Source organism: Streptomyces sp. NBC_00250 (assembly GCF_036192275.1).
Lineage (GTDB): Bacteria > Actinomycetota > Actinomycetes > Streptomycetales > Streptomycetaceae > Streptomyces.
Genome location: NZ_CP108088.1, coordinates 8,579,021 through 8,636,011, shown reverse-complemented (window position 1 = coordinate 8,636,011; position 56,991 = coordinate 8,579,021). Strand labels below are relative to the sequence as shown.

Below are 56,991 nucleotides of genomic sequence, written 5' to 3'. Positions count from 1 at the left end.
CAGGTCGTCGGTGCCGAGCACGTGGCCGGCGGTGCCGGGCGGGGCGAGCGCCAGGCCGCTCTGGTCGGTGGGGCCGTGTCCGGCGAGGAGCGGCGCGAGGAGTCCGGCGAGGACGACCAGGCCGACGAGGGCGAGTCCGGCGCGGCCGCGGGCGGTGGCGAGGGCGGCCCGGTAGGGGTGGCGGGCCCTGCGGGCGAGCGGCGGGTGGGCCGCTGTCTGGGTGGTCATGGGTCACTCCCACCTGATCCGGGGGTCGAGCCAGGCGTGGACGAGGTCGGTGAGCAGCTGGACGAGGACGAAGACGGTGACGAGGAGCAGCAGGAGGTCCTGGACGACGGGGTAGTCGCGGCGGACCAGGGCCTGTTCGGCGAGCTGGCCGAGGCCGGGCCAGGCGAAGATCGCCTCGACGAGGACGGCGCCGCCGAGGAGGTGGCCGGTCTGCATGCCGAGGAGGGTGACGACGGGCGGGAGGGCGTTCGGCAGGGCGTGGTGCCAGAGGAGGCGCCGGGGGGCGATGCCGGCGGCGGTGGCGGTGCGGACGTAGTCCTCGGCGAGGGCGCGTTCGATGCCGTCCTTGAGGTAGCGGCCGAGGACGGCGGCGCTGGGCAGGGCGAGGCAGAGGGCGGGCAGCAGCAGGTACTGGACGCCGAGGTCGGGTGCGTCGAGCAGCGGGACGCGTCCGCCCGGGGGCAGGACGCCGAGGACGACGGCGAAGAGGAGGACGAGGAGGACGCCGGTGACGAAGGGCGGCACGGCGAGGGCGGCGGTGGTGAGGATCCGTACGGTCGCGCCGACCCAGCGGTTGCGGGAGGTGGCGCCGAGGATGCCGAGGGCGGCGCCGAGAACGACGACGAACAGCAGCGCACCGAGGGTGAGTTCGACGGTCGCGCCGAGTCCTTCGCCGATGAGGTCGGCGGTCTGTCCGCCGATCGCGTAGGACGGTCCGAGGTCGCCGGTGAGGAGGTCGCCGATCCACCGGAGGTACTGGGTGTGCAGCGGGGCGTCGAGTCCGAGGCGGGCCCGGATGGCCGCCTCGGTCCCGGGGCTCGCGTCGGGCCCGGCGAGGACGGCCGCGGGGTCGCCGGGGACGAGCCGGAGGACGGCGAAGGCGACGAAGGAGGCGACGAGGAGGACGAGGAGGGCGGAGGGGAGTCTCCGCAGCAGGTAGCCGCGCATCTCAGCCCGCCAGGTAGGCGTCGTCGAGGTTGAGGTAGGAGAACTTGTTGAGGGTGACGCCGTGCAGCTTCTTGGCGGAGACCTGGACGGCGCCCCGGATGACGAGGTCGATGATGAACGCCTCGTCGAGGAGGGTGTCGGTGATCTGCTGCCGGAGGGCGTTGGCGCGGGCGCCGGTCCCGGGGGTGGTCCAGGCCTCGCGGACGACCTTCGTGTAGGCGGCGGAGCGGAACTTCGAGGTGTTCTTGGCCTCGTTGAAGGGGTACGCGCTGACGGCGAGGGTGGAGGGCTGGACCTGCGCGAAGCTGTGGCTCATGGCCCAGAGGCCCGGCATCTTCTGGGAGATGAGGTTCTTCTGCGCGGTGGCCGGGTCGGTGGGCTGGAGGGTGACCTGGACTCCGATCTGCTTGAGGTCGTACTGGATCGCCTCGGCGACGGCGGTGTCGCCGGGCAGGTTGATGTGGAGGAGCGGCAGGTCGAGCCGGGTGTGGCCGGCCGACTTGAGGAGCTCGCGGGCCTTGCCCGGGTCGTACGTGTAGTGGGTTCGGCCGGCCTCGGTGAAGGCGGGTGAGGACTTGGGCCAGGGGGTGGCGGAGGCGAGTCCGTAGCCGCCGAGGACCTGCTTGAGGATGCGTTCGCGGTCGATGGCCCGGGCGAGGGCCTGCCGGACGGTCTTGTCGTTCAGCGGGGCCACGGTGGTGTTGACGCCGAGGTAGTAGGCCCCGCCTCCGGTGGTGTACTGGCTGATGGCGAGTTCGGGAGTGGCCGCGACGACGGCGAGGTTCTTGCCGGGGACGCTGAAGGAGAGCTGGGACTGGCCGGTGCGGAGGGAGGACAGCAGGGCGTCGGCCTGGGGTACGACGCGGAGTTCGACGCCGTCGAGGTAGGGGCGGTCGGGCTGCCAGTACTTCTCGTTGCGGGTGAGGCTGAGGCCGCTGCCGGGGCTCCACTTGGTGAGCTTGAAGGGGCCGGTGCCGTTGAGCTTCTTGCCGGTGACGGCGTCCTCGACGCTGTTCCGATCGGTGATGACCATGAACTCGAAGAGGTCGAAGAGGTTGTTCACCGGATGGGCCAGCCGGAGGACGAGTTCGTGGTCGCCGCGCTTCTCGAAGCCCGTGACGGCGGCTGCGGTGGCTCTCAACTGGGCGGCGCGGAGCGGGTTCTGAAGGTTCTTCACCGCGAAGATCACATCGTCGGCGGTGAAGGGCCGGCCGTCGTGGAAGGTGACGCCGGTACGGAGCTTGAGGGTGATGCCGCGGCCGTCCTCGGCGTGCTCCCAGGAGGTGGCGAGTTCGGGCTGCGGCTTCAGCCGGTCGTCGTAGCGGGTGAGGGTGTTGTAGATCAGGCGCTGCTGGAGCGACTGGCCGCTCTGGGCGAAGAGCAGGCTGGGGGTGAAGTCGCTGTTGACGGCGACGGTGACGATGCCGCCGCGGCGGGGCCCCGCACCGGCCTTTCCGGCGGGCGCCTCGGCCTCGGAGACCGCCGAGCGGCAGCCGGCGAGTCCGAGACCGAGCAGCAGGGTGCCGCCGCCCGCGGCGCGCAGGGTGGTGCGCCGCGAGGGGGCGGAGGGTGTGGAGGAGTACAGCTCGGTCATCGATGCCTGCCTGTGGAGGAGAGCGGAGGCGCGCGGGACGCACGGATTCGTTCCGCTGCGGAAGGAAAAGGAAACGCGGCACGCGGGAATGCGGCGTGCGGTGAGGATGCGGCGCGACCGGTCGGCGGCCGGGACGGCAGGGGGCGCGGTCCGTCAGCGGGGCGACGGCGGGTGACCCGCCTTCGGCAGGGCCGGAGCGGAACGGGTGGGGCCGGCACGGTGACCGGCGCCTGGGTCAGACGCGGACGGCACAGACCGCGCTGGCCTGTCGACAGAGGTCGACGTGCCTGCGGGAGATGAGGCTCATGTCCGGATTCACGGGAGCAATATGACAGCGGCTTCGCGGGGCGGTCAACCGGCCTTGACCGCATTCTGAGACGACATCAGTTCTGCCCCTCTACGGGAAACAGCTCACCCATGGTCTCAATAGGCCTTCTGAACAGGGGATTCAGCAGAACGGTGCCCGCCGCGACAGGCAGCGTGGCCGGTCCGGCATGTGGACTGACGATCCGTTCGGGATCGTCGCAGACGTGCGAGAGGTCGATCGCGGCCCCCCGGATCTCCTCCAGGTACTCTGGTTCGAGGACGCTCGCCTGCTCGGTCACGACGACCAGGTCGGGGTTGAGGACGTCGAGGAGGAGGGCGACGGCGCGGCCCACCGCACGGGCCCGCTCGCGCAGCAGCCGGTCGGCGCGCCGGTCCCCCGCCGCCGCCGCGTCCACCACGAGGGAGGTCTCGGGCTCGGGCACGATCCCACGGCGTACGGCGGTGCGGCCGAGGGCGGTGTTCGAGGCGGTCGCCTCCAGGCAGCCGGAACGTCCGCACGCGCAGGGAACGGTGGAGTCCGGCACGGGCAGGTGCGCCACATCGCCGGCCGCGGCCCCGGGGCCCTGATGGACGACCCCGGCGAGCCCGACGGCCGCGTCGACGACATTGCCGATGAACAGATGGACCAGGCTCCGCCGGGCGGCGGGCCGGCCGAAGAGGATCTCCGACTGGGCGATGGAGCGGGCGTGGTTGTCCACGCGCACGGTGCGTCCGCCGAGGCCACGGGCGAGTTCGGCGGCGAGCGGGCGGCGGCGCCACCCCAGGGCCTGGTGGCGGACGACCACGCCCTCGGCGGGATCCACCCAGCCGCCGACCGCGGCGCCGACCCCGAGCAGCGGGCGCCCCCGCGTATGGGCGTCGAGGAAGACGCGGAGTTCGCGGGCGACGGCACCGGGCAGCCCGTCCGGCGTGATGCCGTCGTGGGGGTACGAATGCCGGGCCAGGACCTGTCCGCGCAGGTCGACGAGGGCGAAGGTCGAGCTGGGGACCCCGAGATGGACACCGCCGGCGACCGGCCCGCCGGAGGCGCCGATGTGCAGGTCGACGGGGATCTGGGGCCGCCCCACTCCCCCGCTGCCGGCCGGTTCGGGCAGCTCCCGCAGGAGACCGAGCCGGGTGAGATCGGTGGCCTGTCGCGAGACGGCGGCGGGGCTGAGGCCGGAGAGCCGGGCGACGGCGCTGCGGGCCACCGGTCCGTGGTCGAGGACGGTCCGCAGGACGGTGGCGGCGTTGGCCTCGCGCCTGCCGTCGCCCGCCATCCGGGGACCGTGCGCGGTGTTCCTCGTCATGGGGGCCTCTCTGGTCACTGTTGCGGCGGTGTGAATTCCCGGGGCGGTCCTCGCGGGGACCGTCGGCCTGCCGCCCGCGTCGGTCCCAGCCCGCGACAGGGCGGAGGTCGTCGCAGGTCGACAGCGGTTCGACGGGGTGCGCCGGGTCGGGTCGGCGGCGCCGGGCAGGCGCCGATTCAACCATCGAGAGCGGCCGTTCGGGGAGCGGACCGGCGCTTGACGTGCGGCTGCGGCCGCTGCGAGTCTCCGGGACATGTTCGCGACCCGCTCCTGTCCCGCCGTCTCCGGCGTCTGATCCTCGCGACCCTCACCTGTGAGCGGTACGCCGCTCCAGCTCTCGTACGTCCCCCGCCTCGCCCCCGAAGCCCGTCGGCTGCGGCGCGACGCTCGCGACGCTCTCCGCGCTCGCACGACGCAGGAGAACCCGTAGCGCCTCACCGGCCCTCGTCGGGGTTCACCGGCCCTCGTCGGGGGCTTCTCGCCCCTCCATTACTTCCGCTCCGAGATTAATTCCGCCCGGGCCCCGTCCGGGCCCTGCCCAGGCCCCGTCCGGGATCCGTCCCGGACGCATGAAAGGAACCCATCATGTCGACCGCGACCACCGCCGACACCGTCACCGTCCAGAAGGTCGGCGGCCGCCTCGGCGCCGTCATCTCCGGCGTCCGCCTCGGCGGCGACCTGCCCGCCGAGACCGTGACCGAGATCCGCGCCGCGCTCCTCGCGCACAAGGTCGTCTTCTTCCGCGGCCAGGACCACCTGGACGAGGCGGCACACGAGGCCTTCGGCCGGCTCCTCGGCACGCCCGTCGCCCACCCCACCGTCCCCTCGGCCGACGGCCGTTACTCCTTCCCGATCGACTCGGACTACGGCGGCCGCGCCAACCAGTGGCACACCGACGTCACCTTCGTACCCGCCTACCCCGCCTTCTCGATCCTGCGCGCGGTGGTCATCCCGCCGTACGGCGGCAACACCCTGTGGGCCAACACGGCGACCGCGTACGAGAACCTCCCCGAGCCGCTGCGCGCCCTGGCCGACAGCCTGCGCGCGGTGCACTCCAACGACTACGACTACGCGGCCCTGCGTCCCGGCGCCCTGCCCGAACAGCTCGCCCGCTTCCGCGAGGTCTTCGCCTCCACGAAGTTCCTCACGGAGCACCCGGTGGTACGGGTCCACCCCGAGACCGGCGAGAGGACGCTGCTCCTCGGCAACTTCGTCCAGCGGATCAGCGGTCTGACGGGCGCCGACTCCCGCGCCCTGCTCGGTCTCTTCCAGTCGCACGTCGAGCGCCCGGAGAACACGGTGCGCTGGCAGTGGCAGGTCGGTGACGTGGCCATCTGGGACAACCGCGCGACCCAGCACTACGGCGTGGACGACTCCGACGACCACGTGCGCAAGCTGCGCCGCGTGACGATCGACGGCGACGTCCCGGTCGGCGTGGACGGCAGCGCCTCGGTCCTCCTCGCGCCCGAGTCCGTCCCGGACCCGGCGTTCGGCATCGCCTCGGGCGACTCCGCGGAGGAGCCCGTCGCCGTATGACGAGCGTCCCGCCCCGGGTGATCGTGGTGCTCACCGAACGATGATCGAGACCGTGCACTCCCGCCCCCTCGACCAGCGGCGTCCCGAGTCGTCTCCGGACGAACGGGTCCCGTGGGCGGGGGTATACGGTTCGGCCACCGCCGACCGAGGGCGGCGGTGGCCGACGGACGACGCCGCCGAGGGCAGGGGTCCGGGTTCGGGGCCGAGTCCCGCTCGCGGCGGGCGCGGGCGAGCTCGGAGCCCGGCCCCACTCGGTCCGCCAGAGGCTTCACATAGTCAGGCGGACGGCTTCGCGCGGTCAGCCGGAGGGCTTCGCGTAGTCGGCGAAGCCGGTCCAGTCCAGTGCGACGCAGGCGTCGTCACCGAGGACCCAGGCGTCGTGGCCGGGCTTGACCTCCATGTAGTCCCCGGCCCCGTACTCGGTCGTCTCACCGTCGTCCATGACGACCTTCATCCGGCCGCTGACGATGTACCCCACGTGCGACGCCTGGCAACTGTCGGTGCCGGCGATCGGTTTGACGTGCTTGGACCACTGCCAGCCCGGCTCGAACACGGCACGACCGACCGCGCCACGCTCACCGGTGACCAGGTCAAGCCTGCCCTTGTTGCCCTCGAAGGGACGGGTCTCGTCCGCTGCGTCGAAGCTCTTCTTCACGATGCCGGCCATCATCCGCTCCCGGCGATGGAGAGATGGAGTCCCCGAGTCCACTTCCAGGCTACGCGCCGGGATTCCGGCGGGCACCCCGCATACCGATACGACAGGTGGTTCGCATTTGCATTGAATTTTTGTTGAAGAAAGTCCATCGAAGGGTGATCGCCATTTGGCGGTTCCATGCATATCCGCAGCTCAAATTCTGTGTGCATCCCTTATCGGGCAGACCTACACATAAAGGCCAGATAAGCGCACAATGAAGCAGCGGCAGCATTTGCCGCAAGTGCGGTCAGACGTGCATGACGCCAGAAGGAGGCGAGTCGTATGGCCGACGTCTCTCACCGTCCTGGTGATATCGCAGGACACCCCGACGCGTCGGAAATGCGGGACCGATATGCCCGTATGCTCCAGACCCGAGGTGTCGCGGCGGTCGAGGAACTCGTGATCCTCGCCGGTATCTACGCCGCGATCTCCGCGTGGACGGTTCACTTCTCCGCCACCCAGCCCGCGCTCGCCATCAGCAACCTGGTCGTAGGCATCTCCCTCGCGGTGCTCGGCCTGTGCATGTCGATGGCTCCGGAGCGGTCGCAGGACCTCAACTTCGTCGTCCTGTTGATGGGTGCGTGGCTGATCGTCGCCCCGTGGGTGGTCGGGTCGGGCCCCGACACCGGCACCATCCTCAGCAACGTGATCACCGGCGCGTGCGTCTGCCTGTTCTCCCTCACGGCCGGCGGACTGCTCATGACCAAGCGAAGGACGTGACGTTCTGATCCTCTCCCGGAACGGCGGCCCCTCCACTCCCGGAGGTGCCGCCGTTCACTGTTTCCCGACCCGGAACGGCCACCGCCCGGTAACGAATTGACCCATGTGGTTTCAGCCACCTAAGTTCTGCGTAAAGCTTGCTCCACAGGGACAGGCTCTCCCGCTCGCATACCCAGTCCTTGGGGGGACAAAGTGAACTGGTACCTCGAAGTCCTGAAGAAGTACGTCGTCTTCACCGGCCGGGCCCGCCGCAAGGAATTCTGGATGTTCGAGTTGATCAACTTGATCATCTCGATCGTCCTCGCCGTCGTCGACATGTCGCTCGACATGCAGCTGCTGGGCACGATCTACGCTCTCGCCGTATTCCTGCCGTCCCTGGCGGTCACCGTCCGCCGACTCCACGACACGGGCCGCTCGGGCTGGTGGATCCTCATCGCTCTGGTGCCGCTCATCGGCTTCATCGTCCTCATCGTCTTCGCCGCCACCGAGGGCGAGCAGCACGAGAACGCGCACGGCCCGAACCCGAAGCTGGCCCCGGCCTACTGACGGATCCGGCCTGCTCAAGGCCCCGCACGCACACGCACGCGGCCCCCGGAAGGAACGCCTTCCGGGGGCTTTTCGCGTGCCGGACCCCCACCGCACCGCGAGGTCCCCCATGGAGCCGCATAGAGCCGGTACGGCGTGTTCGCCGGCACCCCCTTGTGCAGGATGGCGCACGACCGTGACCGACAGCCCCGCCTAGCCTCGCCGCAACGGCACCAACGAGGGGCGGTACCACCGGTGAACTGGCACATCCACGACTACCGCGAGAGCGATCTCGCCGCCGTCGTCCATCTGATCGACACGACCGCGGAGCTCGGCCAGGAGTCCGTGTTCTCGCTGGCCGAGTGCATCAGCGCCCTGACCAGCCGCCAGCCCGCCGTGGTCGCCGTCCACCAGGGCGTGCCGATCGGGGCCGCGCTCGCCTGTGTCTCCGGCGAGCGGGCCTGGGTCATGCGCATCGCGATCTCCTCGGCCTGGCGCGGCCGCGGTCTCGCCAGCGCCCTGCTCGTGGAGTTGGAGCGGCGACTCGTGGCGGCGCGCGTGGGGCGGATCGCGTACGTCCTGCCGGAGGAGGAGCTGCTCGGCGAGGGCCTCCTCAACGCCGGGTACACCCGGCAGCCCGCCGTCGCGTACTTCGAGAAGGTGGAGCCGCTGCACGGTCCGGCCGCCGGGCTCCTCGACGACCTGGGCGGCCGGCTGCTCCCGGGCGACCTGTGGGCCAAGGTTGCCGGGATGGAGCGGGAGAAGGACCTGATCGAGCGCCGGGTGGTACTGCCCCTCGCCGAGCCGGAGCGGGCGGGGCGGCACGGTGTACGGCCGCCGCGCGCGGTCTGCCTGTTCGGCCCGCCCGGCACCGGGAAGACCACGTTCGCGCGCGGGATCGCCTCACGGCTCGGCTGGCCGTTCGTGGAGATCCTGCCGTCCCGCCTCGCCGACGAGGGCAACCTCGCCGCGGCCCTGCGGTCCGCTTTCGCCCGGATCGCCGAGCTGGAGCGGGTCCTGGTCTTCATCGACGAGGTCGAGGAGATCGCCCCGGTGCGCTCCGAGCCCGCGCAGCCCGGTGGGATGCACGGGGTGACGAACGAACTCCTCAAGCTGATACCCGGCTTCCGGGAGCGGGACGAGCGGCTGCTCGTCTGTGCCACCAACTCGATCCGCTCCCTCGACCCGGCGTTCCTGCGCCCCGGCCGCTTCGACTACCTCATCCCGATCGGTACGCCGGACAAGGCGGCGCGTGCGGCGATCTGGGCCCGGTACACCGACGGCAGGACGGACGTCGACATCGACGAACTGGTCCTCGCGAGCGACCTGTTCACGCCGGCCGACATCGAGCACGCGGCCCGGATCGCGGCCCAGGCCTCCTTCGAGCGTGATCTGCTCGCCGTCGGCGGGCGGGGCGGCGACGGTCCGGTGCCAGGGGCGAGCACCGCGGACTATCTGGCGGCCATCGGGGAATGCAGGCCGACGGTCACCCCGGAGATGGTCGAGCAGTTCGCCTCGGACATCACCACACACGCCCGGACCTGACGGCGAACTCCTTCCCGGCCGCGTCGAGTTCCGAGCGGTCGGGCGGCTGGGCGCCGGCCCGGGAGACGGTGACGGCCGCCGCCGTGCCCGCCCGCCGCAGAAGCCCCGCGAGGTACTCGGCGCCGAGCCCTCGCAGCGCGTCCCGCCCCCGCCCGGCGAGCGTGTCGAGGACGGCGGACATGAAGGAGTCGCCCGCGCCGACGGTGTCGACGACGTCGACCCGGGGCGCCTCGGCGGCGACCGTGTGGTGCCGGGTGAGGGCGAGCGAGCCTGCGGCGCCCCGGGTGACGAGGACGACGGCCGGGCCGAGGGCGAGCCAGCGGGCGGCGACCGTGTGCGGCTCCTCGTCCGGGTACAGCCAGGCCAGGTCCTCGTCGCTCGCCTTGACCAGGTCGCTGAGGGCGACGCAGCGCTCGACCCGGGCGACGGCCTCGTCGTGCTCCCCCATCAGTTCGGGTCGCACGTTGGGGTCGTAGCTGACGGTGGCGCGCTCGCGCAGCCGCTCGGTCTCGGCGAGGACCGTGGCCGCGCCGGGTGCGGTGACGGCGGCGATCGAGCCGATGTGCACATGGGTGGGTGCCGGGCCGGCCGGCGCGCCGCCCATCAGCGTCCAGGCGATGTCGAAGGTGTACGAGGCCTGGCCGCGCGCGTCGAGACCGACCACCGCCGACGGGGTGCGTACGGGCACGTCGCCGACCTCCACCCGTACGCCCGCGCCGGTGAGGTGGGCTTCGATGAGCCGTCCGGCGGGGTCGTCGGCGAGCTGGGTGAGCAGGGTGACGTCCCGGCCGAGTCGACCCAGGCCGTAGGCGACGTTGGCGGGGCTGCCACCCGGGTGGACGCGGTCGGCGGCGCCGGAGCCGGCCGGGGCGGGGACGATGTCGGCGACGCACTCGCCGATCACCAGGAAGGACATGGGTCAGAGCTCCTTGGCGTAGGTGTCCTGGTAGCCGGCCCGGCCCCCGAAGACGTTCAGCCCGACGTGGCCCGCGCCGTAGGTGGCCGCGGTGTCGGTGAGGTCGATGATGCGGTCCCCGTCGAGGAAGACCTCGATACGGTTGCCCCGGTGGACGATCCGCAGATGGTACGTGGCCCCGTGCCGTACCAGGGCGGGGACCCGGGCGAGCGCTGCCGCGTCGTCGAAGGAACCGGCCCTCGGCGGTGAAGGCGGGGCCCGGCCGATGTCAATATCTTGGTCACGAGCGCTCCGGACGGCTTCCGGGAGCGACGACCGACCGAGAACGACGACGGCCGACGACGACAGAGGGGGACCGGTCCGGTGCAGCAGTACGAGGGACTTGAGCTGATGACCGTCACGAAGGCCTCGGAGCTGGAGGCATGGCTGGAAGGCCACCACGCCGACCGGCCCGGGGTCTGGCTGAGGATCGCCAAGAAGGGCAAGGGGGGCGAGTCACTGACGATCCAGGAGGTCCTCGACTGCATGCTCTGCTTCGGCTGGATCGACGGGCAGCGCAAGGGCGGGGACGGGGCGTACTACTTCCAGAAGTACACGCCGCGGCGGGCGCGCAGCCTCTGGTCGCAGGTGAACGTGCGCAAGGTCGCGGCGCTCACCTCGGCGGGACGGATGCGCGAACCGGGCCTCGCCGAGGTACGGGCCGCACAGGCGGACGGCCGGTGGGAGGCCGCGTACCCGTCGCAGGCGGAGGCGACCGTCCCGGACGACCTGGCGGCGGCCCTGGCGGCCGACGAGGGGGCGCGGGTCTTCTACGAGGGCCTCGGGAAGACCGATCAGTACCTGGTGATCATGCGCCTGTGGCAGGCCCGCACCGAGAAGGGCCGGGCGCAGCGTCTTGAGCGGATGATGGCGAAGCTGGCGGCGGGCGAGAAGGTCCGGTGAACCCCTGGGGCTGCCGGGATCAGCGGCGGCGTCGGTAGAGGACCTGATGGGCGTCGTACTCGACGAACGAGGAGACGTGGGTCATGCCGACGGCCTCCAGGAGCCGTCGGGAGCGGTGGTTCGCCTCCTGGGTGAGGGCGACCACGCTGGGGGTGTCGAGGAGCGTGGCCTCGACGACGGCGGCGACGGCCTCGCGTGCGTATCCGTGCCCCCAGTGCTCGGGCAGGAACTGGTAGGAGACCTCCGTCTCCCCGTCCCGCGCCCCGGGCTCCACCGTCACGAGCCCGAGCAGCACCCCGTCGGCGGCCCGCACCACGGCGTGCACGCCGGGCGCCCCGACCACTCGCCGCTGCCGGATTCTCACGACCTGCTCGGTGACCGGCCCGCCCAGATGGCGCCTGACCTCGGGGTCCGTCCACAGCCGGGTGACGGCCGGCACGTCGGCCGTCCGTACGGGGCGCAACAGGAGCCGCTCCGTGACGAGGGAGGCGCTGGGAGCCGGGACCGGAGCCAGGGCGGCGGTCGGGTCCGGGGTCGGAGCCGGAGAGGTGGGCATACATCCGATCATCTCAGCCCGGCACCGCTCCCCAGGCACGCGGCCTAGGACGAGGGACGGACACAGGTAGGGCCCCCGGGCCGAGGCGCGGGTGGCGTCGGCCGCACCAGGATGGCGCTCATGCGAATCGGAATTCTCGGCACAGGACATGTAGGACAGGCACTCGCGTCGGCGTGGGCGCGGGCCGGCCATGACGTGGTCATCGGATCGCGGCGGCCGGACGACCCGGAGCTCCTCGCGGAGCTGAAGGAACTCACCGACTCCGGATTACGGGTCGACAGCTCCGCGGGGGCCGCGGCGCACGCCGAGGTGCTGGTGAACGCCACCCCCGGCACGGCCTCCGTGGCGCTGCTGCACACGATCGGCGCCCAGGCGCTCGCCGGAAGGATCATCCTCGACGTAGGGGTCGGCTTCCTGGCGGACGGATCGCTCTCGCATCCGGACGTGAGCCTCGGCGAGGAGATCCAGCAGGCGTTCCCCGGGTCGCGGGTGGTGAAGACGCTCTGCACGATCGACCGGAAGGTGATGATCGCACCGGACTCCCTGGAGGGTCCCGGCACGGTGTTCCTCTCGGGCGAGGACGCGGAGGCGAAGGAGGCGGTACGCGGACTGGTCGCCGATCTCGGCTGGTCGGACGACTCCGTGCTCGACCTGGGCGGCATCGCGACGGCACGGGGCCAGGAGCACTTCGCCCTGCTGTTCACGGGAATCGCGCGAGCGACCGGCACCTACGAGTTCGGCATCCGGGTCGTCCTCCCCACCTCGGGCGGGAGCGGCCTCGACCACTAGGTCCCCCTAGCCCGTTTCGGGTCAACGGCGGGTGACGGCACGTTGCCGTCACCCGCCGTTGACCGGCGATGGATCAGATCTGGCACCGGCAACGGATGTACCCCGGCAAGGTGTTGCCGACGCGATCGTGGTCCGACGAGGCCTGAGTCAAGGCTGGTTGCGGACATGCCTTTCCGAACGGGGACTCGCGCGTGGAGGCATTCAGCCTCGTCTCGCATTCTTGGTACGGGATCCCGATGCCTGCTGTTCGCTCACCGGGTCCAGTACTGCGCGAGGGCTCCCTCTCGGTACGGTGCCGGGCTCACGCTGAGTTCGCCGGCGAAGGGGCGGTCGAGCACGAAGACCAGGAGGAGGCTGAAGCCGATGAGCGCGGCGACCGAGGCGACGAAGAGGAGCTGGATCCGGAGCTTGCGCATGCCGTAGAGGAAGGTGAGCGGGACGAGGACGAATGCGCCGCCGAAGGCCAGGGCCTGGAGCAGCGGCGGGAGTTCCTGCTCGGCCATGGTCAGGCGGGCCCGGCGCTGGGCGGCGACGTCGTTGAGGTGACTCACGGCCTCCTCGTAGAAGACCTCCTCGCGCGGGGACCTCGGTTCGTACGCCTGGAGGACGCCGAAGGCGGCCCGGAGGTGCGTCTCCGTGGCCCCGTAGCTCGGCTGCCCGGCACGCATCCGGGGCCACTGGTCCTCGACGACCGCGTGGACGTAGCCGCTGAGGGCCGCGTCGAGGTCGGCGCGGACGTCCGGCGGGAAGGCGGCGGCGTCGCGGGCGATGAGCGCGGTGTCGGTGGCCTCGCTCGCGACGATGGTCTGCGTGCTGTCCAGCTGGGTCCAGAGGGTGACGATGACGAAGGCGAGGATGATCCCGTAGATCGCACCGAACATCCCCAGCGTCACCCCGACCATGTCGTTGTGCTCCCCCCGGGCCAGCGAGGGGTATCTACGGCGGAGCAGCACGCTGCCGGCCACGGCGAGGACGACGGTCCCGCCGACGGTGACCACGGCCAGGGTGAAGGTGCTGAAGTGATTGAGCAGCCAGAGCGACATGTGCGCGGAGTCTAGGTGCGCCGCGCGACCCGACCTGCCAGTCGGCGGCGATCACGATGAATGATCACTCGCCCGTGTAGGCGGTGGAACACGCATGGCCCGCACCGCTGCCCGGACGACGTCAACCGGGCGTGACCGACGGACCGCACTCGTACCGGCACCGACGTCACCTCCGATGAACGTACGCGCGCGGAACCGGCCCCCGAGCCCGGGCCCTTCATCCGCTCCGAGTAGAGTCGGTGGGCCGGTGAGGTACGAGCGACGGGGAGCTCATGCTGATCGATTCCGCATTGCCGCGATGGGACTTCCGCGAGGTGCACAGCTTGGTCGTGGCGGCGCCGCCCGAAGCTGTCTGGACGGCCCTGGAGTCGCTGACGCCCCATGACATTCCCGTCGCACGCTTCCTGTTGGGACTGCGGACCCTGCCCGCACGCCTCCGGGGGAAGAAGAGCCCCGACACCCGCGGGGACGAACCGATGCTCGCGTCCCTGAGCGAGAACTTCGTGCAGCTCGCGGACATCGCCGGCGAGGAGATCGTCTCCGGAGCGGCCGGCCAGTGGTGGAAGCCCAACGCCCCCTTCGTGGACCTGGACAGTCCCGAGCAGTTCCATCGGTTCGACCGCACGGGATACCTCAAAGCGGCGGTCAACTTCCGGGCGACCGGCCACCCGCGGGGCACCTTGCTGCTGACGGAGACGCGCGTCGTCGCCCTGGACGCGAGGACCCGGCGGATCTTCCGGCCGTACTGGTTCCTGCTGGCCCGGCCCTTCGGCGGTCTGATCAGAAAGGCCTGGCTCAGGGCGGTGCGAACACGGGCCGTCGCCCTGCAGCGGGGCTGACCGCCCCCACGCCAGACGCCGGTCCGGACCCGCGAGCGACCTGTGTGGCTACCCCGCCCCGAGGGACGTCAGGGCGGCCTTGATCGACGGCCACTCCGGAGCCGTCGGTGCGTACGTCTCCCGCGCCGTGGCGATGTCCTTGTAGCCGCTGGAGGTGACCACGCACACCACAGGACCGTCGTTCTCGCACGGTCCGTGGGCGCGCAGCCCGGCGAGACCTGCGGCCGACGAGGTCTCGCACCAGAACCCCTGAGCCGCCAACTCCGCGCGTGCCAGCCTCATTTGATCATCCGTCACCGTACGGGCCGCTCCCCTGCTGTCACGGACGGCGAGAACGCCCCGGTAGCTGTTGAACTCGCAGTCGATGGCATACGCCGTCGTCGGACCCACCGGAACCCTGGCCACGGGCGCACCGGTGCGGAGCGCCTCGGTGAGGGCGCCGGCCGCGGCGGGCTCGGTGGCGTACATCCGGGGGACGGAGTCGGTGACCCCGAGCCGCACGAGTTCCTGGAAGCCCTTGGCCACTCCGAAGAGCAACTCGCCGTAACCCGTGGGCAGATGGACCGCCGCCGGGGCGCGTCCGAGGTCGAGGGCGATCTCGTACGCGAGGGTCTTGTAGCCCTCGGGTCCGAACGGGTGTCCGGTGTGGCCGCGGTCCGTGACACTGCTGACGTTCTGGAAGCCGAGCTCGTCGACGATCCGCCTCATCAGGGGCCGTACCGACGTGTACGGGACGGTCAGCACCGTCGCCCCGTAGGCGCGCAGGTGAGAGGCGACGGCGGGCGGGGCGTCCGGGGAGGTGAACACCGCGCAGCGCAGTCCGGCACGGGCCGCGTACGCGGCGGCGGCCGCGCCGTGGTTGCCGGAGGAGGAGACGACGATGCCACGCGCCCCGGAGGCGACGGCGGCGCTGACGGCGACCCGGTTGAGCCGGTCCTTGTGGCTCCAGGTCGGGTTGCGGGACTCGTCCTTGATCCAGACCCCGTCGGGGAGTTCGACCAACGGGGTGTTGCCCTCGCCGAGGCCGGGGGCGGCGAGCGGCGGGAGGAGCGGCGCCCACCGTTCGAGGCCGTGGGCGGCGGGGCGGGTGAACAGGTCGGCGGGGACGTCGTCGTAGGCGTAGTCGATGTCGAGGGGGTACGCGACCTCGTCGGTCGAGGTGACCGGGCAGCCCTCGGTGAGCGGGGGCCAGAGCGGGTGGCGCACGGACGGATCGGCGAGCGAACGCTGGGCGAGGGCGAGCGAGGTCACACGTGGCCTTTCCGGAGGGGTGGACGTCGGGTACGGAATCAGTCGGCCATGCGTCGTGTCACCGCGGCCAGAGCTCCCGGCCGGCGGCCCGGGACCCGCTCGCGCAGGGTGACGAGCAGGGGGCCGAGGGCGCGGGCCCTCGCCCGGTCGCCGATCTGCTCCCACTGGTGGTGGGCCCGGTCCACGGCCCCTTCGACGTCGGGGTCGTCCGGCCGCTGCCGCAGGCCGAGCCTGGCTTCGGCGGCGGCGAGCCACAGTTCGCAGCTGCGGGCGGGTTCTCCGGCGAGCCGGGCCAGGTCGGCCCGTACCTCCGTCCAGTGGACGGCCTCCTCGGACCGGGGCCCGTGGCGGCGCAGGGCCTCGTGCTCCCAGGCCGCCGCCACCGCCGCCGCCTCGCCGTGGCGCCCCGCCATCGCGGCGGCCAGGATCGCGGGGTGCGGATCCTGATCCACGACCGGTACGGGAGCGGGGGCGGGCGCCAGGAAACGCGACTCCGGCGCGACCGTGGCGGCGTGGGCGGCGGACTCCGCGTGGAGCGTGGCGTACGGGAGGCGGGCGCCGGAGCGCCAGAGTTCCGCCCAGGACCGCAGATACGCGGGGGCCATGGGCTCGCCCCGGCGCGGGGCGGGGGTCACCCGCCCGTAGAGGGTCGGTCCGGGACCCAGGTGCAGGAGGTCGGCTGTGGTGGTGAGGCGTTCCCATACGGCGGGGTCCGCCGCGAGGTCCGCGACGACGGTCGTGGTGCCGGGGGCCCGGACGCCCAGTTCGCCGGCGAGCCAGTGCCAGGGCAGGGCGGTGTAACGGAGGGTCGCCGGAGTGGTGCGGGCCAGGGCGAGGTGGGTCAGCTGTTGCCGGCGGTCAAGATGGAGCTGCCCCGCGAGGCAGAGGACCAGCGGACCCGGGCTCGCCGCGGCGGCACGCAGACGGGTGAGGACGGTCTGCGGGTCGAGCGGATCGGCGAGTTCGACGACCGTGGCGGTGCCGGTGCCGGTGAGGACGCCGGGCGGTACGGCGGCGAGAGCGGGGAGCACGGAGGCGGCGTCGATGGCGCGCCCCCGCCCGGCGGGCGCGGCGGCGAGCAGCACGGCGGTCCCGGTGGCGGCGACTCCGGAGTTCCCCGTACGCACCTCAGGTGCCCCGTGCGCGCCCGTCACGGCCGGACTCGGCACAGTGGCCACACCTGTTACAGCCGGACTCGGCACGGTCGGCGCGCCTGTCACGCCCGGACTCGGCACAGTCGGCACACCTGTCACAGCCGGACTCGGCACAGTCGGCACGCCCGTCACAGCCGGACTCGGCACAGTCGGCAGAGTCGGCACGCCCGCAACCGTCGCACCGCCCGCTCCGGGCACACTCGTGCGCGTCCCACCCGTCACGCCCGTAACTGCCGTACCAGGGGCTCCCGTCGTGCCCGTGTGCGTTCTCGTACCCGCCCCGCCCGTGACCGCCGTGCGCGTGCTCACCGTGCCGATTCCGTCGTCGTTCACCACCCCAGCACCGTAACCCGTCGTGCCCTGGCCGATAATCGCTGGGCCTTTGGCATATGCCAGAAGCACCACCGGATCGAGTGTTGCCAAATCCCTTACGGGCTGTCGCGGGCTGTGCAACAGTCGTATGCGGGCCTCACATTCACACCTGGCCTGGCCGTGCCGCGCCTGTATCGGAGTACGACATGCCGTCCCCACTGTTCGCGGATCGCCCCGCCCAGCAGCCGGAGCCGGGCGCGGTGGACGCGCTGATCTCACAGACCCGCCGCCTGCGCGGCGAGCTCGTCGCCGTGCGCCGGGAAGCCGTGGTGAACGACGACGATCCCCAGCAGCGCTGGCAGCGTGCCCTCTGTGACCTGGCGGTTCACCAACTCGACGACCTCCGGGCCCACTTGGGTCAGCTCCGAGCGGGCGTCCCGGAGGAGGTCGCCGCCGAGCCGACCGCCGAGGCGGTCCCCGACACGGCACTCTCCACGGACCCCGGCACCGCGTACGGCGAGGCCGCCCCGCCGCGCACCGGCTCACTGCTCTCCCGCGTGGGCAGCGCCGAGTGGAACCTGCTCACCGACGAGGTCAGCTGGTCCGAAGAGCTGTTCCAGATCTTCGGACGTACGCGCGAGAGCGGTCCGATGTCGCTGGACGAGATGCCCACGATGGTCTTCGCCGAGGACCAGCCCGTCCTCCAGGGCATGGTGACGGACTGCCTGATCGACGGGAAGCCGATCGACGGCGAGTTCCGGATCGTGCGGACCGACGGCTGCGTGCGCACGGTGCACATGACGGGCGAGCCCGTCCTCGACGCCGACGGATGCACCGCCTCCATGTGGGCCGTGCTCCGTGACGTCAGCGAACTGCGGCGCAGCCAGCGGGCGGTCCGGGAGAGCCGGGACAGCCTGGAGCGCAGCCGCCACATCGAGCAGACCGAGCGGCGGGTCGCCGTCGAGCTCCAGGAAGCGGTGCTCCCGCCGTGGCGCGGCTCGCTCCGCTTCGCCCACGACGGCCCCGCCCCGCTCGACGTGGCCGCCCACTACCTCCCTGCCGCCAGCACGGGTCTCATCGGTGGCGACTGGTACGACGCTCTGGCCCTGCCCGACGGGGACGCGCTGCTCACCGTGGGTGATCTGACGGGCCACGGCGTCGCCGCGACCTCCTCGATGGCCATGCTCCTCGGCGCACTGCGCGGCATGGCGGTGGCCGGGATCCGACCCGCCGCCCTGATGGGTCACCTCAACCAGCTCCTGGAGACCTCCGTACAGCCCGCTCTCGGCAGCGCGATGTGCTGCCGCTACGACCCGGTCGCCCAGACGCTGACCTGGGCGCAGGCCGGGCACCCCGCCCCGCTGCTGTTCCGCGACGGGACGGGGCACGTCCTCCGGCGCCCCGAGGGTGTTCTCCTCGGGGCCACGACCGGGGCCGTGTACGGCGAGGCCGAGACCCGGCTGCTCCCGGGTGACCTGCTCGTCCTGCACACCGACGGGCTGAACCGTGGCAGCGGTCCGGACGACGACGCGGGCACGCGACGACTGCTCGCGCTCGGTCGGCGGCTCATCGGGGCGCGGGACGCCCAGGAGGGTGTGCGCGCGGTGGTCGAGGAGTTCGGCGAGGAGCAGCGCGAGGACGACGCCTGTGTGATGGTGGTCCGGGTCGGACGCTGAACCTCCGGGAGCGGATCGGACGCTGAAACCCCCGGTACGGGGCGGCCGTTCGGCCCCGTCGGGGCGCGCCCCGACCCACCTGTGGCCCGGCGCACACGCACGGCGGCCCGGCGTACCACGACGCTGTGGCACGACAGCCCAGGTCACCGACTGCCGCTCGGCGACAGCTCGTTGACGACGGCGCGTGAGGCTCCTCGGCCGCGACCCGGTTGCTCGGCCTCGTAGTCCGGCTTCGTATTCCGGCTTCGTAGTTCGGCAGCGCCATGGAGGCCGAAGCCCCTCAGGCCTGCCCCGTCCTCGGTCGGTTGACCGGCGACCTCGGCAGGGCCAGTTCGATCTCCTCGCGCAGGTGCTCGATCCTCGCGTAGCCGGCGTACTGCCCGGTCAGCCGATACATCTCCCGGAGCCGGTCCCAGGTGCGGTGGGACGAGGTCTCCCCCATCGACATCAGGGCGAGCCGGGCGTACCGGTCGGCCTGCTCCGGGTCGTCGGCGATGAAGCAGGCCGAGGCGAGCGAGATGTGATCGAAGAGCTTCGAGCGGTCGTGGCCTCCGCGCCGCAGTTCCAGCGCCAGCTTGGCGTGACGCTGGGCCGGGACCGCGGCGGCCGGATCGTGATCGGCGAGGGTGCGGTAGGCGAGGGCCTGCATGCCGTGCATGTCGGCCTCGTCGAAGTTCTGCATCCAACTGGGGTTCTTCTCGTCGCGCCGGTCGGACACGAACAGGTCCTCGGCCTCGCCGAGGGTGCGGCGCATGGCCTGTCCCCGGCCCATCGAGGCCTGCGCCCAGGCCTCGATCGTGTGGAACATGGCCCGTGTCCGGGGCAGGACGCGTTCGCCCGAGCCGTCCTTGGCGAGCTTCATCAGGTCGAGGGCGTCGTCCGGCCTGCCCAGGTGCACCATCTGGCGGGCGGCACGGGACAGCGCCTCACCGGCCCGGGGCCGGTCGCCGCCCTCGCGGGCCGCGTGGGCGGCGATCACGAAGTACTTCTGTGCGGTGGGTTCGAGGCCCACGTCGTGGGACATCCAGCCGGCCAGGACGGCCAGGTTGGCGGCGACGCCCCAGAGGCGCCGCTGGAGGTGGTCGGCGTGGCGGTAGGCGAGCATGCCGCCCACCTCGTTGAGCTGGCCCACCACGGCCTTGCGCTGGAGACCGCCACCCCGGGAGGCGTCCCAGGCACGGAACACCTCCACCGAGTGCTCCAGAGCCTCGATCTCCTCCGACCCGATGGGGGCGGCCTCGTAGCGGTCGAACCCAGCGGGGTCGGCGTGGAGGGGATCGGTGGCCCGTTGGGGGGCTCCCTGGCGAGCGGGGTCGGTCTGCAGCCAGTCGTGCATGGCATTGCTGAGTACGGAGCCGGCGGCAAGCGCGGCACCCGCGCCCACCAGGCCGCGTCGGTTGAGCATGAGGTCCATTCCCGTGAATTCGGTGAGGACCGCCGCCGTACGATCGGGTGCCCAGGGCAGCCCGTCAGGGTTCTCCGTCTTCCTGACGTCCTGCCGCTTTCCGCTGCGCCCGTGTCGTACGAACCCGAGGTCCTCGATGGTCACGACACGGCCGAGTCGCTCGGTGAACAGTGCTGCCAGCACCCGGGGGACGGGATCGCGCGGGGTTTCGCCCCGGTCGATCCACCGCCGCACCCGCGAGGTGTCGGTCGCCAGCTGGGGGTGGCCCATGGCCGCCGCCTGCCGGTTGACGAGTCTCGCGAGTTCGCCCTTGGACCAGCCGGCCAGGCCGAACAGGTCTGCCAGGCGGGTGTTGGTTTGTCCGGTCACGTCTAAGCCCCCAGGTTCTCGGCTGAGTTGAATCTAGCCGCCTGTCATAGGCCTGGCGACAATTCGCCAGGGTTCGCCATGGCCCGCTCGATGTTCCGCCACCCGCGCCCGGGTGTCAGGTAGGAACGCGCCACCCCGCCCCGCCGACCGGCCCTCATTCCCCAGGGTGCGGACCGGGGGCGGGCGGGGCGACGCACGCAACTCGTCGGCACACGAAGGGATCTGTCACCTCCATGTACACAGCATCGTCCTCCGTGTCCGCCCCGCCCCGGCCGCAGCACCGCATCGTCCAGGCCGGCGCCGGACCCTACCTCGCTCCCGCCCCGCAGGCCGTCCGGCCGCGGCGCTGGACCGGCGGCACGGGTACCCAGCCGATCAGCGGGAGAATCGATCTGTCCGGCCCCCAGGGGGCTCAGTTGAAGATGGCGATCGCCTCCGTCCACCGCATCTGCCCGGAGTTCAACCCGGTACAGGTGCTGCGACGCAGCGGTCGTTCCGTACTGATCGTCGGAACGACCGGGCGGACCACGGCGGTCGCGAAGTGTTTACTGGACCACTCCCCCGCGTGGGTCGAGCGGTTCCGGCACGAGATAGCTTCCTACCGCTCCTTCGTCCGCCACCGTCCGCCGGTGCGGGCGCCGCGGCTGATCGCGGCGGACCCGGAGAACTGCACGCTGGTGATCGAGCGGATGCCCGGACGGGCGGCGGCGCTCTCGCGCCACCCCGTCGAGGCTCCGCCCCGGGCCGACGTGCGGGCCGCGCTCGGCGCGATCGCCCGGCTCAACGCCTGGCGGCCGCCGGCCGGGACCTTCGACGCGCCGCTGGACTACGGCACCCGGATCACGCGCTACCACGAGCTCGGCCTCTTCACGGACCGGGACCGGGACGACCTGCAGAAGCTGCTGCACGGTCTGGCACACGCGGGTGGCCGCCAGGGCATGGGCCAGTTCTGCCACGGTGACGCCCTGCTCTCCAACATCCTCCTCTCCCCCGCCGGACCGGTCCTCGTCGACTGGGAGCACGCCGGCTGGTACCTGCCCGGCTACGACCTGGCGACCCTCTGGGCGGTGCTCGCCGACGCGCCGCTGGCCCGGCGCCAGATCAGTCAGCTCGCCCAGCAGGCGGGCCCGGCCTCCCGGGACGCCTTCCTGGTGAACCTGATGATCGTGCTGACGCGGGAGATCCGCACCTACGAGACGGCGGTGCAGCGCACCATGAAGGAGGCTCCGCCCGCCGGTTCCGTACCGGTGCCCACGGGCGCGCTCGCGCCCGGAGAGGAACAGCGGCTGCTCCTGAGGCGGCTGCACGACGACTGCGCCATGGCACGGCGGGCCGTGCGCGCGGCGGTCGGGACGCGCTGAAGAGGGCGGGACCGACCGACGACACGGGGGAGGGTGCGCCGTGCGCCCGGTGCCGACACACCGGGACGCGGCGCATCGGTTTCACCGCCGACGGAGCGACTCGCTCGACTTAGGACCCGAGCCAATGGTCCACTCCACTGACGCGTCCCAGGCCCGGGACCCGTCTCCGCGAAACTCCGCCAGATGGCCTCCAATCCCACTCTGACGTGGGAACTTCCCTTTGCGCAGGCGTGATTGACGGATCGCCCGGGAGCCGATACCCCTGTACGGGTTCGGCCCCGCACGCCCCGGTGTCACCCCCGCCCCTGGAGGCTGCCTTGCTCCGTTCCGCGTCCCTCAGACGTACGGCTCCACGCCGTCCGCTCAAGACCGCCGGCGCCCTCGCGTCCGCCGCCCTGCTGCTCCCCCTGTTGTCCGCCGCTCCCCCGGCCGGCGCCGAGGTGCCCGAACCGGGCTCCCTGCAGGGGCAGTTCGCGCGGGCGGCCGAACGCCACGGCGTACCCGAGAGCGTGCTGCTCGCCGTCTCGTACCTCCAGTCGCGGTGGGACGCCCACGGTGGTGCGCCGAGCGTGACCGGCGGCTACGGGCCGATGCATCTGACGGACGCGGTGACGGCGCTGGCCGAGGCGCCTCCGCACCACTCGGAGGGTACGGAGGACGCCCGGGGCGACTCCTCGCGCGCCGTGCGCTCCGGCGCGGAGACCCCGACACCGGTGCCGCCCGCGGGGGCGCTGCCCGCACGGCTGCGGACCCTGGAGCGGGCGTCCGCGCTGTCGGGGATTCCGGCCGAGGAGCTGCGTACCCGTACGGCCGCGAACATCGAGGGCGGCGCGGCGCTGCTCGCCGCCGCGCAGCGCGAGTCCGGCCTGACGGCGAGCGCGGACCCGGCGGACTGGTACGGGGCCGTGGCGCGCTACTCCGGCGCGGACGACTCCGCCACGGCCTCGACGTACGCCAACGACGTCTTCGACGTGATCCGGAGCGGCGAGTCTCGGACGACGGACAGCGGGCAGGTGGTCACCCTTCCGGCCGCCCCGGCGGTCGAGCCGGTCACGGAGCAGGTCGCCGGCCTCGGGCTGCGCCCGCCCGCCGCCGGTCCCGTGGAGTGTCCGCGCTCGGTGGCCTGCGAGTGGATCCCGGCGCCGTACGAGGAGTTCGGCGACGGCGACTACGGCAACCACGACAAGGCGAACCGGCCGGCCGCGCAGTCGATCGACTACATCGTGATCCATGACACCGAGGCCGACTGGAAGACCACCCTGGACCTCGTGCAGGACCCGACGTACGTGTCGTGGCAGTACTCGCTGCGCTCCTCCGACGGACACATCGCCCAGCACGTGCCGCTCAAGGACGTCGCCTGGCACGCGGGCAACTGGTTCGTGAACGCCAAGTCCGTGGGCCTTGAGCACGAGGGCTTCCTCACTTCACCGGACTCCTGGTACACGGAGGCGATGTACCGCACGTCGGCACGGCTCGTACGTCATCTCGCCGCCCGGTTCGACATCCCGCTCGACCGCCAGCACATCCTGGGCCACGACAACGTGCCGGGCACGGTCACGTCCACGATCAAGGGCATGCACACGGACCCGGGGCCGTACTGGGACTGGGCGCACTACTTCCGGCTGCTCGGCCGTCCGATCACGCCGAGCGCCGGGCCCGGCGCCGCGGTGGTGACGATCCGCCCGGACTACAGCGCCCATCAGCCGGTCTACACGGGCTGTGTCACGGCGGGCGAGGCGTGTGCGCCGCACGGCAGCGGGGCGGTGCGCCTGCACACCGGGCCGAGCGCCGACGCGCCCCTGGTGAAGGACATCGGTCTGCGGCCGGGTGGGCAGGACTCGACCACCGGGGTCAACGACACCGGGGCGCGTGCCTCGACGGGGCAGAGCTACGCGGTGGCGGAGCGCCGGGGCGACTGGACGGCGATCTGGTACCTCGGACAGAAGGCGTGGTTCCACAATCCGGGGAAGGAGCCGACCGCGGTGAACGCGCGGGGTCTCGTCCTGACTCCCCGGGAGGGCCTGGCGTCGGTGCCGGTGTACGGGCGGGCGTACCCGGAGGCCTCGGCGTATCCGGCGGGTGTGCCGGTGCAGGCGGTGTCGCCGCTGCCGTACCAGCTGCTCGCGGGGCAGCGGTACGTGGTGGGCGACCGGACCCCGGGCGAGTACTTCTTCGCGCCGGTGTTCGACAGCAGTGGCCACCAGGTCGTCCGAGGGCAGGAGGAGTACTACCAGATCCAGTTCGGCCATCGCGTGGCCTTTGTGAAGGCCGCTGACGTGCGGGTTTCCCGGTCCTGACGGAGGGCTGGCCGAAAGGTGCGGGGTGGTGCCGGATGAGCGATCCGGCACCACCCTCTCGGCGTTCATAGGACTATTGGGGAGATCGCGTGCGCCGTACGGGCGACGGGTAAAGGTGGGCCGGACAACAGCTCGTGCTCACCGGAAGGCCCCCCAGCAGATGCCTCAGCCCTTCGTTATGCCGGATTTCTATGTTCCGTATCCGGCGCGGCTCAATCCCCATGTGGAGGCCGCCCGCACGCACACCCGGGACTGGGCGCGGGAGATGGGGATGCTGGAGGGTTCGGGGGTCTGGGAGCAGCAGGATCTCGACTCCCACGACTACGCGCTGCTCTGCTCGTACACGCATCCCGACTGCGACGAGGAGGCGCTGAACCTCGTCACGGACTGGTACACCTGGGTGTTCTTCTTCGACGACCATTTCCTGGAGGTCTTCAAGCGGCCCCAGGACCGGGCGGGCGGCAAGACGTACCTGGACCGGCTGCCGCTGTTCATGCCGGCGGACCCGGCGGCGGGCATGCCCGAGCCCACCAACCCCGTCGAGGCGGGTCTCGCCGACCTCTGGCGACGAACCGTTCCCTCGATGTCCGGGGGCTGGCGGGTGCGGTTCGCGGAGGCGACGGAGCACCTCCTGTACGAGTCGCTCTGGGAGCTCGACAACATCAACGACGGGCGGATCGCCAACCCCGTCGAGTACATCGAGATGCGGCGCAAGGTGGGGGGCGCGCCCTGGTCCGCCGGTCTCGTCGAGTACGCGGCGGGGGCGGAGGTCCCCGCCCAGGTGGCGTACTCCCGGCCGCTGCGGGTGCTCAGGGACGCCTTCTCTGACGCCGTCCACCTGCGCAACGACCTCTTCTCGTACCAGCGCGAGGTGGAGGACGAGGGCGAGAACAGCAACGGCGTCCTGGTCCTGGAGAAGTTCCTCGGCTGTACGACCCAGGAGGCGGCCGACGCCGTCAACGACCTGCTGACCTCACGGCTGCAGCAGTTCGAGAACACGGCGCTCACCGAAGTACCGCTGCTCGCCGCCGAGAAGGGCCTCGACGCGGCCCAGTGCGCCGCCGTGACCGCGTACGCCAAGGGGCTCCAGGACTGGCAGTCCGGCGGGCACGAGTGGCACATGCGTTCCAGCCGCTACATGAACGAGGGAATGGTCGGCGGGCCTTCGCATCTCGACGGGGTCATCGGCACCTCCGCGCTCGACGTCCGCACCCTTTTCGGGCGCCCGGCCGCGTCCCGGCTGCGGGCGCTCACGCACGTACCGCACCAGCCGGTGGGGCCGTCGCTGCTGCCCGATTTCGACCTGCCGTACCCGCTGACGCTCAGCCCGCACCACGCCGAGGCTCGGCGGCTCTCCCTGGACTGGGCCGAGCGGTTCGGTCTCCTGGACGACATCTGGGACCGGCCGATGGCGGAGGGCTTCGACCTGGCACTGTGCTCGGCCGGGCTCGATCCGGACGCCACGCCGGAGGAGCTGGAGCTCAGCGCGGAGTGGCTGACCTGGGGCACGTACGCGGACGACTACTACCCTTCGGTCTTCGGACGGACCCGCGACCTCATCGGCGCGAGGGAGCAGACCGACCGTTTCAAGTCCTGCCTGACGGTTGCCGATCCGGCCGCCGGGGCGACGCTCGCCGTGAACCCGTTGGAGCGCTCGCTCGCCGATCTCTGGGCACGCACCGCGGGACCGATGGCGCCGGACGCCCGCGTCCAGTTGCGGTACGCGCTCGACGTCATGCTGGACAGCTGGATGTGGGAGCTGCACAACCAGATCCAGCACCGGGTTCCCGATCCCGTCGACTACATCGAGATGCGGCGCAGCACCTTCGGCTCGGAACTGACCACGCTGATGTGCCGGTTGGGGCACACGGAGGTGCTGCCGCCGGAGCTGTACCGCTCGGGCACCGTGCGCGCTCTGGAGAACGCGGTCATGGACTACGGGACGCTGATCAACGACCTGTTCTCGTACCAGAAGGAGATCGAGGTCGAGGGCGAGGTGCACAACGGCGTTCTGGTGCTCCAGAAGTTCTTCGACTGCGACTACCCGACCGCGGTGGCCATGGTCGACGATCTGATGCGGGGTCGGCTGCGCCAGTACGAGCATCTGAAGGCCCGTGAAGTCCCGCTGATGTACGAGGAGTTCGGCCTGGACGCGGCAGGGAGGGCAGCCTTCGAGGGGTATCTGCGGGAGCTGGAGGACTGGCTCGCGGGGATCCTCAACTGGCATCGGGAGGTGCGGCGTTACCGCGCCGAGGACGTTAACTCGGGCAGCGGGACACCGCTGGTGGGCCGGGGGCCGACGGGCCTGGGGACGTCGGCGGCGCGGGTGGCGTCGCTGCTGGGATCCGCGGCGCGCTGACACCGACCGTCGATACGGCGGAGGGCCGCCACCGGGGCAGTCCCGGGGCGGCCCTCCGGCCGGTGCGGCTCAGGCGCGGCGGCCACCGCGCAGCTCGTCGAGTTCGCGGCGGTCGCGCTTGGTGGGGCGTCCGGTGCCCCGGTCGCGTACGGCGGCGACGGCCACCTGCTCGCGCGGCGGCGGGGGCGGGCTGTTGTCCACGTACGCCTCGGCGGCGACCGGCGGGCCGATCCGCTTGGCGTGGAGCACCTTGACCTCGACGATCCGCTCCCGTCCGCCGTGGAAGAGCCGGACCTCGTCGCCGGGCTTCACCGGCTGGGCGGGCTTGGCCCGTTCGCCGTTGACCTTGACGTGTCCGGCCCGGCAGGCCGCGGCGGCCTGGGCACGGGTCTTGGTGAGGCGGACCGCCCAGATCCAGCTGTCGACGCGTGCGCTCATCGGCCCCCGCTCCCCGTCAGCCCTGCTGGAACAGCTCGGCGGGCAGCGGCTTGAGCAGCGCGTACAGGTCGTCGGTGATCGGCCGGTCCCAACTGGCGATCGTGACGAGGACGTTGTCGCTGCGGTCGAACTGGACGCAGGAGATACGGCTCTCGGAGAGCTTGAGGCGACGAACGATGAGGAGGTTGTCGCCCTGCATCACGGGGCAGTCCTCGGTGTCGAGGACATCGACGGGCTCGTCGTTCTCGAGGGCGGCGAGGAGCTGGGCCACCTCGAAGGGGATCTGGCCGTCGGCGAGCTCGCGCGCCGGGGAGCCCTCGGGCAGATTGCCGATGATCATCGCGGGGCCGCGGCCGCCGAACAGGTCGTACCGGAGGAAGACGCCCTGGCAGGAACCGTCGGGGGCGGGCAGCAGGCCGGCGCCGAGATTGCCGGGCCAGTCCCCCGGGTCCATGGCCAGGACATCGAAGTCCGGGCCCGCGGGAGTGGCGGCGCTGCGGCGGCGGAGGAAGGACATACGGCCATGGTACGTGCCCCGGCGCGCGATGCGACGCGCCGGGCGGCTCCGGGCGGTCAGCTCTGTCCGGCGGGGTCGCGCGGCTCCCGTCCGGTGTTCCCCAGGGCCTGGGCGAGGCCCGTGCGGTCGGTCCCCAGCTTGCGGTAGACGGCCGACAGGAGACGGGCCACGGTGGTCGCGTCGAGACCCAGGACGGCGGCGGCGTCCTGGTCGCGGACGGTGAGATCGGCGGCGGCGCGCTCACGGGCGGTGAGCGTGTCGGTGCCCGCGGAATGAAGGGCTCGGGGGCGGAGTCCGGCCGCCGCCAGCTCGGCGCGGGCGACCTCGACGAGGGCGTCGGCACCGCAGTCCTGGGCGGCCTCCAGACCGCGGTAGAGGTGCTCGGCGGCCTCTCCGGCGCGTTCCGTGCGGCGCAGGGCCGCGCCGAGGGCGACGAGGGAGCGGGCCAGCTCGTACGCGGCGGGTGACTGGTCGAGCCAGTCGACGGACTCCTCCAGGAGCTTCACGCGCTCGGAGGGCTCGGACACCTCGGCGGTCACCCGCAGCGCCTGGCCGATCGCGGAGGGCGCCCCGTACTGGCGGGCACGCGCGACCGCGTCGTGAGCGGTGGCGCGGGCCCGGCCGGGGGTGGTGGCGGCCTCGGCGAGGGCCAGGTGGAGCTGCCAGGGGCACCAGGCCGGATTGCGCATGCCGCGCGGGTCGAGGCGGCGGCCGACGGCGGCCAGCTCGGCGGCGGCCTCCTCGGTACGTCCCCGGGCCAGGAGCAGTTCCGCGTGGACGGTCTGGGAGTCGGGGAAGGTGACGGCGGCGGGGAAGGGCTCGCCGAAGTCGTGGGCGTCGGCGATCCTGGCGGCCTCCTCGGTGCGGCCGCGGGCGAGCAGCACCTCGATGGTGGCGCCGACCGCGTACCACTGCGCGGGGGTCCGGGGTCCGACGCGCTCGGAGAGGCGGAGGCCCGCGCGGACGAAGTCCTCGGCCTCGACGAGGCGGCCGCGCCGGTAGCGGATGTAGCCGAGCAGGGTGTACGCGAAGGAGAGGTGGGCGCCGCGCCAGCCCTGGTTCTCGAACTCGGCGGTGCCGGCGGCGAACAGCTCCTCGGCGCGGCCGGGCCGGTCGGCGTACAGGTGGGTGAGGGCGACGAGGACCGGCACTTCGAAGCCGCGGCTCTCGTCGGCCCAGCTCAGGCCCCCTTCGAGGGCGCGTTCGGCATGGCGGAGGGCGACCGCGGAGGGTTCTGCGCGCAGGGTGGCGTCCCAGGCGCGGAGGCCGATGATGTACCGCTCGGTGAGGTCGCGGCCGGTCAGCCGGTCCGCGAGGGCCGAGAGGCGGCGGGAACGCGCGGGCGACTCGGGTTCGTCGGCGCGGAAGGCGTCCCACATGAACTTCTCGGCCTGCATCCGCAGCCGGCTGCGGGCGTCGGTGGCCTTGCGGGCCTCGCGGCCGAGGAGCTCGGAGGCCTCGACGAGCCGGTCGCTGTGGGCGAGGACCTGGGAGAGGCGGTAGACGATGCCGTGGCGGAGCGCCGGGTCGGCGACAGGCTCCTCCAGGGCGGCGCGCAGATGGTTGACGGTGGTGGCGGGTTCGGTGAGGAGCGAGGAGCAGCCCAGTTCGTAGAGGACGGCGGCCCGGTCGTCGGCGGCGGGCGGCTCGCGCAGGGCGCGGGCGAGGAAGCGGCGGGCCGCGTCGGGGGCTCCGGCCCGGAGGTTCTCCCCGGCGGCGGCGCGCAGCTGGTTCACGACCCAGGGGTCGCCCTCGGGGTGGGTCTCCAGGAGGTGGCGGGCGGCGGCGGTGGGTCCGAGGCCGGCGTCGACGACGCACCAGGCCGCCTGCCCGTGCAGGGCCACACGGGTGGCGGCGGGGATGGAGCGGTAGACGGTGGTCGCGATGAGGGGGTGGACGAACTGGAGGGGTTCGTCGGGGCCTTCGGTCTCGGCGAGGACCCGGGCCTCGCGCAGTCGGGCGGCGCACTCGGCGACCGCCTCGCCGCCGAGACCGGCGACGGCCCCCGCGAGCTGGGGGGAGATCTCGGTGCCGAGGACGGCGCAGGCCCAGGCGAGGCGGACGGTGGCGGGGCCGAGGCGTTCGAGGCGGGTGACGAGGCCGGTGCCCTTGAGGGCGGCGGCGAGGTCGCGGAGCTCGTGGGCGCCGTCGGCGGTGGGTTCGAGTCCTCGGTCGCGGACCTTGGCGGCGAGTTCGACCGTCTCGAAGGGGTTGCCGGAGGTGACGGTCCAGAAGTCGCGGCAGAAGGTGTCGTCGGCGTGGGCTCCGACGCGGTCGCGGACGAGCCGGGCGACGGCGCCGGAGGTGAGCGGGGCGAGCCCGAGGGGCCGCTGCCCCGACCTGCGTCCGGTGAACTCCACGCCCTCGGCAGGGAGTTCGTCGGGCCGGTAGGCGACGACGAGGAGCATGGGCAGCTCCTCGGCGCGTGGGGCGAAGGCGGCGAGCCAGCCGAGGGATTCGGGGTCGGCCCAGTGGACGTCGTCGAGGACGACGACGAGGGGTGCGCGGCGTACGGCGAGATGGGTGAGGACCCAGTCGAGCCCGTCGCGCAGTCCCTGCGGGTCGGGCGGCGAGCCCTCGACGGAGGCCCGGAGCCCGAGGGCGGGGCCGACGATGTCGTACCAGGAGCCGAGGCGTTCGCGGAGTTCGGCGTCGGAGGCGTGGGCCAGCTGCGGCTGGAGGAGCTGCCGGGCGACGTGGAAGGCGACCCGCTGCTCCTGGTCGCCGCCGCGCGCGGAGAGGACCGTGCAGCCGCGGGCGCCGGCGCGACGGCGGATCTCGGCGAGCAGCGTGGTCTTGCCGAGGCCCGCGGGGGCGGCGTAGGCGAGGATGCCGCCGCGGCCGGTGTCCGGGCGGCGGCCGGGGGCCTCGCCGGCGGGGTCGCCCGGTCGGGCGGAGTCGCCGGTCCGGGCGTGATCGGCCGTTCGTTCGGGTTCACCGGTCCGGACGTGGTCGGCACCCGTCGCGGGCCGAGGGCCCGTTCCCTGCTGAGGAACCAGATTCGGCACGGCGACCAGGCGGGGTCCACGGGCGGCCTCGCGGGGTGCGGGGACGCGGTCGGGCCACGGCGGCTCGTCCGCCAGACCTGTCAGGAGGTCAAGCGCCTCCTCGGCCGCGGTGAGCGCCGCCTCGCGCTCGATGAGGCCGAATCCCTGACGGGCCGACCCGCCGTCCTGACGTGCCACGTTCCACCCCCACACCGGGGGCGCACGCCCGGCGCACGGTCAGGGCGTCGAGCGGGTGGCCCCGCGAAAGCCCCAGCGTACGCCCGAAGGAGTGAGCTGCGGCGGTCAAACGTCCAAGCAAGGGCGTTCGGTGGCGCAGACGGCTCATTCGCCCCGGCACAGAGTGGTGGAGAGCGCCTTCTGTCGGCGTCGGTGGCGCGGTCGCGGGCGAGGGCGGCGGCGTTCGACGGCACGCAGACAGCGCTGCTGGTGGCGGGCGTCCAGGGCGCCGGGCGCGAGCTCGGGGGCGTCGTCGCGGCGGACGACGGTTGGGCCGAGTCCGAGCTGGGTGAAGAGGTGGTCCTTCTCCGTGTACCCGATCAGATCGGTCACCGGCGCACGCGATAGCGCAGGTGAAGCACCCGGTTGCCCTGAATCACCACGTCAGGATCCTCCAACAGGTGCTGCGCGTGGACCGACCCGAAGTAGCGCTTGCCGGACCCGAACACGACGGGTACGACGTCCATGCGCACCTCGTCGATCAGGCCCGCGGCAAGCACCTGGCCACCGACGTCGCCGGCGGCGACCTCGACGATGCGGTCACCCGCAAGCGCCTGCGCCTTGGCCACGGCTGCCTCGATGCCGTCGACGAAGTGGAACGGTGCCTCGGGGTCCCAGCCCTCGGGCTCCGGCCGGTGCGTCACGACGACCACGTGGTCGATCCCGCCCGGAGGCTGCCCGTCCCAGCCGTCCGTGATGTCGAAGACGTGGCGGCCGACGACTGTCGCCCCGATCTGGTCCCAGTACGGCCGGATGTAGTCGTAGGACGTCTGCGACACCTTCAGCACGCCGCTCTCGTCCAACGGGACGTCACCGCTGGACAGCCAGTCGAACAGCGGTCCGGGCTGGTCATTCTCGTCCGCGACGAAGCCGTCCGCCGAGACCGAGCTGTACATGACCACCTTGCCCACGGTGCTCTCCTCTGCTTTGGGGTGCCCCCAAATTAGCGTCCCCGGTCGTCAGCCGCGCGTGAGCCGCTCAAGCACCGCCAGCGCCTCCTCCGCGCGGGCGTGTTCGACGAAGAGGTGGTCGTGATGGAAGCCGGCCACCACGTTGCAGCTGAGCCCCGCCTCGGCGAGCGCCCCGGCGACGGCGGCCGTCAGCCCGACGGCGTCGAGCCCGGAGTGCACCCGCAGCGTGATCCGGCCCGCCACGTAGTCGTAAGGGAGGGAGGCGGCGTCCGCCTCCTCCTGGCGTACGACGAGGGTGAGCCCCTCGTCCTCGGCTACGGTGACGACGGGGGCGACCCCTGCCGGGGCGGGGCCGTCCACCGTGGTGAAGACATAGCGGCCGGGGTCGAGTTCCGGCCGCATCCCGGCGAGGAGCCGGGTCAGATCACGTTCCGCGTTCATGGCCGCCAGGGTAGGCGCCCGCCCGCCGGCTCCGTGCACGGGCGCGGGCGCGGGACGAGGCGGCCGGCGCGGCTCAGCCGGTGGGCGGGGTGTCCCCGACGAGCCACATGGAGAAGAACTGGGCGCCGCCTCCGTAGGCGTGGCCGAGGGCCCGGTGTGCGCCGTCGACCTGGTGCTCGCCGGCTTCCCCGCGTACCTGGAGGGCGGCCTCGGCGAAGCGGATCATCCCTGAGGCTCCGATGGGGTTGGTGGAGAGCACCCCGCCGGAGGGGTTCACGGGCAGGTCGCCGTCGAGTTCGGTCACCCCGGCCTCGGTGAGCTTCCAGCCCTCGCCCTCCTCGGCGAAGCCGAGGTTCTCCAGCCACATCGGTTCGTACCAGGAGAACGGTACGTACATCTCGACGGCGTCGATCTCCCGCCGGGGGTCGGTGATGCCGGCCTGGCGGTAGACGTCCGCGGCGCAGTCCCGGCCCGCCTGGGGCGAGACGAAGTCCTTGCCCGCGAAGAGGGTGGGTTCGCTGCGCATCGCCCCGCCGTGCACCCAGGCGGGCGGGCGCGGCGAACGGGCGGCGCCCGTACGGTCGGTGAGGATCATCGCGCAGGCGCCGTCCGAGGAGGGGCAGGTCTCGGAGTAGCGGATCGGGTCCCAGAGCATCGGGGAGGCCTGCACCTTCTCCAGGGTGAGGTCGTGCTCGTGGAGATGGGCGTACGGGTTCTTGAGCGCGTTGCGCCGGTCCTTGTAGGCGACGAGGGAGCCGGTGGTGTCGGGGGCGCCGGTGCGGCGCATGTACGCGCGCACGTGCGGGGCGAAGAAGCCTCCGGCGCCGGCGAGGAGCGGCTGCTGGAAGGGGACGGGCAGGGACAGGCCCCACATGGCGTTGGACTCGGACTGCTTCTCGAACGCGAGGGTGAGGACGGTCCGGTGCACGCGCGCGGCGACCAGGTTGGCGGCGACGAGCGCGGTGGAGCCGCCGACCGAACCGGCCGTGTGCACCCGGAGCATGGGCTTGCCGACCGCGCCGAGCGCGTCGGCGAGGTACAGCTCCGGCATCATCACGCCCTCGAAGAAATCGGGGGCCTTGCCGATGACGACGGCGTCGATGTCCGCCCAGGTCAGTTCCGCGTCCGCCAGGGCGCGGACGGCGGCCTCGCGGACGAGCCCGGCGATCGACACGTCCCTGCGTGCGGCGACGTGCTTGGTCTGGCCTATGCCGACGACGGCGACGAACTCTTTCGATGTCACGGCCTTACCGGACATGCGGCTCTCCTTCCAGGACGGCGACCAGGTTCTGCTGGAGGCAGGGCCCTGAGGTGGCGTGGGCGAGGGCGCGGTCGGATTCGCCCCGGTGGATGCGGGCGGCGGCTTCGCCGAGCCGGATGAGGCCGGCGGCCATGACGGGGTTGGCGGCGAGCGCTCCGCCGGACGGGTTGACCCTCACGCTCTCGTCGAGGTCGAGGGCCCGGCGCAGGACGACCTCCTGGGAGGTGAAGGGCGCGTGGAGTTCGGCGGTGTCGACGGGCGCGTCGAAGGCTCCGGCGCGTTCGGCGGCGAGGCGGGTGGAGGGCGAGTCGGTGAGGTCGCGGACGCCGAGGGAGTGGGCCTCGACGCGGTGGTCCATGCCCCGGATCCAGGCGGGGCGGGCGCAGATCTCTCGGGCCAGGTCACCGGCGGCGAGGATCACGGCGGCGGCACCGTCGCCGATGGGCGGGCAGTCGCCGGTGCGGAGGGGCTGGACGAGGTACTCACCTTGGGGGCGGGCTCCGGGCAGCTGGGCGTGGGGGTTCGCAGCAGCGTCCTCGCGGCTGCGGGTGGCGATCGCGGCGAGGGCGGGTTCGTCGGTGGCACCGGCGTCGACGAGCGCCTGCGCCTGGAGCGCGGCGAGGGCGACGGAGTCGGGCCAGAGCGGGGCCACGTAGTAGGGGTCGAGCTGGCGGGTGAGGACGTCGCGGACGGAGCCGGGCGAGGACTTGCCGTAGGAGTAGACGAGGGCGGTGTCGGCCTCGCCGGTGAGGAGCTTCACCCAGGCCTCGTACAGCGCCCAGGCGCCGTCGGTCTCGACGTGGGACTCGGAGATCGGCGGCCATGCTCCGACACCGTCGAGGGCCATGGTGAAGGAGAAGGCGCGGCCGGCCAGGTAGTCGGAGGAGCCGGAGCAGGTGAAGCCGATGTCGGAGGTCTTGAGTCCGGTCTGCCGGAGGACGTCGTGCAGGACGGGCATGACCATCTCGACCTCGGAGAGGTCGTCGGTGCGGCGGCGGTGGTCGCTCTGGGCGAAGGCGACGATCGCCACCTCTCGGTCCGGCCGGTGCGGCGTCACAGCAGCTCCTTGTAGGTGTCGTAGTCGGCGTCGGGCTCGCCGGTGGGCCGGTAGTGGTCGGGGTAGCGGCCGTCCTCGCTCCACACCGGTTCGACGCGCAGGCCCATCCGGACCTGGTCGTACGGGATGCCGGCGATGCGTCCGTGGAGGGCGAGCCCGGCGCCGTCGAGGGCGATGTGTGCGTAGACGTACGGCACGTCGATCTCGGCGTTCTTCGCCTTGATGTTGACGATGCAGAAGGTGGTGACGGTGCCGCTCGGACCGACCTCGACCTGGTCGGTGGTGGCGATGCCGCAGGTGGGGCAGGCGCCGCGGGGCGGCACGTAGACCTTGGCGCAGGAGGGGCAGCGCTCGCCGACGGTGCGGCGCTCGGCGAGGGCGTGCAGATAGCGGGTCTGTGCGCGGCCGGGGCTGTAGGTGTAGTCGAGGCGGGCGGGGGCGACGATGCCGGTGACGGGGTCGGCGAACCGCCCCTCGTGCGGACGTGGTTCGGCCGTCGGGTCACTGTCGTACGGCTCGAAGCAGGCGATGTCCGTGATCGCGCCGGAACGTTCGGCCGCCCAGCGGATCCGGACCCGCATGCCGGAGCGGACGGCTTCGGGGCCGGAAGCGTCCAGGGCGTGCAGGAGGGCGGTGTCGGCGCCGTCGAGGCGGACGAGGACCCATGCGAAGGGCGTCCGGAGGGGCTGCCCGGTGCGGGGCTCGGGGTTCCAGGCCCAGGTGGTGACGGTGCCGGTGGCGCCGACCTCGACGAGGTCGCGGAGCTCGGCGGCGGTGGCGGGGTCGTACTCGACGGGCGGGACGAGGATCTCGCCGGTCTCGGTGCGGACGCCGAGGACGGTTCGCTCGCGCAGGCCGGTGAGGAAGGCGGACTGGACGGGGCCGAGGGAGCGGGTGAAGGGGAATTCGACGACGAGCGGTGCTTGCAGGATTTCGGGGGGCGGGGCGGCTTTCATGAGCGGGGCTCCTTCGTAGGGTTGGGTTACGGGGCCGCTGCGCGGGGCCGTTTCCCCACCCGGCCCCTTCCCGTGATCCGGGGCGGAGCCCCCGATCACGGGAAGGGGCCGGGTGGGGAAAGGTCACTCCCGGCGGTACTCCGGCGCCCGCTTCTCCGCGAACGCCCGCGCCCCCTCCTTGGCGTCCGCCGTGTCGAAGATCGGCCACCCGCGCTTCAGTTCGGCGGCCAGCCCCTCCGTCTCCGTCATCTCGGTGGTTTCGTACACGGATGCCTTCACGGCCTCGACGGCGAGCGGGCCGCAGGCGTTGATCCGGTCGGCGATGTCGAGGGCCGTGTCGAGTGCGGTGCCGTCGGGGACGACCCGTCCGACGAGGCCGATGCGTGCGGCCTCCTCGGCCGTGTACGGGCGGCCCGTGAGGAGCATTTCGAGGGCGTGGGTACGGGCGATCTGTCGGGGCAGGCGGACCGTGGAGCCGCCGATCGGGAAGAGCCCGCGCCGGACCTCGAAGAGGCCGAACGTCGCCGAGGCGGCCGCGACCCGGATGTCCGTCCCCTGGAGGATCTCGGTGCCGCCCGCGACGCAGTAGCCCTCGACGGCGGCGATGACGGGTTTGCGGGGGCGGTGGTGGCGCAGCATCGCCTTCCAGTGCAGGTCGGGGTCGGCCTTGAGCCGGTCCCGGTACTGCTCGCCCTCCATTCCCTTGCCGGCGAGGGCCTTGAGGTCCATGCCGGCGCAGAACGTGCCGCCCGCGCCGGTGAGGACGACGGAGCGGATGCTGTCGTCGGCGTCGGCCTCCAGCCAGCCGTCGTAGAGGCCGACGAGCATCGGCAGCGAGAGGGCGTTCTTGGCCTCGGGCCGGTTCAAGGTGAGTACGAGCGTGGCGCCTTCGCGCCGCACGCCGAGGTGTTCGGTGCCACCCATGGGGGTCTCCCGTCTCCAGTTCTGGAACAGGTTGCAGGAGCCGGGGGTCCAGTTCAATAGTTTTCTGACACTCAGTCAGATTCTTCTGCGCACCCCCTTCCCCCCGTCGCCGGTCGGCGCTCTAATGACCGCCGAGCCAGTGCGCACCCGTACGAGTCAGCGCGAGCCGGGGTCAGGAGGAACGGTGGAGTACAACCTTGCCGACCTGTTCGAATCGGTGGTCGACGCGGTGCCCGACCGCGAGGCACTGGTGTACGTCGATCATCCGGGGACGGGCGAGGAGCGCAGGCTCACGTACGCCGGGCTCGACGCCGCCGCCAACCGCATCGCCCACCACCTCGTCGACGCGGGCATCCGGCCCGGCGAACACCTCGGCCTCCACCTGTACAACGGGATCGAGTACCTGCAGACCGTCCTCGCCTGCCTCAAGGCGCGGATCGTGCCGGTCAACGTGAACTACCGTTACGTGGAAGAGGAGTTGGTCTACCTCTACCGGGACGCCGACCTGGCCGCACTCGTCTTCGACGCCGAGTTCACGGACCGGGTCGCGGCGGCGCTGCCGCAGACGGAGAAGCTGCGGCACCTCGTGAGGGTGGGGACCCCGCCCGAGGGAGCGGCCGACCTGGACTGCGTGCCGTACACCGGGGCGGAGGCCGGCGGATCACCCGAGCGGGGCTTCGGGCCACGCTCGGCGGACGACCTCTTCATCATCTACACCGGCGGTACGACCGGGATGCCCAAGGGCGTCCTGTGGCGCCAGGAGGACCTGTTCTTCGCGGGACTCTTCGGCGGCGACCCCTCGGGCGAGCCGGTGAAGCGCCCCGAGGAACTGGCCGAGCGGGTCGCGGCCGGTGGCGCCGGCATCACCTTCTTCCCCGCGCCGCCGCTCATGCACGGCACCTCCACACTGACCGCGTTCATCGCCTTCAACTACGGCCAGCGGGTCGTCCTGCACCGCAAGTACGTCCCGGAGGAAGTCCTCCGCACCTTGGAGAAGGAGAAGGTCTCCAGCATCTCCCTGGTCGGGGACGCGATGCTGCGGCCCCTCGTGGACGCGCTGCGCGGGCCGCTGAAGGGCACGGACCTCTCCGCCCTCTTCAGCCTCTCCTCGTCCGGGGCGATCATGTCGGAGACCGTGCGGGCGCAGCTCCAGGAGCTGATGCCGAACGTGCTCCTGCTCAACAACTTCGGCTCCACCGAGTCCGGTTCCAACGGCCGCGCCACCGACGACTCCGGCCCCGCCAAGGGCTTCCGGCTCCACGTCAACGAACGCACCCAGGTCGTCGACCCGGCGACCCGTGCCCCCGTCGGCACCGGCGAGATCGGCCGGCTGGCCCAGCGCGGCCACGTGCCGCTCGGCTACTACAACGACCCCGAGAAGACCGCCGAGACGTTCTTCGAGCGGGACGGGGTGCGGTGGGTGCTCCTCGGCGACATGGCGACGGTGGACGACACCGGGGTGGTCACCGTCCTCGGGCGCGGCTCCCAGTGCATCAACACGGGCGGCGAGAAGGTCTATCCGGAGGAGGTCGAGCAGGCGCTGAAGTCCCACCCCGACGTGTACGACGCACTGGTCGCCGGAGTGCCGGACGCCCGCTGGGGCAACCATGTCGCCGCGGTCGTCCAGCTCCGCCCGGACGCGCCTCCCCTGGACCTGGAGTCCCTCCAGACCCACTGCCGCCCCCGTTTGGCGGGGTACAAGGTCCCCCGCCAGCTGGTCCTCACCGACCGCATCCAGCGCTCCCCCAGCGGCAAGGCGGACTACCGCTGGGCCCGCACGGTGGCGGTGGAGGCGGACGCGAGCGCCGAGGATCGCGCCTGAGGCGTGGCACGGTGAACGCCCCGTCCTGATGAGGACGGGGCGTTCACCGTGGGCGGACGCCGCTCGGCGCTCCCGCTCCGTACCGGATCCGGATCAGCGCTGCTCGGTGATGTTGACCATCCACGTGATCCCGAACTTGTCCGTGCACATGCCGAACACATCGCCCCACATCTGCTTGTCCAGCGGGACGGACACGGTGCTGCCGTCGGACAGCTTCTCCCAGTAGCCGCGCAGTTCGGCCGCGTCGTCGCCGCTCAGGCTCACCGCGAAGTTGTTCCCCGGCGTGTGCTCCATGCCGGGCGGGGTGTCGGAGCCCATCAGAGTGAATCCGCTGGGCGTCTCCAGCATGCCGTGCATGATCTTGTCGGCGTATCCGGGGGGCGCCCCGGCGCCGGAGTCGCCGTACGTGTTGAGGGCGAGGCTGCCACCGAGGACCTGCTTGTAGAACTCCATGGCCTGCTTCGCTTCACCGGAGAAGCTGAGGTAGGGATTGAGGCGAGTGGGCACACCTGGCTCCTGTCTCGTCGCGCCGAGGCGATGTCGTCGTGGGCGGAGGTCCGATCTTCCACCGGCATCCGCCCGTACGGCCGAGGCGCGCCGCACCTGGGCCGATCGGCCCAAGGACGCGGCGCCGGATCCGCCCGCCGAGCAGGTCACGGCCCGCCCTCACCTCACCTCACCTCACCTCACCTCACCGGAGTCCGAACTCCCGCAGTGCGGCCAGGAACTCCGTCGGCCGGTCCGTGTGGACGAGGTGTCCCGACTCGATCGTCACGAGGCGGGCGTCGGGGATGCGGTCGGCCAGCCAGGGCAGCTGGTCCTGGGAGATGTGGCTGGCCGGGCCGCCCGCGACGACGAGGGTGGGGGCCGTGATCGCGGGGAGCTCCTCGCGCCAAGCGGAATCGGGCGCGTTCAGCTGGGCGTTCGTGGCCAGGACGATCTCCCAGTCGAAGCCGAGGGGGCCCTCGGGACGTGCGACCCACGGGCGCGGCGGGTCGAGCGGGAAGAAGACCGGCGGCTCCTCCAGGACGAGCCTGCCGATGAGCTCCGGCTTCCGCTGAGCGAGCAGATACGCGGCACCGGCGCCCATCGAGTGGGCGACGACCGTGGCGCCGGTGAGGCCGAGGGCCTCGATGAAGCCGCCGAGTTCGTCTCGGAAGACGTCGAAGCCGTAGCGACCCGGCCGGTCGCTGAGTCCGTGGCCGCGTAGGTCGACCGCGTACACCCGGTGGTCGGCGGCGAGTTCCGTCGCGATCCGCGTCCAGGTCGTGCTGTTCTCGGTGCGCCCGTGGACCAGGACGACGGGCGGGGCGTCCTCGGCGCCCTGTACCCGGTAGGCGAGGCGTACGCCGTCCACCGTGACCGTACGCACCTCCGGGTCGAGGAAGGCGGCGATCGGGTGGACGAACGCCTCCGCGTCGTCCACCCAGGGGAAGTGTCCGGCGCCCGGCAGCACGACGAGTTCGGCGTGGGGGAAGTGGGCGGCCGCCTCGGCCGCCTTGGCCGGGGTGGGATTCGCGTCGTACTCCCCCGCCAGGATCAGGACCGGCGCGGTGAGCGCGGTGAGCGCGCGGCGGATCGCCTCCGGGTCGTAGGCGCCCTCGCCGTGGTAGGCGACGGCGGCCTCCCAGTGGATCTGCCGTTCCGCGCCCGCCGCGTGTTCCTGCGCGGCCGCGTCCCAGCGGCCGTAGGCGAAGGGGGCCGCGATCTCATTGACGCGCGCCAGCGGGGTGTCCGGGCCGATCGTGTCGAGTGCGGCCCTCGCCTCCGCGTACCAGGGCTGGTCGGCGAAGACCTCGACGGCCTTGTCCCACTCCTCGTCGGTGGTGTCGACGCCGACCGCGCGGCCCATGGAGGTGACGAGGACGAGGGAGCGGATCCGTTCGGGGTGGGCGGCGGCGTACAGGGTGGCCAGGTTCCCGGAGGCCGAGTGACCGAGGAGGTCGATGCGCTCCAGACCGAGGTGGACGCGGAGCGCCTCGACGTCGCCGACCTGCCGGTCGCAGCGGTACGTGCCGGGGTCGGCCGGCTCGGCGCTCGCCCCGGTGCCTCGGGGATCGAGGAGGACCAGGGCGCGGTGGGCGGCGAGCCCTCCCAGGTCGCCGAGATAGACGGCGTCCCGCATCGGTCCGCCCGCCAGGCAGACCAGCGGCTCGCCCTCCCCCACGATCCGGTAGGCGAGTTCGGTCCCGTCGTACGAAATGATCTTGGGCATGACGTCGATCCTCACGGACCCCGGGCGATCTTCGCAACGGGTTTCACCGAGAGCGCGATACGGTGGCCGGACCGTCCCCGATCAGCGAAGGAACCGTTCCACCGTGGCCGAGACCCGGGAATCCGCACTGCGCGGCGACTGCGCCAACTGCTTCGGTCTGTGCTGTGTGGCGCTGCCTTTCGCGAAGTCCGCCGACTTCGCCGTGAACAAGGCGCCCGGTGAGCCCTGCCGGAACCTCCAGGAGGACTTCCGCTGCGGCATCCACACCCGGCTGCGACCGAGCGGATTCCAGGGCTGCACGGTGTACGACTGCTTCGGCGCCGGCCAGCAGGTCTCCCAGGTGACCTTCGGCGGCGTGTCCTGGCGCGAGGCGCCGGAGACCGCGAGCCAGATGTACGACGTGTTCTACGTGATGCGCCAGCTCCACGAGCTGCTGCGCTACCTCACGGAGGCGCTGGGCCGCCCGGCGGCCCGCCCCGTCCACGCCGAGCTGCGGACCGCGCTCGCCCGCGTCGAGAAGCTCACCGGAGGCTCGGCGGACGACCTGGAGAAGCTGCGGGTGCCGGACGTGCGCGCCGAGGTGAACCAGCTGCTCCTGCGGACGAGCGAGTTGGTCCGCGCCACGGCCGGCGGCAAGCCGAAGAGCCGGCGGGGGGCGGACCTGCTCGGCAAGCGGCTGCGCGGGGCGAAGCTGCGGGGCACCGACCTGCGCGGGGCGCTGCTGATCGCCGCCGATCTGACGGGGGCCGATCTGTCGCTCACGGATCTGATCGGCGCGGACCTGCGGGACGCCGATCTCTCGGGCGCGGACCTGACGGGCGCCCTCTTCCTGACGCAGCCCCAGCTGAACGCGGCGCGCGGGAACGCCGAGACCCGCCTTCCGGAGGGTTTCGAGCGCCCCGCGCACTGGGCGTCCTGACCTGGGCCGCGTCCGGCCTACGACGACGGGGCGGCGTTCCGCCAGACGGTCACGTCGATGGTCACGTAGGTGCTGGGCGAGTCCTCCGGGGAGATGCCCTTGACGGTGACGAGGCCCATGTGGCCGCTCCCCGTCGTGACGCACAGCTGGCGGCCCTGGGACAGCTTGCTCACGTACACGTTCTGGGTGAACCGGGTCTCCGCGCGGCACACGTCGAGGGAGCCCACCTGCCCGGGGTCGAGGAGCACCAGGTTGCCGCCGCTGCTCTCGGCGTCGAAGTACCCGCCGGTGTCGTAGGAGAGTTCGTACCCGCCGTCCTCGCCGTCCTGGGGCCGTACGACCTCGTCCCCGAGGGTCAGGTGGTATCCGGCGGTGAGGTTGATGTTCGTGAAGTCGGCGGGCTTCGCGGCGGGCGCGGTCGGGGGCTTCGCACTGGGCGTGCCGGTCGTGCCGCTGGTGCTACCGGTGCCGCCGGTCCCGGTGGTACCCGAAGCCGTCGGGCCCCCCGTGCCGCTCGGCTTGTCGTTGTCCGAAGCGTTCGTCCGGTCCTTGTCCTTCAGGAGCGTGTAGGCGGTGACACCGCCCACGACACCGAAGGCGAGCACGGCTGCCACGGCGACGAACAGCCCCTTCTTGGCCGAGCCGCGCCGCGCGCCGGGCGGCGTGGACATCGGCCCTCCCGGGGCTCCCGGGTGCGGGTACGACGGCGGGAAGGGCCCCTGCTGCGGCGCGTAGGTGTGGCCGGGCGCGGCGTGGGTCGGGGTCGTGTGCTGCGGCGCCGCGTGGGTCGGTGCCGTGTGCTGCGGTGCGGCATGGGTCGGTGCCGCGTGCGGCGGGGGCGTGCTGTACGGCCCGGGCGGCGGCGTGGCCTGGTGCCCGACGGGCGGCCCGTACGCGCCGGGCGGGGCGGCCGGCGGCGCCGGGGTGGACGGAGCGGTCGGCGAGTAGGCCGCGGCGGGCGCGGGCCCGGCCGGAGCGGTGGGCGGATAGCCGCCCGTGGGCGCGGTCGGCGGGGGCGGCGGCGTCTGGACGGGCGCCGGAGCGGCCGCGCGGGCCGTGATGTCGGCGGAGACCGGTGCCGGCAGCCAGTCCTCGGGCCGACGGAGCACCGTCGACGCGTTCGCCGCCTGGCAGAGCCGAATGATCTCGGCGAGCGTCGGCCGCGCCTCGGGGTCCTTCGCGAGGCAGCGGGTGACGAGCTCGTTCAGTCGCTCCGGCACCGCGCCGAGGTCCGGCTCCTCGTGCACGATCCGGTAGAGGACGCCGTGCGAGGTTCCCTCGCCGAAGGCCGGGACGCCGGTCGAGGCGTACGCCGCGACCTGCCCGAGCGCGAAGATGTCGGTGGCCGGGGTGACCTTGCGCCCGGCGGCCTGCTCGGGCGCCATGAACGACGGTGTGCCGATCGTGACGCCGCTGCCGGTGAGAGAGGTCGCGTCGGCCGCGTGGGCGATGCCGAAGTCGATGACGCGGGGCCCGTCGGCGGCGAGGAGGACGTTGGACGGCTTGAGGTCGCGGTGCACGATCCCGGCGCCGTGGATGACGTGCAGGGCCTCGGCCATGCCGGCGACCAGCAGCAGCACCGTCTCGACGGGCAGCGCTCCGTGGGCGACGACCGCGTCGGCGAGCGAGGGGCCCGGGACGTAGGCGGTGGCCAGCCAGGGCTGTGCGCCCTCGGGGTCGGCGTCGATCACGGGCGCGGTGAAGAGGCCCTGGACGCGCTGCGCGGAGCGCACCTCCTGGGCGAACCGGCGGCGGAACTCCGCGTCCTCGCCGAATTCGGGGCGGATCAGCTTGATGGCGACGGGCCGGCCACCGGGGGTGTACGACAGATACACCTTGCCCATACCGCCGGCACCCAGCCTGGCGGCGAGCCGATATCCCGCGACCGTGGTGGGATCGTCCGCCGCGAGCGCCTGGAAGATCTCACCCGCACCCCCTCGACCCGACTGCTGACCACTCATGAACTCGTGTCTCCCCACGCAGACCACAATTGCCGGACGGCACCCTACCGTTTCCGGACACCCGGCCGGTCCTCCCGGACGCCCGGCTACGCGATATGCGGCCTAACTGCCGTACGTGTAGGGGGTCGTGGTGGAGAGGGTGAGAAATCCGAGGCGTTGGAGGATGGGACGGCTCGTGTCCGCCGCGTCGACCTGGACGTAGCGGTGGCCGCGTTCGGCCGCGATACGCGCGCGGTGGGCGACGAGGGCGCGGTAGAGGCCCCGGCCGCGCCAGGCCTCCACGGTGCCGCCGCCCCAGAGGCCGGCGAAGTCGGTGCCGGGGCAGAGTTCGAGCCGGGCCGCGCTGACCGGTTCGCCGTCGGCGAGGGCCACGACGGCGGTGACGGTGTCGGGGTCGGCCGCGAGCCGGTCCAGGAGCTGGCGTCCGATGTGGCCGCTGTCGGTGCCGAAGGCGCGCTCGTGGACCTCCACCACCTGGCGTACCCCTGCCTCGTCGGTGACGGCGCGGAGTTCGACTCCTGCGGGCAGCGGGACGTCGTGGGGCAGCGCGGCGGCCTCGGCGGCCATCAGGGTCTCGGGGTCCTCGGCGGTGAAGCCCGCGGCGAGGAGCCGGTCGCCGAGGTCGGCGGGGGTGTCGTGGGCGTACAGCTTCCACTCGAAGGACAGGCCTTCGGCGCGGTAGTGGTCGAGCTGCCCGGCGATGGCGCGGTCGGCGCCCGCGGCGTCGAGACCGGACCAGAGGACGCCGTTCCAGGCGTGCGCGGGTCCGGTCTGGCGGACGACGTCGCCGACGCGGTCGATCCGGCAGCCGGGTCCGTCGGGGCGCGCCTCGCGGCGCAGCTGACGGTCGTACAGGTCACGGAGGTGCTGGGGTTCTTCCATGCGGGCCACTCCAGCACCCTGCCCGGCGCCCGGCAACGGGATTACCGGGCCGCCCGCCCGCGCCCCTTCGGCGCCTCGCCACCACGGGACGGAGGCGCGCCTCGTCGTCAGGCGCGGGGGCGCACCTCGACGTTCTCCAGGATGCCGACCGCGTCGGGTACGAGGATCGCGGCCGAGTAGTAGGCGGTGACGAGGTAGGAGATGATCGCCTTCTCGTCGATGCCCATGAAGCGGCAGTTGAGACCGGGCTCGATCTCGTCGGGCAGGCCGGTCTGGTGGAGGCCGATGACGCCTTCGTTGTCCTCGCCGGTGCGGACCGCGATGATCGAGGAGCTCTGCCGGTCGCTGACGGGGATCTTGCCGCACGGCAGCAGGGGGACCCCGCGCCAGGCCGGGATGTGGTGCCCGCCGAGGTCCACGGTGCCGAGCAGCAGGCCGCGCTTGTTGCACTCCTTGCCGAAGGCGGCGATGGCACGGGGGTGGGCGAAGAGGTACTCGGTGCCGCGCCGCATGCTCAGCAGGTCGTCGAGGTCGTCCGGCGTGGGCGGGCCGGAGTGGGTCTGGATGCGCTGGTCGTAGTCGGTGTTGTGCAGCAGCCCGAACTCGGGGTTGTTGACGAGTTCGTACTCCTGCCGCTCCCGGAGTTCCTGGACGGTCAGGCGCAGCTGCTGCTCCGTCTGGTTCATCGGCTGGTTGTAGAGGTCGGCGACGCGGGTGTGGACCTTGAGGACGGTCTGGGCGACGCTGAGCTCGTACTCGCGCGGCTTGAGTTCGTAGTCCGCGTAGGCGCCGGGCAGCACGGCCTCGCCGACGTGGCCGGCGCTGAGTTCGATCGCCGCCTCGCCCGCCTTGTTGGTGGAGGGGTGGTGTCCGTTGGGGCTGAGGCCGCGGACGTGGTCGCGGAGGTTCTCGTACTGCTCCGACACGGCCCGGTACGCGGCACGGGGCAGGACGAGCAGGGTGCACGCGGTGACGGCCTTGGCCGTGAACTCCCACCGGCCGTCCCCGTCGAGCACCTGGCCGCCGAAGGCATCGCCGTCGCCGAGCCGCCCGAGGAGGGTCTCGTCGCCGTACTGGCCGGTGCCGATCTTCTCGATCTTGCCGTGGGCGATCAGATGGACGTGGTCGGCCGCTTGGCCGGCGTGCACGACGACCTGGCCGGGCTCGTACTCCTTCTGGACGAAGCGCTCGGCGAGCGCACTGAGCGCGGTGGGGTCGTCGAAGCCGCGCAGGAGGGGCAGTTCGGCCAGTTCGGCGGGGATGACCTCGACCCTGGAGCCGCTCTTGACGAAGGTGACGCGGCCGTCGCCGACGACGTACGAGAGGCGGCGGTTGACCCGGTAGGCGCCGCCGGGCGTATGGACCCAGGGAAGGGTGCGGAGCAGCCAGCGGGAGCTGATGCCCTGCATCTGGGGCTCGGACTTGGTGGTGGTGGCGAGGTTGCGAGCGGCGGCGGTGCTGAGGCTGAGCTGGACCTGGCGGATCTCGACGGCGGGGACGGGGGCCGGGGAGGCCGTCGGCTCTGTGTCGACCGACATGGGTGACTCCGTTCCTTGGATTCTCGGGGGTTCTCGAAGGGGCTCGGGGGCTCGGAGGCTCGGGAGGCGTGGCGTGGGCCGGACCGGTCACTCTCCGCATCCAGATGTAACGCACAGCCGCCCCCGCCCCTTGCCTGCGGCGCGGGCGGGCCGATGCGCGCGGGTGGCGGCGACCGCCCGCGCGCGCCGCGCGCGCTCCGCCGTACGGGCGGGAAGAAGAACCTCCGCCCCCTTGCCAACCCCCGGGTACCTCCGGTTTTACTGACCCGGAGCGGATCTACCGAATGATCGGTAGTCCGTTTCACGACCGGGACCGTGGAGGAGTGGCGCGATGACGGAACTGCTGGACAGCGGCGAACGGCTCGGACGTGAGGAGCTGGCGGCGCTCCAGCTGGAGCGCCTGCGCGCGAGCCTGCGCCACGCGTACGAGAACGTGGACTTCTACCGGCGCTCCTTCGACGCGGCCGGGGTGACCCCGGACGACTGCCGTGCGCTCGCGGACCTGGCCCGCTTCCCCTTCACCGCCAAGACGGACCTGCGGGACCACTACCCCTTCGGCATGTTCGCCGTCGACCAGTCGAGGATCCGGCGCATCCACGCCTCCAGCGGCACCACCGGCCGGCCGACCGTCGTCGGCTACACGGACGGCGACCTCGACATGTGGGCCGACGTGGTCGCCCGGTCGCTGCGCGCCGCCGGGGCCCGCCCGGGCCACAAGGTGCATGTGGCGTACGGATACGGCCTGTTCACCGGCGGACTCGGCGCCCACTACGGCGCGGAGCGCCTCGGGTGCACGGTGATCCCCGCCTCGGGCGGTATGACGGCCCGGCAGGTGCAGCTCATCCAGGACTTCCGCCCCGAGATCATCATGGTGACCCCCTCGTACATGCTCACGCTGCTCGACGAGTTCGAGCGGCAGGGCGTGGACCCGCGCTCGACCTCCCTGAAGGTGGGCGTGTTCGGCGCCGAGCCGTGGACGGAGGCCATGCGGAAGGAGATCGAGGAGGCGTTCGCGATCGACGCGGTCGACATATACGGCCTGTCGGAGGTGATCGGCCCCGGCGTGGCGCAGGAGTGCGTGGAGACCAAGGACGGCCTGCACATCTGGGAGGACCACTTCTACCCGGAGATCGTGGACCCCTTCACGGGCGAGGTGCTGCCCGACGGGGAGGAGGGGGAGCTGGTCTTCACCTCGCTCACCAAGGAGGCCATGCCGATCGTCCGCTACCGGACGCGCGACCTGACCCGTCTGCTGCCGGGGACGGCTCGGGTGTTCCGGCGGATGGAGAAGGTCACCGGGCGCAGCGACGACATGATCATCCTGCGCGGGGTGAACCTGTTCCCCACGCAGATCGAGGAGATCGTCCTGCGGACCCCGGCCGTGGCCCCGCACTTCCAGCTGCGTCTGACCCGTGAGGGACGGCTCGACGCCCTGACCGTACGGGCCGAGGCCCGTGCGGGCGCGACGGGCGAGCAGCGCGCGGAGGCGGCCCGGTCGATCGCGGCGGCGGTGAAGGACGGGATCGGCGTCTCGGTCGGCGTGGAGGTGGTCGACCCCGAGACCCTGGAGCGCTCGGTGGGCAAGATCAAGCGGATCGTGGACATGCGGAAGACCGACCAGGGATGAGAGGCCCCGTCCTCAGAGCCGTTCGGCGGTGGTGCGGGGGTCGTCGGACGTGATCAGGTCGATGAACCGGCGGGCTTGTGCCTCGGCCGGTTCGTCGTCGGTGACCCGCAGCCCGAAGAGGGGACGCGTCTCAGGCTCCCGCGTACCGGTCCCGCAGCTCTCGCTTCAGGATCTTGCCGCTCGCGTTGCGGGGCAGCTCCGGGGTGAAGTGGATGCGCTTCGGGGCCTTGAAGTGGGCCAGTTTCTCCCGGGCGTGGGCGAGGAGTTCGGTCTCGGTGACCTCGCCGCGCGGGACGACCACCGCTGTGACGGCCTCGATCCAGCGCGCGTCGGGGAGGCCGATCACGGCGACCTCGGCGACGCCGGGGTGGGTGTAGAGCGCGTCCTCGACCTGGCGGGAGGCGACGAGCACTCCCCCGGAGTTGATGACGTCCTTCACCCGGTCGACGATCGTGAGATAGCCCTCGGCGTCGCGGACGGCGAGGTCGCCCGAGTGGAACCAGCCGCCCTTGAAGGCCGCCTCGGTCTCCTCGGGCTTGCGCCAGTACCCGTCGCACAGCTGCGGCGAGCGGTAGACGATCTCGCCGGGGGTGCCGTCGGGGACGTCCTTGCCGTCCTCGTCGACGACCCGGGCCTCGACGTGGCGGACGGGCCGGCCGCAGGAGTCCATCCGGCCCTCGTGCTCGTCGGGGCCGAGGACGGTGGCGAGCGGGCCGATCTCCGACTGGCCGAAGCAGTTGTAGAAGCGCAGTCCCGGCAGCCGGGCGCGCAGCCGCTCCAGGACCGGCACGGGCATGATCGACGCCCCGTAGTAGGCCTTGCGGAGGGCCGAGAGGTCGCGGCTCGCGAAGTCCGGGTGGTTGGCGAGGCCGATCCAGACGGTCGGCGGCGCGAAGAGGCTGTCGGCCCGGCCCGCCTCGACCAGGTCGAAGAGGACGGCCGGATCAGGTCCGTCGACGATCGTGTTCTCGGCGCCGACGGCAAGGTAGGGCAGCAGGAAGACGTGCATCTGGGCCGAGTGGTAGAGCGGCAGCGCGTGCACCGGCCGGTCGTCCTCGTGCAGGTCGAGGGCCTCGATCGCGCTGGCGTACTCGTGGACCAGGGCGCGGTGGGTCATCATCGCGCCCTTGGGGAGGGCTGTCGTGCCGGAGGTGTAGAGGAGCTGGACGAACTCCCGGGCGTCGCGGTCGGTGTCGTACGTCTCCGGCGTGGCGAGCGCGTCGAGGAGTGAACCGGGCGCGTCCCGCAGCGCCTTGACCGCGAAGCCGTCCGGTACGCGCTCCGCGAGGGCGGGGTCGGCGAGGACGAGGGAGGTGTCCGACTGCTCCAGGAGGTACGTGAGGTCCTCGCCGGTCAGATGGTGGTTGACCGGCACGTGGATCAGGCCCGCCCGGGAGCAGGCGAGGAACGCGATGAGGTAGGCGTCCGAGTTGTGCGCGTACGTCGCGACCCGGGCGGCCTCGGGCAGGCCGAGGTGGTGCGGTTCGCGCAGGACGGCCGCCGCGGTGGAGACGGCCGCGTCCAGCTCGGCGTACGTCCAGGTCCGTTCCGCGTAGCGGAGGGCGATGCGGTCGGGGACGCGCTGGGCGCTCATGCGCAGGACACCGTCGACGGCGCGGCTGAGGAGTCGATCCATGCGGTGATCCTCGGCGCGTACCCGGCGGAAGGTCAAGTACCGTGCGGTGCGCCGCACATGCCCGGACCTCGGATACCGAACGGGATGTTGACAAGCGGGCGCGCGGCTGCGTGCATGGTCCGACCCACAGTGCACATCCTTCCGTCGGGAGGCACCTTGCACCTCCGCACCCGCCCGTTCCGCACCGGCCCTTTCCGCACCGGCCGACTCGGCACCGGTCCGTTCCGTGCCGGTCCGCTCCGAACGCGGCTCACACACCTGGCGCTCACCGGAGCCGCCCTCGCCGTCGTCACCGCCACGCTGCCCGGCGCCGCGGTCGCCGACTCCGGGGGCCGGAGCCACCACCCGTCCGACCGGGGCCTCTCGGCCGTCATCCGGTACACCGAGTACGGCATCCCGCACATCGTGGCCAAGGACTACGCGAACCTCGGCTTCGGGACGGGCTGGGCCCAGGCCGCCGACCAGGTCTGCACGCTCGCGGACGGATTCCTGACCGTGAACGGCGAGCGCTCCCGGTACTTCGGCCCGGAAGCCGCCACGGACGGCTCGCTCTCCTCCGCCGCCACGAACCTCTCCAGTGACCTCTACTTCCGCGGGGTGAGGGACGCCGGAACCGTCGAGGCGCTGCTCAGGACGCCGGCGCCCGCCGGTCCCAGCCGTGACCTCAAGGAACTGATGCGCGGCTGGGCTGCCGGATACAACGCCTGGCTGCGGAAGAACCGCGTCACGGATCCCGCCTGCGCACAGGCCGAGTGGGTCCGCCCGGTGACCGCCCTCGATGTGGCACGGCGCGGCTACGCCGTCTCGGTGCTCGGCGGAGAGGGCCGCGCCGTCGACGGCATCACCGCCGCCCGGCCGCCGGCCGCCGCGCCGCCCGGCACGACCACCGGACAGGTGCCCGAGCCCGAACGGGCCGCCGAGGCCGCCCGGGAGTTGTTCGCCGCCGAGAACGCCACCATGGGTTCCAACGCCGTCGCCTTCTCGGGCGCCACCACGGCGAACGGGCGCGGGCTGCTGCTCGGCAATCCCCACTACCCCTGGCAGGGCGGCCGCCGCTTCTGGCAGTCGCAGCAGACCATCCCCGGCGAGCTGAACGTCTCGGGCGCCTCGCTCCTCGGCACGACCGTCGTCAACATCGGCTTCAACGACAAGGTGGCCTGGAGCCACACCGTCGCCACCGGCGTCCCGCTCAACCTGCACCAGCTGACGCTCGCCCCGGGCGACCCGACCTCATACGTGGTGGACGGCCGGTCGGAGCGGATGACCCCGCGTCAGGTGACCGTGCCCGTCAAGGACGGCGCGCCCGTGACCCGCACCCAGTGGTGGACCCGGTACGGCCCGGTCGTCGGCGCCCTCGGCAACCAGCTTCCGCTGCCGTGGACCACGACCACGGCGTACGCCCTCAACGATCCCAACGTGGCCAATCTGCGCGGCTCCGACACCGCGCTCGGCTTCGGCAAGGCCCGCTCCGTCCAGGACGTGGCCGACGCCCTGCGGCGTACGCAGGGGCTGCCCTGGGTCAACACGATCGCGGCGGACTCGGCGGGGCACTCCCTCTTCACGCAGTCCCAGGTGCTCCCCCGGATCACGGACGAGCTCGTCGCGCGCTGCTCCACACCGCTCGGCCGGGCCACCTACCCGTCCTCCGGTGTCGCGGTGCTCGACGGCTCGCGGTCGGACTGCGCGCTCGGCTCCGACCCGGACGCGGTGCAGCCGGGGGTCTTCGGGCCGGCGCGGATGCCGGTGCTGCGGGACACCCCGTACGTGGAGAACTCCAACGACAGTGCCTGGCTGACCAACGCCGACCGGCCGTTGACCGGTTACGAGCGGGTCTTCGGGTCGATCGCGACCCCGCGCTCGCTGCGTACCCGGGGCGGCGTCGAGGACGTGGCGGCGATGGCGGCGCGGGGCGATCTGACGGTGGCCGACCTCCAGCGGCAGCAGTTCGCCAACCGGGCCCCGGCCGGTGACCTGGCGGCCTCCGATGCGGCGCGGGCCTGCGAGGCCGCGCTGCCGGGCGATACCGAGGCCTGCCGGGTGATCGGCGCCTGGGACCGCACGGTGAACACGGACAGCCGGGGCGCGCTGCTCTTCGACCGCTTCTGGCGGAGGTTCACGGCCGCGACGCCGCCGGCCCAGCAGTGGACGGTCCCGTTCTCGCCGGCCGACCCGGTCCGCACCCCGAACACCCTCAACACGGCGGCGCCCGGTTTCGCGAAGGCCCTGGTGGATGCGGTGGCGGAGCTGCGGACGGCGGGCATCCCGCTGGACGCACCGCTCGGCGCGCACCAGTTCGTCGTACGGAACGGGACGCGGATCCCGGTGAGCGGCGGCACCGAGTCGCTGGGCATCTGGAACAAGACCGAGTCGGTGTGGAACGCGCCGGGCGGCGGCTACACGGAGGTCACCACCGGAACCAGTCATGTGCAGGCGGTGGGCTGGGACGGCAGCCGGTGCCCGGTGGCCCGCACCCTGCTCTCGTACGCGCAGTCCTCGAACCCGGCGTCGCCGCACTACAGCGACCAGACCCGGCTGTACGCGGGCGAGCGCTGGGTGACCTCCCGGTTCTGCGAGAAGGACATCCTGCGCTCGCCGGCGCTGCGGGTGGTGGTCGTCAGGGGCTGAACGGTTCCGCCCAGCCCGGCGCGGGGCGCGTCAGGGACTGAACGACAGGAACACGAAGGCGGCGAAGATCGCGAGATGGACGCCGCCCTGGAGGAGCGTGGCCCGCCCGGGCACCACGGTCAGGGCGCTCACCACACCGGTGAGGACGAGCAGGACCATGTGGAGCGGGCCAAGGCCCAGGACCAGGGGCCCGGACAGCCAGATCGAGGCGAGCGCGATCGCCGGAATCGTCAGGCCGATGCTGGCGATCGCGGAGCCGTACGCGAGGTTGAGGCTGGTCTGGACGCGGTCCCGGCGGGCCGCGCGGACGGCGGCGAGGGTCTCGGGCAGCAGCACCATCAGGGCGATGACGACGCCGACGACCGCCTTGGGCAGGCCCGCCGACTGGACGCCGTCCTCGATGGTCGGCGAGATGAGCTTGGCGTTGCCGACGACGGCGACGAGGGCGACGACGAGGAGGCCGAGGCTGGTCCAGGCATCGCGCCTGGTCGGCGGGTCGGCGTGCTCGTCCTCCGAGTCGTGGCCGGGGCGCGGCACGGGCAGGAAGTAGTCCCGGTGCCGCACGGTCTGGACGCCGACGAACACGCCGTACAGGCAGATGGAGGCGACAGCGGCGAAGGCGAGCTGGACGCCGGAGAACTCGGGGCCCGGATGGCTGGTGGTGAAGGTCGGCAGGACCAGCGTCATCGTGGCCAGGGTGCAGACGGTGGCGAGCGCGCCGCCGGAACCCTCGGCGTTGAAGACCGCGACGCGGTTGCGGAGCGCGCCGACGAGGAGGGAGAGACCGACGATGCCGTTGCAGGTGATCATGACGGCGGCGAAGACGGTGTCCCGTGCGTAGGTCGAGGTCTTCTCACCGCCTCCCACCATCAGCGAGACGATGAGTCCGACCTCGATGACGGTGACGGCCACGGCGAGGACGAGCGAACCGTAGGGCTCGCCCACCCGATGGGCGATCACTTCGGCGTGGTGGACCGCGGCGAGGACGGCCGCGATCAGGCAGAGCGCGATGAATCCGACGGCGAAGCCCGGCAGGTCGCGCCCCCAGGCCGCGACAAGCGCAAGCGCCGCCACCACCGGCCCCCAGGTGGTCCACTGCCGTGTCAATGACGCCGTGCTCGAACTCATGATCCGCATCCTGCCACAAAGGGGGCTTTCGCCCGGTTCGGTCAATCCAGGGGGTCGCTGAGGCCGCGCTCGTACGCGGTGAGGGTCTCCAGGAACATCCGCCGCTGCGCCGCGTCGAGCGGGGCGAGGGCCGTGCGCCAGGCGTCGGCGCTGCGGCCGAGCCAGCCGTCGATGGCGGCGCTGTGCGCGGGCGCGATGGACACGATCTTGCGCCTGCGGTCGGCGGGGTCCTCCACCCGTTCCAGTACGCCCTTCTTCGCCAGGTCCCCCACCATCAGGCTCACGGTCGTGGGGGCGACCTCCAGCCGGGTGGCGAGCTCGTTGACGCTCAGCGACCCGTCGAACAGGAGGTAGGCGAGCAGGGAGAGATGGCGGGGCGCGAGCGTGAACGACTGCAGTTCGTCGGGAATCCTGATGCGCTTCGCCCGCGAGACCATCCGGGGCATGAGCAGCAACAACGTCCGCACGGCCTCGTCCAGTTCCGGCCCGTCGGCGGTCTCGTCCCCCTCGTGTGCGGTTGACACCCTGCACCCTCCCTTTTAGCTTTGCTTTCAAAGCAAATAGATCCGTCGGGATCGATGCTACCGGAAGGCACCCCCATGTCCGATTTCAACCGACAGGTCATCGAGGAGTTCCGCGCCAACGGCGGTCGCGTGGGCGGGATGTTCGAGGGGGCGGCCCTGCTCCTCCTCACCACGACGGGCGCCCGCAGCGGCCGCCCGCACACCAACCCCGCCGTGTTCGTACGCGACGGGGCCCGGCTGCTCGTCTACGCGTCGAACGCCGGCGGACCGAAGCACCCCGCCTGGTTCCACAACCTCCGCGCCGACCCGCACGTGACCGTCGAGCTCGGCACCCCGGAGGGCACGGTCGAACGCTTCGCGGCGACGGCGGTGGTGACGGAGGGCGAGGAACGGGACCGGCTGTACGCAGAACAGGCCACCCGCGATCCGGGGTTCGCCGCCTACCAGGCGGGCACGGACAGGACCATCCCCGTCGTCGCCCTGCACCGCGTGGACCTCACGGACCCGGCGCGACACCACGCGATCGCCGACCACCTGGTGAAGGTCCACGCCGAACTCCGCGCCGAGCTCGCCGCGTTACGCGAGGGCCTCGACTCCACGACACCGGACGAGGCGGTGGGAGCGGCGGCGGACGCCCCCGAGCTCGGGCGGCAGCTCGCCCGCCACTGCCTGACGTTCTGCGGCGCGCTGCACGCCCACCACCACAACGAGGACAGCGTCTTCGACCTCCTGGAGCGACAGTTCCCCGAACTGTCCGACTCCCTGGCCCGGATGCGCGAGGAGCACAAGGCGGTCGCCCGCACGGTGGAGGAACTGGAGGCACTGCTCACCTCGGGGGCCTCACCGGCGACCCTCCGCGCGGAGGTGGACCGACTGGCGACCCGCCTGGAGGAACACTTCACATACGAGGAGGCGCAGTTGCTCCCGGCACTCACTCGCACCCGCGTCGTGCCGGGCACGTAGCACCGCCTGCCCCGGGGGCAGGGTGCGCCCCGGCCACGGGTCAGCGCGGCAGGCCGCGGGCAGGGGCTTCGGCGGCGGCCTTCAGGTCCCGCAGCCACGCTTCGAGGCCCTCGCGGAGAAGCCCGTTCGCGGTGGGAACGTCCGCCTCGACCTGGGGGCCGGTGTGGGTCTCCTCGGTGCTGACCCGTACACCTCCCCCGACCTCGGTGAAGTTCCAGACGTGGACGCCGTCGATGCGCAGCCCTTCGCCGACCGCGGGGCCGGTCCAGCGGATGCACGCATGGTGCTCGATCTGCCGGACGGTCGAGGTGATCTCCAGGCTGGTGGCTGGAATCGAGGGGATGGGCGGGATCGGCATCGTCCACCGGAAAGCCGAACCCCTGCGGAGAGGGCCGTGACCGAGACGCTCCACGGACTCGACGGGGGCCTGCCAGGACGGCCAGCGCTCCACGTCGGTCTGCAGCTTCCAGATGGTGCGCAGCGGGGCGTTGATCACGATCTCGGTCCGGTGGCGGACGAGGGCGTCGGGGACGACGCCCTCACCTCGGCAGGTAAGGGAAGCCGCGGGGTGGGGCCCCACGGCGCGGGAGCCGACGGACGCGGCAGCCCCGGCGGGCGCGGCGGCGGTGCCGAGGAGGCCGAGGACGACCGGGACGGTGACAAGAGCGGCGCGGATGCCGGTGCTGCGGGTGCCGGACATGGAGTTCTCCTCTGTCGGTCGGGGCGTGAGCACCGTCCACTCTTTGATAGAGGCTCACGCTTTCGTTAGAAGTTGTAACTCACCATCCAGTGAAGGGTCAACGGGTCCGTGATAACTTCTCACCAACCCTTGAGGTTGTAGCCGAATGAACGAGGACGGTGGCAGACCATGGCCGCGGCGACGGGCACGAACACCCCACGGGAGCGCTATCGGGCCCAGGTGCGGGCGGAGATCACGAAACGCGCCTGGGAGCAGATCGCCACGGCGGGAGCCTCCGCTCTCTCCCTCAACGCGATCGCCAAGCAGATGGGCATGAGCGGACCCGCGCTCTACCGCTACTTCGCCAGCCGCGACGACCTGATCACCGAACTCGTCCGGGAGGCCTACCAAAGCCTCGCCGACACGCTCCGCACGGCCTCGGCCGCCGGTGCCGACCTCTCCGGACTCGCACATGCCCTGCGCGACTGGGCCCTGACGGACCCTCAGCGGTACTTCCTCGTCTACGGCACGCCCATACCCGGCTACCACGCGCCGGCGGACACCACCGCGCTCTCCTCCGCGATCATGACGACGCTGCTCGACGCGGTCGCGTCACTCCCCGGGGCGAGCGCCACGACCGCCTTCGGCAGCTACCTGGAGGACCATCGGAACTGGGCCGCCGGCCACCCCGCCCCGCCGGGGGCGCTCCACCGGTTCCTGACCTTCTGGACCCGCATGCACGGCGTCCTGTCGCTGGAACTCGCGGGCCACTTCACCGGCATGGACCTCGACCCGGCCCTGCTCTTCACGGCCGAACTGGACGAGCTGCTGGCACCCCTGCCCTGAGGCGGGACGCGGATCCTACGGCGTGCGGAAGCCGCGGAAGGTGACGTGCTTGCGGGTCACGAAGCCGAGCTTCTCGTAGAGGGCGATCGCGCCGGCGTTCGCCTCGGCGACGTGGAGGAAGGGCGCTTCGCCCCGCGCCTCGATGCGCGCGGCGAGCGCGCCGACGAGGCGGGCGGCGTGGCCCCGCCCGCGGGCCTCGGGCGCGGTGCAGACCGCGCTGATCTCGGTCCAGCCCGGGGGCCGGAGGCGCTCGCCGGCCATGGCCACCAGCGCGCCCTTCTCGCGGATGCCGAGGTAGGTGCCGAGTTCGGGGGTACGGGCCCAGAAGGGTCCGGGCCGGGTGCGTTCGACGAGGTCGAGCATCTCGGGCACGCTGTCCGCGCCCAGTTCGACCACGCCGTCGTCCGTCTCGTCTCCCTGAGGGTCGGACGTGCCGTCGCCCGGCCGGATCATCTGGCGGCCTTCCAGGACGAAGACGGGCTCCCAGTCCGACGGCGGGAGCACCGGGCAACTGAACATGTCGGCGAACTCGCCCCGGCCGAGGAGTTCGGTGAGGTCGGCCCACCTCGCCGGATCCGGGTCGGTGGACACGGCGGCGAAGGTCGAGACGTCCGGGAGGTAGGTGGCGGCCAGGCCGACGCGGCGGGCGAGGTGCGCGTGACGGCCCCGGAGGGACTCACCCACCGGGTCGTCCAGTACGAAGGGATCGCGGCCCGCCATGGTGTCGTCCCACCTCCTCGCGCACGAAGTCTAGGGCCTGTCCGACCTGGTCCGATGGACGGGCCCCGAGGGGACGCCGACCCGCGGGTCCGGGTCGGCTCGACCGCAGGCGGCCGCGCCGGAACCGGCGGTCGGGTGCGCCCGGACAGCTCTAGAGCGGGCGCTCGTGGCCCTCCCAGTACGGGTCGCGGAGACGTCGCTTGTACAGCTTGCCGTTGGGGTCGCGGGGCATGGTCTCGACGAAGTCGACCGACTTCGGTCGTTTGAAGCCCGCGAGGCGGTCGGCGCAGTGCGTCAGGATCTCGTCGGCGAGCGCGGCGCCCGGTGTGTGGCCCTCGGCCGCCTCGACGACCGCCTTGACCTCCTCGCCCCAGTCGGCGTGCGGGATGCCGAAGGCGGCTGCGTCGGCGACGGCGGGGTGGGCGAGGAGGGCGGCCTCTATCTCGGCCGGGTAGATGTTGACCCCGCCGGAGATGATCATGTCGATCTTGCGGTCGCGGAG

Annotated in this window: 51 protein-coding genes (2 of these 51 only partly in view); 17 read left to right on the top strand and 34 right to left on the bottom strand. The window is 72.3% G+C overall.

The genetic code is table 11. The annotated features are described in order from the left end of the window. From OG259_RS38900 to OG259_RS38880, 5 genes are all read right to left on the bottom strand, one after another. Positions 1–228 carry the beginning of an ABC transporter permease gene (locus OG259_RS38900; RefSeq protein WP_328946554.1) on the bottom strand. Its footprint begins 630 nt before the window's first position, so 228 of the gene's 858 nt are visible here — the first part of the coding sequence; its start codon is at positions 226–228; the stop codon falls past the left edge of the window. Positions 229–231: 3 nt separating this feature from the next. Next, on the bottom strand, positions 232–1,176 hold the full coding sequence (locus tag OG259_RS38895; protein WP_328946553.1) for an ABC transporter permease: 945 nt from the start codon (positions 1,174–1,176) through the stop codon (positions 232–234). Position 1,177: 1 nt separating this feature from the next. Further along, positions 1,178–2,770 carry an ABC transporter substrate-binding protein gene (locus OG259_RS38890; RefSeq protein ID WP_328946552.1) on the bottom strand — a complete coding sequence of 531 codons (1,593 nt, stop codon included), beginning with the start codon at positions 2,768–2,770 and terminating at the stop codon, positions 1,178–1,180. Positions 2,771–3,005: 235 nt separating this feature from the next. Then, positions 3,006–3,077: a putative leader peptide gene (locus OG259_RS38885; protein WP_327166350.1), complete on the bottom strand. Its 72-nt coding sequence runs from the start codon at positions 3,075–3,077 to the stop codon at positions 3,006–3,008. A 76-nt stretch (positions 3,078–3,153) separates the two neighbouring features. Further along, positions 3,154–4,386 carry an ROK family transcriptional regulator gene (locus OG259_RS38880; protein ID WP_328946551.1) on the bottom strand — a complete coding sequence of 411 codons (1,233 nt, stop codon included), beginning with the start codon at positions 4,384–4,386 and terminating at the stop codon, positions 3,154–3,156. A gap of 585 nt (positions 4,387–4,971) precedes the next feature. On the opposite strand from OG259_RS38880, the gene OG259_RS38875 reads away from it, so the two are divergent. Beyond that, positions 4,972–5,922 (top strand): TauD/TfdA dioxygenase family protein, encoded by a 951-nt coding sequence (locus OG259_RS38875; RefSeq protein WP_328946550.1) that lies wholly within the window; start codon positions 4,972–4,974, stop codon positions 5,920–5,922. Positions 5,923–6,220: 298 nt separating this feature from the next. On the opposite strand, the gene OG259_RS38870 is transcribed toward OG259_RS38875, so the two are convergent. Next, positions 6,221–6,589: a cupin domain-containing protein gene (locus tag OG259_RS38870; protein ID WP_328946549.1), complete on the bottom strand. Its 369-nt coding sequence runs from the start codon at positions 6,587–6,589 to the stop codon at positions 6,221–6,223. Between the two features lie 387 nt (positions 6,590–6,976). On the opposite strand from OG259_RS38870, the gene OG259_RS38865 reads away from it, so the two are divergent. The 3 genes from OG259_RS38865 to OG259_RS38855 all read left to right on the top strand — a co-directional run bounded on the left by OG259_RS38865 (position 6,977) and on the right by OG259_RS38855 (position 9,406). Further along, on the top strand, positions 6,977–7,336 hold the full coding sequence (locus tag OG259_RS38865) for an SPW repeat protein (RefSeq protein WP_328946548.1): 360 nt from the start codon (positions 6,977–6,979) through the stop codon (positions 7,334–7,336). Between the two features lie 192 nt (positions 7,337–7,528). Next, on the top strand, positions 7,529–7,882 hold the full coding sequence (locus OG259_RS38860) for a DUF805 domain-containing protein (RefSeq protein WP_328946547.1): 354 nt from the start codon (positions 7,529–7,531) through the stop codon (positions 7,880–7,882). Between the two features lie 234 nt (positions 7,883–8,116). Beyond that, complete coding sequence (locus tag OG259_RS38855) at positions 8,117–9,406, top strand: ATP-binding protein (protein WP_328946546.1); 1,290 nt, start codon at positions 8,117–8,119, stop codon at positions 9,404–9,406. On the opposite strand, the gene OG259_RS38850 is transcribed toward OG259_RS38855, so the two are convergent. Beyond that, complete coding sequence (locus OG259_RS38850) at positions 9,384–10,322, bottom strand: carbohydrate kinase family protein (protein WP_328946545.1); 939 nt, start codon at positions 10,320–10,322, stop codon at positions 9,384–9,386. The genes OG259_RS38855 and OG259_RS38850 overlap by 23 nt on opposite strands. A gap of 3 nt (positions 10,323–10,325) precedes the next feature. Then, positions 10,326–10,760 carry a hypothetical protein gene (locus OG259_RS38845; protein ID WP_328946544.1) on the bottom strand — a complete coding sequence of 145 codons (435 nt, stop codon included), beginning with the start codon at positions 10,758–10,760 and terminating at the stop codon, positions 10,326–10,328. Between OG259_RS38845 and OG259_RS38840 the strand changes: the two genes are divergently transcribed. Then, the gene (locus OG259_RS38840) at positions 10,713–11,264 is read left to right on the top strand and encodes a YdeI/OmpD-associated family protein (RefSeq protein ID WP_328946543.1); all 552 of its coding nucleotides are present in this window, start codon (positions 10,713–10,715) and stop codon (positions 11,262–11,264) included. The two genes, OG259_RS38845 and OG259_RS38840, sit on opposite strands and share 48 nt — an antisense overlap. 19 nt (positions 11,265–11,283) lie before the next feature. Here the strand turns inward: OG259_RS38840 and OG259_RS38835 are convergent, their stop codons facing one another. Further along, the gene (locus OG259_RS38835; RefSeq protein ID WP_328946542.1) at positions 11,284–11,820 is read right to left on the bottom strand and encodes a GNAT family N-acetyltransferase; all 537 of its coding nucleotides are present in this window, start codon (positions 11,818–11,820) and stop codon (positions 11,284–11,286) included. Positions 11,821–11,931: 111 nt separating this feature from the next. Here OG259_RS38835 and OG259_RS38830 point away from each other — a divergent pair, with 111 nt between their 5' ends. Beyond that, positions 11,932–12,609: an NADPH-dependent F420 reductase gene (locus OG259_RS38830; protein ID WP_328946541.1), complete on the top strand. Its 678-nt coding sequence runs from the start codon at positions 11,932–11,934 to the stop codon at positions 12,607–12,609. A 251-nt stretch (positions 12,610–12,860) separates the two neighbouring features. Here the strand turns inward: OG259_RS38830 and OG259_RS38825 are convergent, their stop codons facing one another. Continuing rightward, a complete protein-coding gene (locus tag OG259_RS38825; protein WP_328946540.1) occupies positions 12,861–13,652 on the bottom strand; it encodes a bestrophin-like domain in 792 nt (263 codons plus the stop codon). 272 nt (positions 13,653–13,924) lie between these two features. On the opposite strand from OG259_RS38825, the gene OG259_RS38820 reads away from it, so the two are divergent. Then, the gene (locus OG259_RS38820) at positions 13,925–14,491 is read left to right on the top strand and encodes a hypothetical protein (protein ID WP_328946539.1); all 567 of its coding nucleotides are present in this window, start codon (positions 13,925–13,927) and stop codon (positions 14,489–14,491) included. 48 nt (positions 14,492–14,539) lie between these two features. Here the strand turns inward: OG259_RS38820 and OG259_RS38815 are convergent, their stop codons facing one another. Both OG259_RS38815 and OG259_RS38810 read right to left on the bottom strand, forming a co-directional pair. Continuing rightward, entirely contained in the window at positions 14,540–15,742 is a 1,203-nt protein-coding gene (locus OG259_RS38815; protein ID WP_328946538.1) for a threonine synthase, read from the bottom strand. 38 nt (positions 15,743–15,780) lie between these two features. Next, the gene (locus OG259_RS38810; protein ID WP_328946537.1) at positions 15,781–16,869 is read right to left on the bottom strand and encodes a hypothetical protein; all 1,089 of its coding nucleotides are present in this window, start codon (positions 16,867–16,869) and stop codon (positions 15,781–15,783) included. 545 nt (positions 16,870–17,414) lie between these two features. Between OG259_RS38810 and OG259_RS38805 the strand changes: the two genes are divergently transcribed. Continuing rightward, positions 17,415–18,884 (top strand): PP2C family protein-serine/threonine phosphatase, encoded by a 1,470-nt coding sequence (locus OG259_RS38805; protein WP_328946536.1) that lies wholly within the window; start codon positions 17,415–17,417, stop codon positions 18,882–18,884. Positions 18,885–19,164: 280 nt separating this feature from the next. Here OG259_RS38805 and OG259_RS38800 read toward each other — a convergent pair whose 3' ends face one another. Further along, positions 19,165–20,658: a DNA-binding protein NsdB gene (locus OG259_RS38800; RefSeq protein ID WP_328485462.1), complete on the bottom strand. Its 1,494-nt coding sequence runs from the start codon at positions 20,656–20,658 to the stop codon at positions 19,165–19,167. Positions 20,659–20,891: 233 nt separating this feature from the next. Between OG259_RS38800 and OG259_RS38795 the strand changes: the two genes are divergently transcribed. From OG259_RS38795 to OG259_RS38785, 3 genes are all read left to right on the top strand, one after another. Continuing rightward, positions 20,892–22,019 (top strand): aminoglycoside phosphotransferase family protein, encoded by a 1,128-nt coding sequence (locus OG259_RS38795; protein WP_328946535.1) that lies wholly within the window; start codon positions 20,892–20,894, stop codon positions 22,017–22,019. 317 nt (positions 22,020–22,336) lie between these two features. Continuing rightward, complete coding sequence (locus tag OG259_RS38790) at positions 22,337–24,316, top strand: N-acetylmuramoyl-L-alanine amidase (protein WP_328946534.1); 1,980 nt, start codon at positions 22,337–22,339, stop codon at positions 24,314–24,316. Positions 24,317–24,476: 160 nt separating this feature from the next. Next, positions 24,477–26,675, top strand: a complete 2,199-nt coding sequence (locus tag OG259_RS38785) for a terpene synthase family protein (protein WP_328946533.1) — start codon at positions 24,477–24,479, stop codon at positions 26,673–26,675. Positions 26,676–26,744: 69 nt separating this feature from the next. Here OG259_RS38785 and OG259_RS38780 read toward each other — a convergent pair whose 3' ends face one another. The 10 genes from OG259_RS38780 to OG259_RS38735 all read right to left on the bottom strand — a co-directional run bounded on the left by OG259_RS38780 (position 26,745) and on the right by OG259_RS38735 (position 36,404). Continuing rightward, complete coding sequence (locus OG259_RS38780; protein WP_328946532.1) at positions 26,745–27,113, bottom strand: RNA-binding S4 domain-containing protein; 369 nt, start codon at positions 27,111–27,113, stop codon at positions 26,745–26,747. Between the two features lie 16 nt (positions 27,114–27,129). Next, positions 27,130–27,630 carry a hypothetical protein gene (locus tag OG259_RS38775; RefSeq protein ID WP_328946531.1) on the bottom strand — a complete coding sequence of 167 codons (501 nt, stop codon included), beginning with the start codon at positions 27,628–27,630 and terminating at the stop codon, positions 27,130–27,132. 56 nt (positions 27,631–27,686) lie between these two features. Continuing rightward, positions 27,687–30,815 carry an ATP-binding protein gene (locus OG259_RS38770; RefSeq protein WP_328946530.1) on the bottom strand — a complete coding sequence of 1,043 codons (3,129 nt, stop codon included), beginning with the start codon at positions 30,813–30,815 and terminating at the stop codon, positions 27,687–27,689. A gap of 144 nt (positions 30,816–30,959) precedes the next feature. Then, a complete protein-coding gene (locus OG259_RS38765; protein WP_328946529.1) occupies positions 30,960–31,187 on the bottom strand; it encodes a hypothetical protein in 228 nt (75 codons plus the stop codon). Further along, positions 31,184–31,765, bottom strand: coding sequence for a dihydrofolate reductase family protein (locus tag OG259_RS38760; protein WP_328946528.1), 582 nt, complete (start codon positions 31,763–31,765; stop codon positions 31,184–31,186). The genes OG259_RS38765 and OG259_RS38760 overlap by 4 nt, the downstream gene beginning before the upstream one ends. 48 nt (positions 31,766–31,813) lie before the next feature. Further along, positions 31,814–32,206: an ACT domain-containing protein gene (locus tag OG259_RS38755; RefSeq protein WP_328946527.1), complete on the bottom strand. Its 393-nt coding sequence runs from the start codon at positions 32,204–32,206 to the stop codon at positions 31,814–31,816. 73 nt (positions 32,207–32,279) lie between these two features. Next, positions 32,280–33,464: a thiolase domain-containing protein gene (locus tag OG259_RS38750; RefSeq protein ID WP_328946526.1), complete on the bottom strand. Its 1,185-nt coding sequence runs from the start codon at positions 33,462–33,464 to the stop codon at positions 32,280–32,282. Beyond that, positions 33,454–34,524 (bottom strand): thiolase domain-containing protein, encoded by a 1,071-nt coding sequence (locus tag OG259_RS38745; RefSeq protein ID WP_328946525.1) that lies wholly within the window; start codon positions 34,522–34,524, stop codon positions 33,454–33,456. The genes OG259_RS38750 and OG259_RS38745 overlap by 11 nt, the downstream gene beginning before the upstream one ends. Further along, complete coding sequence (locus OG259_RS38740) at positions 34,521–35,480, bottom strand: Zn-ribbon domain-containing OB-fold protein (protein ID WP_328946524.1); 960 nt, start codon at positions 35,478–35,480, stop codon at positions 34,521–34,523. Before OG259_RS38740 ends, OG259_RS38745 begins: the two co-directional genes overlap by 4 nt. Positions 35,481–35,603: 123 nt before the next feature. After that, on the bottom strand, positions 35,604–36,404 hold the full coding sequence (locus OG259_RS38735; protein ID WP_328946523.1) for a crotonase/enoyl-CoA hydratase family protein: 801 nt from the start codon (positions 36,402–36,404) through the stop codon (positions 35,604–35,606). A gap of 184 nt (positions 36,405–36,588) precedes the next feature. Here OG259_RS38735 and OG259_RS38730 point away from each other — a divergent pair, with 184 nt between their 5' ends. After that, positions 36,589–38,226 (top strand): acyl-CoA synthetase, encoded by a 1,638-nt coding sequence (locus OG259_RS38730; protein ID WP_328946522.1) that lies wholly within the window; start codon positions 36,589–36,591, stop codon positions 38,224–38,226. A gap of 93 nt (positions 38,227–38,319) precedes the next feature. Here OG259_RS38730 and OG259_RS38725 read toward each other — a convergent pair whose 3' ends face one another. Both OG259_RS38725 and OG259_RS38720 read right to left on the bottom strand, forming a co-directional pair. Beyond that, the gene (locus OG259_RS38725) at positions 38,320–38,733 is read right to left on the bottom strand and encodes a VOC family protein (RefSeq protein ID WP_328946521.1); all 414 of its coding nucleotides are present in this window, start codon (positions 38,731–38,733) and stop codon (positions 38,320–38,322) included. Positions 38,734–38,917: 184 nt separating this feature from the next. Next, positions 38,918–40,441: an alpha/beta fold hydrolase gene (locus tag OG259_RS38720; protein ID WP_328946520.1), complete on the bottom strand. Its 1,524-nt coding sequence runs from the start codon at positions 40,439–40,441 to the stop codon at positions 38,918–38,920. A 103-nt stretch (positions 40,442–40,544) separates the two neighbouring features. On the opposite strand from OG259_RS38720, the gene OG259_RS38715 reads away from it, so the two are divergent. Further along, on the top strand, positions 40,545–41,360 hold the full coding sequence (locus OG259_RS38715) for a pentapeptide repeat-containing protein (protein WP_328946519.1): 816 nt from the start codon (positions 40,545–40,547) through the stop codon (positions 41,358–41,360). A gap of 17 nt (positions 41,361–41,377) precedes the next feature. On the opposite strand, the gene OG259_RS38710 is transcribed toward OG259_RS38715, so the two are convergent. From OG259_RS38710 to OG259_RS38700, 3 genes are all read right to left on the bottom strand, one after another. Further along, on the bottom strand, positions 41,378–43,321 hold the full coding sequence (locus OG259_RS38710) for a serine/threonine-protein kinase (RefSeq protein WP_328946518.1): 1,944 nt from the start codon (positions 43,319–43,321) through the stop codon (positions 41,378–41,380). A gap of 102 nt (positions 43,322–43,423) precedes the next feature. Then, complete coding sequence (locus tag OG259_RS38705; protein WP_328946517.1) at positions 43,424–44,203, bottom strand: GNAT family N-acetyltransferase; 780 nt, start codon at positions 44,201–44,203, stop codon at positions 43,424–43,426. A gap of 107 nt (positions 44,204–44,310) precedes the next feature. After that, positions 44,311–45,741 (bottom strand): family 2B encapsulin nanocompartment shell protein, encoded by a 1,431-nt coding sequence (locus OG259_RS38700; protein ID WP_328946516.1) that lies wholly within the window; start codon positions 45,739–45,741, stop codon positions 44,311–44,313. Positions 45,742–46,072: 331 nt separating this feature from the next. Here OG259_RS38700 and paaK point away from each other — a divergent pair, with 331 nt between their 5' ends. Next, positions 46,073–47,368, top strand: a complete 1,296-nt coding sequence (gene paaK, locus OG259_RS38695) for a phenylacetate--CoA ligase PaaK (RefSeq protein WP_328946515.1) — start codon at positions 46,073–46,075, stop codon at positions 47,366–47,368. Between the two features lie 130 nt (positions 47,369–47,498). On the opposite strand, the gene OG259_RS38690 is transcribed toward paaK, so the two are convergent. Beyond that, positions 47,499–49,004 carry a fatty acyl-CoA synthetase gene (locus OG259_RS38690; protein WP_328946514.1) on the bottom strand — a complete coding sequence of 502 codons (1,506 nt, stop codon included), beginning with the start codon at positions 49,002–49,004 and terminating at the stop codon, positions 47,499–47,501. A 258-nt stretch (positions 49,005–49,262) separates the two neighbouring features. On the opposite strand from OG259_RS38690, the gene OG259_RS38685 reads away from it, so the two are divergent. Continuing rightward, positions 49,263–51,629 carry a penicillin acylase family protein gene (locus OG259_RS38685; RefSeq protein WP_328947307.1) on the top strand — a complete coding sequence of 789 codons (2,367 nt, stop codon included), beginning with the start codon at positions 49,263–49,265 and terminating at the stop codon, positions 51,627–51,629. A gap of 30 nt (positions 51,630–51,659) precedes the next feature. On the opposite strand, the gene OG259_RS38680 is transcribed toward OG259_RS38685, so the two are convergent. Next, positions 51,660–52,757, bottom strand: a complete 1,098-nt coding sequence (locus tag OG259_RS38680; RefSeq protein WP_328946513.1) for a calcium:proton antiporter — start codon at positions 52,755–52,757, stop codon at positions 51,660–51,662. 41 nt (positions 52,758–52,798) lie between these two features. Next, the gene (locus tag OG259_RS38675) at positions 52,799–53,203 is read right to left on the bottom strand and encodes a MarR family winged helix-turn-helix transcriptional regulator (RefSeq protein WP_328947306.1); all 405 of its coding nucleotides are present in this window, start codon (positions 53,201–53,203) and stop codon (positions 52,799–52,801) included. 153 nt (positions 53,204–53,356) lie between these two features. On the opposite strand from OG259_RS38675, the gene OG259_RS38670 reads away from it, so the two are divergent. Then, a complete protein-coding gene (locus tag OG259_RS38670; RefSeq protein WP_328946512.1) occupies positions 53,357–54,244 on the top strand; it encodes a nitroreductase/quinone reductase family protein in 888 nt (295 codons plus the stop codon). 40 nt (positions 54,245–54,284) lie between these two features. Here OG259_RS38670 and OG259_RS38665 read toward each other — a convergent pair whose 3' ends face one another. Beyond that, positions 54,285–54,944: an SRPBCC family protein gene (locus OG259_RS38665; protein WP_328946511.1), complete on the bottom strand. Its 660-nt coding sequence runs from the start codon at positions 54,942–54,944 to the stop codon at positions 54,285–54,287. Positions 54,945–55,112: 168 nt separating this feature from the next. On the opposite strand from OG259_RS38665, the gene OG259_RS38660 reads away from it, so the two are divergent. Continuing rightward, on the top strand, positions 55,113–55,769 hold the full coding sequence (locus OG259_RS38660) for a TetR/AcrR family transcriptional regulator (protein WP_328946510.1): 657 nt from the start codon (positions 55,113–55,115) through the stop codon (positions 55,767–55,769). 15 nt (positions 55,770–55,784) lie between these two features. Here OG259_RS38660 and OG259_RS38655 read toward each other — a convergent pair whose 3' ends face one another. Together OG259_RS38655 and OG259_RS38650 are read right to left on the bottom strand one after the other, a co-directional pair. Then, complete coding sequence (locus OG259_RS38655; protein ID WP_328946509.1) at positions 55,785–56,489, bottom strand: GNAT family N-acetyltransferase; 705 nt, start codon at positions 56,487–56,489, stop codon at positions 55,785–55,787. A 151-nt stretch (positions 56,490–56,640) separates the two neighbouring features. Next, positions 56,641–56,991: the 3' portion of an acyl-CoA synthetase gene (locus tag OG259_RS38650; protein ID WP_328946508.1), read on the bottom strand. Its footprint extends 1,206 nt past the window's final position; the window shows 351 of its 1,557 coding nt (coding positions 1,207–1,557); its start codon lies beyond the right edge, outside the window — the gene reads right to left on this strand; it ends in the stop codon at positions 56,641–56,643.

Coding starts and splice junctions, on each gene's coding strand:
- OG259_RS38895 (WP_328946553.1), bottom strand. CDS start 1,176: ATGCGCGGCTACCTGCTGCGGAGACTCCCCTCCGCCCTCCTCGTCCTC.
- OG259_RS38890 (WP_328946552.1), bottom strand. CDS start 2,770: ATGACCGAGCTGTACTCCTCCACACCCTCCGCCCCCTCGCGGCGCACC.
- OG259_RS38880 (WP_328946551.1), bottom strand. CDS start 4,386: ATGACGAGGAACACCGCGCACGGTCCCCGGATGGCGGGCGACGGCAGG.
- OG259_RS38875 (WP_328946550.1), top strand. CDS start 4,972: ATGTCGACCGCGACCACCGCCGACACCGTCACCGTCCAGAAGGTCGGC.
- OG259_RS38870 (WP_328946549.1), bottom strand. CDS start 6,589: ATGGCCGGCATCGTGAAGAAGAGCTTCGACGCAGCGGACGAGACCCGT.
- OG259_RS38865 (WP_328946548.1), top strand. CDS start 6,977: ATGCTCCAGACCCGAGGTGTCGCGGCGGTCGAGGAACTCGTGATCCTC.
- OG259_RS38850 (WP_328946545.1), bottom strand. CDS start 10,322: ATGTCCTTCCTGGTGATCGGCGAGTGCGTCGCCGACATCGTCCCCGCC.
- OG259_RS38840 (WP_328946543.1), top strand. CDS start 10,713: ATGACCGTCACGAAGGCCTCGGAGCTGGAGGCATGGCTGGAAGGCCAC.
- OG259_RS38835 (WP_328946542.1), bottom strand. CDS start 11,820: ATGCCCACCTCTCCGGCTCCGACCCCGGACCCGACCGCCGCCCTGGCT.
- OG259_RS38830 (WP_328946541.1), top strand. CDS start 11,932: ATGGCGCTCATGCGAATCGGAATTCTCGGCACAGGACATGTAGGACAG.
- OG259_RS38825 (WP_328946540.1), bottom strand. CDS start 13,652: ATGTCGCTCTGGCTGCTCAATCACTTCAGCACCTTCACCCTGGCCGTG.
- OG259_RS38820 (WP_328946539.1), top strand. CDS start 13,925: ATGCTGATCGATTCCGCATTGCCGCGATGGGACTTCCGCGAGGTGCAC.
- OG259_RS38805 (WP_328946536.1), top strand. CDS start 17,415: ATGCCGTCCCCACTGTTCGCGGATCGCCCCGCCCAGCAGCCGGAGCCG.
- OG259_RS38795 (WP_328946535.1), top strand. CDS start 20,892: ATGTACACAGCATCGTCCTCCGTGTCCGCCCCGCCCCGGCCGCAGCAC.
- OG259_RS38785 (WP_328946533.1), top strand. CDS start 24,477: ATGCCTCAGCCCTTCGTTATGCCGGATTTCTATGTTCCGTATCCGGCG.
- OG259_RS38780 (WP_328946532.1), bottom strand. CDS start 27,113: ATGAGCGCACGCGTCGACAGCTGGATCTGGGCGGTCCGCCTCACCAAG.
- OG259_RS38775 (WP_328946531.1), bottom strand. CDS start 27,630: ATGTCCTTCCTCCGCCGCCGCAGCGCCGCCACTCCCGCGGGCCCGGAC.
- OG259_RS38755 (WP_328946527.1), bottom strand. CDS start 32,206: ATGAACGCGGAACGTGATCTGACCCGGCTCCTCGCCGGGATGCGGCCG.
- OG259_RS38750 (WP_328946526.1), bottom strand. CDS start 33,464: ATGTCCGGTAAGGCCGTGACATCGAAAGAGTTCGTCGCCGTCGTCGGC.
- OG259_RS38740 (WP_328946524.1), bottom strand. CDS start 35,480: ATGAAAGCCGCCCCGCCCCCCGAAATCCTGCAAGCACCGCTCGTCGTC.
- OG259_RS38735 (WP_328946523.1), bottom strand. CDS start 36,404: ATGGGTGGCACCGAACACCTCGGCGTGCGGCGCGAAGGCGCCACGCTC.
- OG259_RS38720 (WP_328946520.1), bottom strand. CDS start 40,441: ATGCCCAAGATCATTTCGTACGACGGGACCGAACTCGCCTACCGGATC.
- OG259_RS38710 (WP_328946518.1), bottom strand. CDS start 43,321: ATGAGTGGTCAGCAGTCGGGTCGAGGGGGTGCGGGTGAGATCTTCCAG.
- OG259_RS38705 (WP_328946517.1), bottom strand. CDS start 44,203: ATGGAAGAACCCCAGCACCTCCGTGACCTGTACGACCGTCAGCTGCGC.
- OG259_RS38700 (WP_328946516.1), bottom strand. CDS start 45,741: ATGTCGGTCGACACAGAGCCGACGGCCTCCCCGGCCCCCGTCCCCGCC.
- paaK (WP_328946515.1), top strand. CDS start 46,073: ATGACGGAACTGCTGGACAGCGGCGAACGGCTCGGACGTGAGGAGCTG.
- OG259_RS38690 (WP_328946514.1), bottom strand. CDS start 49,004: ATGGATCGACTCCTCAGCCGCGCCGTCGACGGTGTCCTGCGCATGAGC.
- OG259_RS38680 (WP_328946513.1), bottom strand. CDS start 52,757: ATGAGTTCGAGCACGGCGTCATTGACACGGCAGTGGACCACCTGGGGG.
- OG259_RS38675 (WP_328947306.1), bottom strand. CDS start 53,203: ATGCCCCGGATGGTCTCGCGGGCGAAGCGCATCAGGATTCCCGACGAA.
- OG259_RS38670 (WP_328946512.1), top strand. CDS start 53,357: ATGTCCGATTTCAACCGACAGGTCATCGAGGAGTTCCGCGCCAACGGC.
- OG259_RS38665 (WP_328946511.1), bottom strand. CDS start 54,944: ATGTCCGGCACCCGCAGCACCGGCATCCGCGCCGCTCTTGTCACCGTC.
- OG259_RS38660 (WP_328946510.1), top strand. CDS start 55,113: ATGGCCGCGGCGACGGGCACGAACACCCCACGGGAGCGCTATCGGGCC.
- OG259_RS38655 (WP_328946509.1), bottom strand. CDS start 56,489: ATGGCGGGCCGCGATCCCTTCGTACTGGACGACCCGGTGGGTGAGTCC.